Origin of the sequence: Cytobacillus oceanisediminis 2691 (genome assembly GCF_000294775.2) — a bacterium.
GTDB classification, from domain to species: Bacteria; Bacillota; Bacilli; order Bacillales; family Cytobacillaceae; genus Cytobacillus; species Cytobacillus pseudoceanisediminis.
Genome location: NZ_CP015506.1, coordinates 210,515 through 268,185, shown reverse-complemented (window position 1 = coordinate 268,185; position 57,671 = coordinate 210,515). Strand labels below are relative to the sequence as shown.

At 43.9% G+C, this 57,671-nt stretch carries 57 protein-coding genes, 1 riboswitch and 1 other annotated feature (2 of these 59 running past the window's edge); of the genes, 13 read left to right on the top strand and 44 right to left on the bottom strand.

The window, feature by feature from the left end:
- Both A361_RS01430 and acpS read right to left on the bottom strand, forming a co-directional pair.
- Positions 1-932, bottom strand: the 5' portion of a protein-coding gene (locus A361_RS01430) for a LolA family protein (RefSeq protein ID WP_019381248.1). 82 nt of this gene lie to the left of the window's left edge; only the first 932 of its 1,014 coding nucleotides appear in the window; its start codon is at positions 930-932; the stop codon falls past the left edge of the window.
- 144 nt (positions 933-1,076) lie between these two features.
- The gene (gene acpS / locus A361_RS01425) at positions 1,077-1,430 is read right to left on the bottom strand and encodes a holo-ACP synthase (protein WP_019381247.1); all 354 of its coding nucleotides are present in this window, start codon (positions 1,428-1,430) and stop codon (positions 1,077-1,079) included.
- Positions 1,431-1,594: 164 nt separating this feature from the next.
- On the opposite strand from acpS, the gene A361_RS01420 reads away from it, so the two are divergent.
- The gene (locus A361_RS01420) at positions 1,595-2,320 is read left to right on the top strand and encodes a rhomboid family intramembrane serine protease (protein ID WP_019381246.1); all 726 of its coding nucleotides are present in this window, start codon (positions 1,595-1,597) and stop codon (positions 2,318-2,320) included.
- Between the two features lie 287 nt (positions 2,321-2,607).
- On the opposite strand, the gene A361_RS01415 is transcribed toward A361_RS01420, so the two are convergent.
- The 7 genes from A361_RS01415 to A361_RS01385 form a co-directional block, all read right to left on the bottom strand.
- Complete coding sequence (locus A361_RS01415; protein WP_064328208.1) at positions 2,608-4,077, bottom strand: PH domain-containing protein; 1,470 nt, start codon at positions 4,075-4,077, stop codon at positions 2,608-2,610.
- The gene (locus A361_RS01410) at positions 4,064-4,543 is read right to left on the bottom strand and encodes a PH domain-containing protein (RefSeq protein ID WP_019381244.1); all 480 of its coding nucleotides are present in this window, start codon (positions 4,541-4,543) and stop codon (positions 4,064-4,066) included. The genes A361_RS01415 and A361_RS01410 overlap by 14 nt, the downstream gene beginning before the upstream one ends.
- A 173-nt stretch (positions 4,544-4,716) precedes the next feature.
- Positions 4,717-5,679, bottom strand: coding sequence for a UV DNA damage repair endonuclease UvsE (uvsE, locus tag A361_RS01405; RefSeq protein ID WP_009336319.1), 963 nt, complete (start codon positions 5,677-5,679; stop codon positions 4,717-4,719).
- Between the two features lie 141 nt (positions 5,680-5,820).
- Positions 5,821-7,299, bottom strand: a complete 1,479-nt coding sequence (locus A361_RS01400; RefSeq protein ID WP_019381243.1) for a DEAD/DEAH box helicase — start codon at positions 7,297-7,299, stop codon at positions 5,821-5,823.
- A 506-nt stretch (positions 7,300-7,805) separates the two neighbouring features.
- A complete protein-coding gene (locus tag A361_RS01395) occupies positions 7,806-8,501 on the bottom strand; it encodes an alpha/beta hydrolase (RefSeq protein ID WP_009336321.1) in 696 nt (231 codons plus the stop codon).
- 283 nt (positions 8,502-8,784) lie between these two features.
- Complete coding sequence (locus A361_RS01390; RefSeq protein ID WP_009336322.1) at positions 8,785-10,158, bottom strand: UDP-N-acetylmuramoyl-tripeptide--D-alanyl-D-alanine ligase; 1,374 nt, start codon at positions 10,156-10,158, stop codon at positions 8,785-8,787.
- A 105-nt stretch (positions 10,159-10,263) separates the two neighbouring features.
- Positions 10,264-11,340, bottom strand: coding sequence for a D-alanine--D-alanine ligase (locus A361_RS01385; RefSeq protein ID WP_009336323.1), 1,077 nt, complete (start codon positions 11,338-11,340; stop codon positions 10,264-10,266).
- A 474-nt stretch (positions 11,341-11,814) separates the two neighbouring features.
- Between A361_RS01385 and A361_RS01380 the strand changes: the two genes are divergently transcribed.
- Positions 11,815-13,005 carry a dicarboxylate/amino acid:cation symporter gene (locus A361_RS01380; RefSeq protein ID WP_019381239.1) on the top strand — a complete coding sequence of 397 codons (1,191 nt, stop codon included), beginning with the start codon at positions 11,815-11,817 and terminating at the stop codon, positions 13,003-13,005.
- Positions 13,006-13,189: 184 nt separating this feature from the next.
- Here the strand turns inward: A361_RS01380 and A361_RS01375 are convergent, their stop codons facing one another.
- The 3 genes from A361_RS01375 to A361_RS01365 all read right to left on the bottom strand — a co-directional run bounded on the left by A361_RS01375 (position 13,190) and on the right by A361_RS01365 (position 15,760).
- Positions 13,190-13,609, bottom strand: coding sequence for a universal stress protein (locus A361_RS01375; protein WP_009336325.1), 420 nt, complete (start codon positions 13,607-13,609; stop codon positions 13,190-13,192).
- 75 nt (positions 13,610-13,684) lie between these two features.
- Positions 13,685-15,151 carry a SulP family inorganic anion transporter gene (locus A361_RS01370; protein WP_019381238.1) on the bottom strand — a complete coding sequence of 489 codons (1,467 nt, stop codon included), beginning with the start codon at positions 15,149-15,151 and terminating at the stop codon, positions 13,685-13,687.
- Positions 15,152-15,376: 225 nt separating this feature from the next.
- Entirely contained in the window at positions 15,377-15,760 is a 384-nt protein-coding gene (locus tag A361_RS01365; protein WP_019381237.1) for a VOC family protein, read from the bottom strand.
- Between the two features lie 113 nt (positions 15,761-15,873).
- Between A361_RS01365 and A361_RS01360 the strand changes: the two genes are divergently transcribed.
- Positions 15,874-16,362, top strand: a complete 489-nt coding sequence (locus tag A361_RS01360) for an 8-oxo-dGTP diphosphatase (protein WP_019381236.1) — start codon at positions 15,874-15,876, stop codon at positions 16,360-16,362.
- Positions 16,363-16,378: 16 nt separating this feature from the next.
- Positions 16,379-16,939, top strand: coding sequence for a GNAT family N-acetyltransferase (locus tag A361_RS01355; RefSeq protein WP_019381235.1), 561 nt, complete (start codon positions 16,379-16,381; stop codon positions 16,937-16,939).
- Positions 16,940-16,964: 25 nt separating this feature from the next.
- On the opposite strand, the gene A361_RS01350 is transcribed toward A361_RS01355, so the two are convergent.
- The 15 genes from A361_RS01350 to A361_RS01280 form a co-directional block, all read right to left on the bottom strand.
- Positions 16,965-17,585 carry a histidine phosphatase family protein gene (locus A361_RS01350; RefSeq protein ID WP_019381234.1) on the bottom strand — a complete coding sequence of 207 codons (621 nt, stop codon included), beginning with the start codon at positions 17,583-17,585 and terminating at the stop codon, positions 16,965-16,967.
- Positions 17,582-18,301, bottom strand: a complete 720-nt coding sequence (locus A361_RS01345; RefSeq protein WP_019381233.1) for a hypothetical protein — start codon at positions 18,299-18,301, stop codon at positions 17,582-17,584. Before A361_RS01345 ends, A361_RS01350 begins: the two co-directional genes overlap by 4 nt.
- Positions 18,298-18,792, bottom strand: coding sequence for an ECF transporter S component (locus tag A361_RS01340; protein WP_019381232.1), 495 nt, complete (start codon positions 18,790-18,792; stop codon positions 18,298-18,300). The genes A361_RS01345 and A361_RS01340 overlap by 4 nt, the downstream gene beginning before the upstream one ends.
- The gene (locus A361_RS01335) at positions 18,789-19,376 is read right to left on the bottom strand and encodes a cob(I)yrinic acid a,c-diamide adenosyltransferase (protein WP_019381231.1); all 588 of its coding nucleotides are present in this window, start codon (positions 19,374-19,376) and stop codon (positions 18,789-18,791) included. Before A361_RS01335 ends, A361_RS01340 begins: the two co-directional genes overlap by 4 nt.
- 15 nt (positions 19,377-19,391) lie before the next feature.
- Positions 19,392-19,817, bottom strand: a complete 426-nt coding sequence (locus tag A361_RS01330) for a bifunctional adenosylcobinamide kinase/adenosylcobinamide-phosphate guanylyltransferase (protein ID WP_009336334.1) — start codon at positions 19,815-19,817, stop codon at positions 19,392-19,394.
- Positions 19,769-20,386, bottom strand: coding sequence for a histidine phosphatase family protein (locus A361_RS01325; RefSeq protein WP_009336335.1), 618 nt, complete (start codon positions 20,384-20,386; stop codon positions 19,769-19,771). Before A361_RS01325 ends, A361_RS01330 begins: the two co-directional genes overlap by 49 nt.
- Entirely contained in the window at positions 20,344-21,135 is a 792-nt protein-coding gene (gene cobS, locus A361_RS01320; protein WP_009336336.1) for an adenosylcobinamide-GDP ribazoletransferase, read from the bottom strand. The genes A361_RS01325 and cobS overlap by 43 nt, the downstream gene beginning before the upstream one ends.
- Positions 21,122-22,645: a cobyric acid synthase gene (locus tag A361_RS01315; protein WP_009336337.1), complete on the bottom strand. Its 1,524-nt coding sequence runs from the start codon at positions 22,643-22,645 to the stop codon at positions 21,122-21,124. Before A361_RS01315 ends, cobS begins: the two co-directional genes overlap by 14 nt.
- A complete protein-coding gene (locus tag A361_RS01310; protein ID WP_009336338.1) occupies positions 22,642-23,217 on the bottom strand; it encodes a bifunctional adenosylcobinamide kinase/adenosylcobinamide-phosphate guanylyltransferase in 576 nt (191 codons plus the stop codon). The genes A361_RS01315 and A361_RS01310 overlap by 4 nt, the downstream gene beginning before the upstream one ends.
- Positions 23,199-24,275, bottom strand: a complete 1,077-nt coding sequence (gene cobD / locus A361_RS01305) for a threonine-phosphate decarboxylase CobD (protein WP_019381230.1) — start codon at positions 24,273-24,275, stop codon at positions 23,199-23,201. Before cobD ends, A361_RS01310 begins: the two co-directional genes overlap by 19 nt.
- Positions 24,250-25,215, bottom strand: a complete 966-nt coding sequence (gene cbiB / locus A361_RS01300) for an adenosylcobinamide-phosphate synthase CbiB (protein WP_009336340.1) — start codon at positions 25,213-25,215, stop codon at positions 24,250-24,252. The genes cobD and cbiB overlap by 26 nt, the downstream gene beginning before the upstream one ends.
- On the bottom strand, positions 25,212-26,684 hold the full coding sequence (locus A361_RS01295; protein ID WP_019381229.1) for an adenosylcobinamide amidohydrolase: 1,473 nt from the start codon (positions 26,682-26,684) through the stop codon (positions 25,212-25,214). Before A361_RS01295 ends, cbiB begins: the two co-directional genes overlap by 4 nt.
- Positions 26,685-26,814: 130 nt before the next feature.
- Positions 26,815-27,867, bottom strand: a complete 1,053-nt coding sequence (locus A361_RS01290) for a FecCD family ABC transporter permease (protein WP_009336342.1) — start codon at positions 27,865-27,867, stop codon at positions 26,815-26,817.
- Positions 27,833-28,807 (bottom strand): ABC transporter substrate-binding protein, encoded by a 975-nt coding sequence (locus tag A361_RS01285; protein WP_019381228.1) that lies wholly within the window; start codon positions 28,805-28,807, stop codon positions 27,833-27,835. Before A361_RS01285 ends, A361_RS01290 begins: the two co-directional genes overlap by 35 nt.
- 386 nt (positions 28,808-29,193) lie before the next feature.
- Positions 29,194-29,399, bottom strand: a riboswitch (cobalamin riboswitch).
- Positions 29,400-29,479: 80 nt separating this feature from the next.
- A complete protein-coding gene (locus tag A361_RS01280; RefSeq protein WP_019381227.1) occupies positions 29,480-30,256 on the bottom strand; it encodes a hypothetical protein in 777 nt (258 codons plus the stop codon).
- A gap of 364 nt (positions 30,257-30,620) precedes the next feature.
- On the opposite strand from A361_RS01280, the gene A361_RS01275 reads away from it, so the two are divergent.
- Together A361_RS01275 and argS are read left to right on the top strand one after the other, a co-directional pair.
- Entirely contained in the window at positions 30,621-31,805 is a 1,185-nt protein-coding gene (locus A361_RS01275; RefSeq protein ID WP_019381226.1) for an FtsW/RodA/SpoVE family cell cycle protein, read from the top strand.
- 30 nt (positions 31,806-31,835) lie between these two features.
- Positions 31,836-32,096 (top strand) — a binding site (T-box leader).
- 46 nt (positions 32,097-32,142) lie between these two features.
- Positions 32,143-33,828 (top strand): arginine--tRNA ligase, encoded by a 1,686-nt coding sequence (argS, locus tag A361_RS01270; protein WP_026041662.1) that lies wholly within the window; start codon positions 32,143-32,145, stop codon positions 33,826-33,828.
- A gap of 12 nt (positions 33,829-33,840) precedes the next feature.
- Here the strand turns inward: argS and A361_RS01265 are convergent, their stop codons facing one another.
- Entirely contained in the window at positions 33,841-34,722 is an 882-nt protein-coding gene (locus A361_RS01265) for a sulfite exporter TauE/SafE family protein (protein WP_009336348.1), read from the bottom strand.
- Between the two features lie 183 nt (positions 34,723-34,905).
- On the opposite strand from A361_RS01265, the gene A361_RS01260 reads away from it, so the two are divergent.
- Positions 34,906-35,343, top strand: coding sequence for a Dps family protein (locus tag A361_RS01260; RefSeq protein ID WP_009336349.1), 438 nt, complete (start codon positions 34,906-34,908; stop codon positions 35,341-35,343).
- Positions 35,344-35,480: 137 nt separating this feature from the next.
- Positions 35,481-36,374 carry an EamA family transporter gene (locus A361_RS01255; protein ID WP_019381224.1) on the top strand — a complete coding sequence of 298 codons (894 nt, stop codon included), beginning with the start codon at positions 35,481-35,483 and terminating at the stop codon, positions 36,372-36,374.
- 24 nt (positions 36,375-36,398) lie between these two features.
- Here A361_RS01255 and A361_RS31160 read toward each other — a convergent pair whose 3' ends face one another.
- On the bottom strand, positions 36,399-36,533 hold the full coding sequence (locus A361_RS31160; protein ID WP_257780480.1) for a hypothetical protein: 135 nt from the start codon (positions 36,531-36,533) through the stop codon (positions 36,399-36,401).
- 256 nt (positions 36,534-36,789) lie between these two features.
- On the opposite strand from A361_RS31160, the gene A361_RS01250 reads away from it, so the two are divergent.
- Together A361_RS01250 and A361_RS01245 are read left to right on the top strand one after the other, a co-directional pair.
- Entirely contained in the window at positions 36,790-37,218 is a 429-nt protein-coding gene (locus A361_RS01250) for a DUF4395 domain-containing protein (protein WP_026041661.1), read from the top strand.
- A 106-nt stretch (positions 37,219-37,324) separates the two neighbouring features.
- Positions 37,325-38,050, top strand: a complete 726-nt coding sequence (locus A361_RS01245) for a YqcI/YcgG family protein (RefSeq protein WP_009336353.1) — start codon at positions 37,325-37,327, stop codon at positions 38,048-38,050.
- 119 nt (positions 38,051-38,169) lie between these two features.
- Here the strand turns inward: A361_RS01245 and A361_RS01240 are convergent, their stop codons facing one another.
- The 12 genes from A361_RS01240 to A361_RS01185 form a co-directional block, all read right to left on the bottom strand.
- Entirely contained in the window at positions 38,170-38,955 is a 786-nt protein-coding gene (locus A361_RS01240; protein ID WP_019381221.1) for a serine hydrolase, read from the bottom strand.
- Position 38,956: 1 nt separating this feature from the next.
- Entirely contained in the window at positions 38,957-39,967 is a 1,011-nt protein-coding gene (locus A361_RS01235; RefSeq protein WP_019381220.1) for an ABC transporter ATP-binding protein, read from the bottom strand.
- A gap of 2 nt (positions 39,968-39,969) precedes the next feature.
- Positions 39,970-40,899 carry a C40 family peptidase gene (locus A361_RS01230; RefSeq protein WP_009336356.1) on the bottom strand — a complete coding sequence of 310 codons (930 nt, stop codon included), beginning with the start codon at positions 40,897-40,899 and terminating at the stop codon, positions 39,970-39,972.
- A gap of 26 nt (positions 40,900-40,925) precedes the next feature.
- Positions 40,926-42,032, bottom strand: coding sequence for a dipeptide epimerase (locus A361_RS01225; protein WP_019381219.1), 1,107 nt, complete (start codon positions 42,030-42,032; stop codon positions 40,926-40,928).
- Positions 42,033-42,045: 13 nt separating this feature from the next.
- Positions 42,046-42,966 carry a S66 peptidase family protein gene (locus tag A361_RS01220; RefSeq protein WP_019381218.1) on the bottom strand — a complete coding sequence of 307 codons (921 nt, stop codon included), beginning with the start codon at positions 42,964-42,966 and terminating at the stop codon, positions 42,046-42,048.
- 388 nt (positions 42,967-43,354) lie between these two features.
- Positions 43,355-44,983 carry a peptide ABC transporter substrate-binding protein gene (locus A361_RS01215; RefSeq protein WP_019381217.1) on the bottom strand — a complete coding sequence of 543 codons (1,629 nt, stop codon included), beginning with the start codon at positions 44,981-44,983 and terminating at the stop codon, positions 43,355-43,357.
- Between the two features lie 108 nt (positions 44,984-45,091).
- Positions 45,092-46,090: an ABC transporter ATP-binding protein gene (locus A361_RS01210; protein ID WP_009336361.1), complete on the bottom strand. Its 999-nt coding sequence runs from the start codon at positions 46,088-46,090 to the stop codon at positions 45,092-45,094.
- A 4-nt stretch (positions 46,091-46,094) separates the two neighbouring features.
- The gene (locus A361_RS01205) at positions 46,095-47,051 is read right to left on the bottom strand and encodes an ABC transporter permease (RefSeq protein ID WP_019381216.1); all 957 of its coding nucleotides are present in this window, start codon (positions 47,049-47,051) and stop codon (positions 46,095-46,097) included.
- Entirely contained in the window at positions 47,051-47,983 is a 933-nt protein-coding gene (locus A361_RS01200; protein ID WP_009336363.1) for an ABC transporter permease, read from the bottom strand. The genes A361_RS01205 and A361_RS01200 overlap by 1 nt, the downstream gene beginning before the upstream one ends.
- A 13-nt stretch (positions 47,984-47,996) precedes the next feature.
- The gene (locus A361_RS01195; protein ID WP_019381215.1) at positions 47,997-48,821 is read right to left on the bottom strand and encodes a M55 family metallopeptidase; all 825 of its coding nucleotides are present in this window, start codon (positions 48,819-48,821) and stop codon (positions 47,997-47,999) included.
- Positions 48,822-49,002: 181 nt separating this feature from the next.
- Complete coding sequence (locus A361_RS01190; protein WP_019381214.1) at positions 49,003-49,320, bottom strand: DUF3870 domain-containing protein; 318 nt, start codon at positions 49,318-49,320, stop codon at positions 49,003-49,005.
- A gap of 180 nt (positions 49,321-49,500) precedes the next feature.
- Positions 49,501-50,703 (bottom strand): alanyl-tRNA editing protein, encoded by a 1,203-nt coding sequence (locus tag A361_RS01185; protein ID WP_019381213.1) that lies wholly within the window; start codon positions 50,701-50,703, stop codon positions 49,501-49,503.
- Positions 50,704-50,883: 180 nt separating this feature from the next.
- On the opposite strand from A361_RS01185, the gene A361_RS01180 reads away from it, so the two are divergent.
- Complete coding sequence (locus A361_RS01180; protein WP_019381212.1) at positions 50,884-51,657, top strand: general stress protein; 774 nt, start codon at positions 50,884-50,886, stop codon at positions 51,655-51,657.
- 399 nt (positions 51,658-52,056) lie between these two features.
- Positions 52,057-52,545 carry a hypothetical protein gene (locus A361_RS01175; RefSeq protein ID WP_019381210.1) on the top strand — a complete coding sequence of 163 codons (489 nt, stop codon included), beginning with the start codon at positions 52,057-52,059 and terminating at the stop codon, positions 52,543-52,545.
- 47 nt (positions 52,546-52,592) lie between these two features.
- Here the strand turns inward: A361_RS01175 and A361_RS29660 are convergent, their stop codons facing one another.
- A complete protein-coding gene (locus tag A361_RS29660) occupies positions 52,593-52,727 on the bottom strand; it encodes a BA3454 family stress response protein (protein ID WP_019381209.1) in 135 nt (44 codons plus the stop codon).
- A gap of 302 nt (positions 52,728-53,029) precedes the next feature.
- The gene (locus A361_RS01170) at positions 53,030-53,596 is read right to left on the bottom strand and encodes a hypothetical protein (RefSeq protein ID WP_033196548.1); all 567 of its coding nucleotides are present in this window, start codon (positions 53,594-53,596) and stop codon (positions 53,030-53,032) included.
- Between the two features lie 151 nt (positions 53,597-53,747).
- Here A361_RS01170 and A361_RS01165 point away from each other — a divergent pair, with 151 nt between their 5' ends.
- A complete protein-coding gene (locus A361_RS01165; protein ID WP_019381207.1) occupies positions 53,748-54,971 on the top strand; it encodes an MFS transporter in 1,224 nt (407 codons plus the stop codon).
- Positions 54,972-55,223: 252 nt separating this feature from the next.
- On the opposite strand, the gene A361_RS01160 is transcribed toward A361_RS01165, so the two are convergent.
- Positions 55,224-57,671: the 3' portion of an efflux RND transporter permease subunit gene (locus A361_RS01160; RefSeq protein ID WP_019381206.1), read on the bottom strand. 636 nt of this gene lie beyond the right edge of the window; 2,448 of the gene's 3,084 nt are visible here — the last part of the coding sequence; its start codon lies beyond the right edge, outside the window — the gene reads right to left on this strand; it ends in the stop codon at positions 55,224-55,226.

Genomic DNA, 57,671 nt, shown 5'->3' with positions numbered 1-57,671 from the left:
TCCACACCCTGGTAGGTCCAGGAAATGGTGTTGTCAGAAAGTGCACCAATGGTGAAGCCAAGGTCAACAGGCTCGCCCTTCACTGAAGTAACGACGGATGATGTCGGCATGACAGCAGCCTTTTCCTGCACAAGAGTGAAGGATTTTTCTCCATCGTACGTCAATACAACGCGCTTGCCATCTTCTGTCTGAACTTCCTGCTCATCAACCAGCTTTACATCAGCCATATCCATCTGCGGATATTTAACCGCGAATTCCTGATCCTCCACTTCAGCCATCACCGGCACTTCGAGCTGTGCTCCTGTCATGTTCTTCTGCATGTCAAAATCTTTCTTATCGAAGCTGGCATTAAACTTTACATTTGAAAATTCTACTGTTACAAGTGCATTTTTATCAGGATCCATAACCTTCACACTGACTGGGGATAAATCGGACTTCTTGAGCTTGATTTCCTGGACAGGAAGCATCTGATTATTTTGATAGCGAGTTTTTGTTTCAAACACATAATGATCTTTTGTAGCGGAGAACTTAGCTTCTTTATCCTCCATAATGTCCTTGACTAATGATTCATATAAATAAGCCTGGCTGCTGTTCTGCGGCCAATCGCTCTGGAAACGGAAGCTCTTGTTCAGCGCAGGAGTGAGGACAAATACACCGTCATCGTTGCGCAGAATCATTTGGCTTTGTTCCTTTTGGGCGTTTTTCAGGTTCACCCGGTAAAAGTCAGGCTCCTTATGCCATACTTCAATATCGTAGGTTTGCGGGTCAGTCCCCATCTGCAGAGTCATCTTGGCCTCTGCCTTGTATCCTTTAATGTCTTCAAGCTTATTGTTAAGATCCTTTACGACGTCTTCCTGTGATTTAGTTCCACAGGCAGACAATGCAAGAACTACCAAAAGCCCGGCAAGCAGCATGAACCACTTTTTCTTCATTCCTTCAGCCCCTTTGTCTCATTTCAGTGAGATCGGCCCAACTTCCGGCCTGTCTCTCCTATCGCATTATGAATATATGAGACAACCTTAGGGAATATGCTAGGAGGAATGACAAGCTTTTGAAATTCTTCAGCCTGCCAAATATCAAGTTTTTTCTATAACCACCTGAGCCACCGCATATTCTCTGCTATGGGAAATCGACAAGTGTATCCCATCTTTAAATGGCTTCGAAATATATGGCTTTCCCTTTTCATCCTTTTCAATTTCAATATCCTGAAAGGAAAGTTCTTCCCCAATACCAGTGCCCCACGCCTTTGAAAAGGCTTCTTTTGCCGCGAACCTCCCGGCAAGAAATTCAGCCTGTCTCTTTTCCGGCAAGCGGCGATAGGCATCCTGCTCTTTTGGTGTCAAAATCCGTTCAGGAAACCGCTCCTGCCTGGCAATAATTTTTCGTATGCGCTCCAGATCTGCAATATCAATCCCAATACCGGAAATCATCTCTCATCTTCCTTCTATTTATATTATTCGCTGCATAAAGAATACAGTAGAAGCAGTATTATGTACACATTATCCAATGAATAAGTGCTATGGCATGCTGAAAAACTGCTTTTCAGGCTATGATGTAGATACACGGTCCAACAATTCAAGCACGGAGGAGAGCCATGTTTACAAGAACGGAAAGCTTTAAGGAATTTATCCGCTACTACCCTGTTGTTTCTGCTATCATTTGTATCCATATTATCATCTATCTATTAACAGTCGTTCCCCTATTTCCAAATACACTTATTTTCGAAAAGCTTGCAGGTGTCAATTTATATATTGTTCAAGGTGAATACTGGCGGCTGCTGAGCCCAATCATACTGCACAGCGGTTTCCCCCATGTTTTATTCAACAGCTTTTCTCTTGTTCTCTTCGGCCCTGTACTGGAACGAATGCTCGGGAAAACCAGATTCATCCTCCTTTACATCACAGCTGGTGCAGCAGCAAATATTGCAACACTGCTTTTTGAACCTTTGACATATATTCATGTGGGTGCCAGTGGTGCGATCTTTGGCCTGTTCGGATACTTTGCGGCAATCATTGTATTCCGAAAAGAACTTTTATCCAGGGAAAACTCACAAATCATACTGACCATTACGATAATCGGCGTAATCATGACCTTTCTGCAGCCAAACATTAATGTTACAGCCCATTTATTCGGCCTGCTTGCAGGTTTCCTGATTGGTGCGGCATCACTTGCCAAAGGACGTACATCTTCTTCATCCGGCATAATACGGCCCGGAGGTCTTGCCGGCATCAGGCCTTCATTAAAAGTGGTGCCCGCATCAAGGCTTGTTCTCTGGGGAATCATTATCATTTTGGCTGTCCTGGGGTTCTTATCCAGATAATCCCAGCCCAAAAGCGGGAGCGCCTTGATCAGATGAACTCCGTCTAAAAACCGCCACGTCCTGGCATACGCTGAAGCCAGCACATCCTGTGCAAGTCCGGCAGGCATAAGACGAATTATGCAGGAAACCTTCCAAAGCAAGCTTTGGCTGGGCGATACATCTCTGCCGAAGCGTTCCTGATTTCTGTTGGCTTATGACCCGAGGGGCTAGGAGCTGGATGCAGACAGCCTTTCCACAGAGTTTCACACTGATCCATTTTATAGTTTCCTATACAACAAAAAAAGCGCTCATAGGCGCTTTTCCTTTTTCAAATAACTTCTGTTTAATCCAGTATAAGAATACCACTTATAAATAGCATACACTTCTCCACGGTCAAGATCAGGAACCGTTCCGCCTGTCCCCCCAATCCCTGACATGGCCACAGCTTCTATGGTAGCCAGACTGCGCCTTTTCTGAAAATAACTTTCGCTCATGGTGAGGGACTGTATTCGATTTCTTTTCATAAAGACAGTCGTCCTTACAATCCCGCGATATCTGAGAGCAAGCTGCTGAGAACTGATATCCCAGCCTGCATCCCTGTATTTGAGATACGACCATCCCAAAGAAAGGATCAGCAGCACTAAAGAAAAGTATCCCCATGGCCTGAAAAAGAGGAGCGGCACAGCCACAAAAGGCAGTGCCCACAGAAACCCTCTCCATAAATAGCGGTTAAGCGCCCTTTTTGGAGCTTTAAAAAATCCGGGCTGCAGTTCATAGTGGGACAAGTGGGGCTTTAATAAACCGGCAATCCGTGTTTTTTTCACAATCGGCAGGATCATAAGGCGCGCGCTTTCATTGTCCTCAATGGAACCTCCTGCACTTTCAATATAGACAGTCGCCAGGCCAAGTGGCTGCCTAAGCAGATTTTCCCTGATCTGAATTGCCTGAATGCGATTCAGCGGAATCGTCATCTGCCTCTTTTCCAGCAGACCTCTTGTGACAATCAACTCCTTATCAGTCTTTATTAAAGTAAAATCGGCATATTTTAGCATACCGCCAATAAGAGCAATAAGCCATGCAATAAAAAAGACGATGAAGACCAGGATACTCACAAATACAATTCCGTTGGCAATAAATCCTTCGAGGCCGGCAAACACCTTTTCATACGGAAGGATCTCTTCAAATTGAAAAACAAAGGCAAAGACAGCCGAAATAACGACACCTGCCCCACCTGAAGTTGATGCCAGAAGGAGCAGCTCGCCAGGAGAAATTTTATAAATCACTTCCCGGTTCTGTAAAGCTGTTTCCATTTCGGAAGGATTCTTTTTAGCAGCTGAAAATGCCTGCTGAATGAATTCTGCATCTTTTTTAGAAATAGCCGTCAATACCGCTTCTGCCTCACCAGCTCCGCTTGAACCGGCTGTCTCCACTTTCATCTTTACAAGGCCAAATGGCCTTTGCAGCAAACCTTCCGATAAGTCTAGACTTTGAATTCTTTCAAGCGGAATATATCTCTTTTTCCTTATCAGAACACCATACTCGATTCGAAGCTCGCCTTCTTCCAGTCTATAAGTATATCTCCACCAGGTAAGGATCCCTATCATAAAAACCGCAATTATGACCCCTAAAGACAGGACAAGCTGAACAATTTCACCATTTCCTCCTCTGCTTCCAAAGACGACAAAAACAAGAAAGGGCACCAGCATTTCCTTTAGGTGTTTCAGGAAATTGGCTACCGCTGATATTGGGTGCAGCCGTTTCGGATTAGACATCATCATCTGCAGCCCTTGCCAGCAAGGAAATGAAAAAGCGCAATTCCTCCGCTTCATCCACATCCAAGGCCGGTATTTCATGAACAGTTGCAGCCGTCGAGATGGTGACAGTAGCAAGACGATATTTACGCAATATCGGCCCTTGCTTGGTATCCACATGCTGCACCCGAATCATGGGAACAAGGGTCCTTTTAATCACAAATATCCCATGTTTGAGTTCTATTTCATTTTCCCGGACCTCATACCTCCATCTTTTCCACCTTAAGGAGGGGAAAATCATAATGACTAGGTAAGCATAAGCTGAATAAAACATTAAGGAAGCCCCAATAACCCAAATAGGCCACTTAAACAGGAAAGCAGCAGCAATTGCTCCCCCTGATAACACAAAAGGAAAAACAGAGTGGATTGTGCCGGAGATTCTCCATGCAAGCAGCCCCCTTGCCGGTATCCTTTTATGCGGCTCTGTAATCATGCAGTACCCCCCGCAATTCCATAAAATTAATAGTCATTCAAAAACGCCCAGAGTCAGTTCCTCGCTAAGAACCTCATCAGCACATGTTCTTTGGATCAGCTCTTTCACTTCTATAAGTATACATGACAGAAAAAAGAAGTGTCTCCCTTTTATGAAAAAAGTGGGGGTACTACTTATATTTCAAAGCTGGATGAATCAATAAAAGTCAGATCGGGGTTCGTTCTTAAATCTTCAGAAAGCTTAAATAGTGCGCTATCCTTCATTTTCGCTTCGATCATGCAATGAATCTCAGGCACTGACCCCTTAATGTTCTGAAGAAACTCCATGAACATATCAGCATTAATATAATCGGCATGCGCTCTGAAATCTTTGTCTGATTTCGGACTGGAAATATGCATTTTCACAGGCAATTCTGAATGATCCCATGTCGCTGCGACCCTTTCCCATTGCTCCGTCCAGTTATCATTCTCAAAATTGGCAAGGTGATGGTGGTAATCAAATACAAGCGGAATCCCAAGCTTTTCACAAAGATAAAGCGTATCATCAAGGGTAAAGGTGGTATCGTCATTCTCGAGGATAATCATTTGCTGGATTCCTGAAGGTGTAAAGCCCCAATTATGGATAAATTGTTCGAGAGCCTTCTCTTTATCATCATATCCTCCGCCCACATGCAGAACACAGCGGTGAGCTGGATTCAGCCTCATGCCTTTCAGCAGGGCTTCATGCATTGCCAGTGTTTTAATGGACATATTCAATGTATCAACTTTCGGTGTATTAAGGAGCACAAAATGGTCTGGATGAAAATCCACCCGCATAGGGTGTCCATCCAGAAAGTCACCAATTTTGGATAGAGCTTCTTTAAGAGAGTGCATATACTTCCAATCAGAAAGTTCCTCATGATTGGCAAGAGGAATCAGCCGGGAGCTAAAGCGAAAAAAATGGATATCATGGGCCACATTGTGCTTTAGCAGCCTTAGGCAGTTTTCGAGATTTGATACGGCAATCCGCTCCAGTCTTGCTATAGCCGCCTCGCGGTCTTTAATGGCCGAGAATTGCTTAAACGTCATCGTTTGCGATGGTGACGCGTTTTTCAGATTCATACTCATCGCGACATACCCAAGGCGTACAATCGTCATGTCGATTCCTCCCGCATTGTTTTTCCCTTAGTATGTACGGCTGCCGCTGAGAAATTGCAGATGGATGGCCCTTATAATAGTGGGAGCAAATTAAAAAGAAAAGGAGAGCAGAATCTCTGCTCTCCTTTTTAAAGTAACCGTTTAACGATAGCTGCTGCTGCTATTTGAACGGTTATTGTGGCTTTGACGTTTTCCAGTGTGGCCTTGACGGGATTTATATGATCCTTTCTGGCCTCCTTGTCTGCCTTTTCCGTTATAGCCTCCGCGGCTGCGGTCATTCGGCTTTCTGTCGCGCTTAGATGGAAGCGGCTTTTCCTCTGTTAATTTAACAGGAGTTGTATCCGGTTCTTTTGTCAGCATCTTCAGCACGGCTTGAACCACTGTTGAAGCATCCTTTTGTGCAAGGAGCTCATCAGCTGCTTCTTTATAGCTCTCAAGATTGTTTTCCTCAATGGTTTGCATGATTTTTTCCATGACTGCTTTCTGCTGGCCTTCAAGGGCCTCATCCAGTGTTGGAGCATCCATGCGTTCCATTTTCCTCTTGGTTGTACGTTCTACAACATGCAGATACGATTTTTCGCGCGGATTAATGAATGTCATCGCAACACCTGTTTTTCCAGCACGTCCTGTACGGCCGATGCGGTGAACATAGCTTTCAGGATCCTGAGGAATATCAAAATTGTATACATGTGTGACACCGGAAATATCCAAGCCTCGTGCAGCAACATCTGTTGCAACGAGGACGTCAATGCTTCCCTCTTTGAACTTGCGAAGAACAGAAATCCTTTTAGCCTGGCTTAAGTCACCGTGGATTCCTTCAGCCATGTATCCGCGAAGATTCAAGGCTTCAGCCAGTTCATCGACACGGCGCTTTGTACGTCCGAATACGATTGCCAATTCCGGTGATTGAATATCCAGAAGTCTTGTCAGCACATCAAATTTATTCTTTTCATGCACTTCAATATAGTATTGTTCAATAGATGATACAGTCATTTCCTTTGCTTTTACGCGGACAATTTGGGGTTCCTTCATGAAGCGTTCTGCCATTCTGCGGATTGGCGCAGGCATTGTAGCAGAGAAAAGCAGGGTCTGGCGCTCTTCCGGAATTTGGGCAAGGATTGCTTCAATATCATCAATGAATCCCATGTTAAGCATTTCATCCGCTTCGTCAAGAATGGCTGTATGGACATGGTCAAGACGCATTGTTTTGCGGTTTATGTGGTCCAAAATACGTCCTGGCGTTCCAACAATGATATGCGGTTTGTTCTTCAAGGCGCGGATTTGGCGATTAATATCCTGCCCTCCATAAATGGATAGGACTTTCGTTCTTTTGCCGTAGCCGATTTTATACAGTTCTTCCGATACCTGAATTGCCAGCTCGCGAGTCGGAGCAATCACAATTCCCTGAATGAAATCCTTCGTGTTGTCGATTTTATCAATCATCGGGATTCCGAATGCAGCAGTTTTTCCTGTTCCTGTCTGCGCCTGACCGATCAGGTCTTTATTCTCTAAACTTAACGGAATGGTCTGGGCCTGAATAGGAGTCGCTTCTTCAAATCCCATTCGCTTCAGTGATTTCATTGTCGCCGGGCTGATGCCCAAGTCTTGAAACTTTGTCAATGTATTCATTCTCCTTCTAATCATAGAAAAATTTTGTCCCTGCAAACCTGCAGGCAGGAATTCTCCTGAAAATTGGCCTATGAGTCACTCTTCCGGACGATTATAAGAAAAGTTAGGGCACCCCGTAAGGAGCCTTTTAACCGGCAGTACCCGGTCTCTAGATGCTTTAACTTCTTATTTTTATAAAAAGTGCGGTTATGTTTCGTTAAGAAGAGTCCCACTCACTATGAAACCCGCTTGAGGAAAGGATGAGGGTAAATTCTATCCAAATTGTTCACGGACAATCAGGTCTCTAAAGATGAGTTCTAACAACGAGAAAGCACTCATCTATTTATGGCCATACTGAAGTATGACGTTCTCCGCAATACCTCTGTATTTAATGAAAAAAGACATTCTCCTGCTGGAGCATGTCCGGGTTCTCAAAAGAAGTTCCTGTTGGCACTTTGGTGTTTATATTACCATTTTCAAGTAAGCATTGCAAACTTGAAGGCTGGCTGAAAACCTTATCATTCCGGCTTTTTTTGAAGAAAACCAAGGATCTCCTGAAAGAGGCGTTCCCCTTCTCCGCAATGGCAGATAAGATGTTTGGAGTCCTTTATAAAAATTAATTTTTTGGCCGATGAACTTATATTATTGTATAAATATCTGGCACTTCGCGGAGGCACCACTCCATCACTTTCACCTTGCGCAATCAATGTCGGCACAGTGATCTGATTTAAGATAGGTTTGATAGAGGCCACAAGCCTGCGGAATTGAAGAGTTGCCGTAATCGGTGTCGCACTTATTTTCCGCTTATATCTGACGAACATCTCATTGTCGGCCAGGTTTCCCTTGAAGGCATCCCTTGCCATCTCTTTAATATCGAAGAAAAGCTGTTTTGGATTTACGTAATAAGCAGCTGCACTGAGCAGAACCAGCTTATCCACAGGGTAATGCACTGTTAAGTAGCTGGCGATCAGGCCGCCCATCGAAAAGCCGATTACATACACTTTCTCACAGCGGCTTATCAGCCTTTTCAGCTCTTCCTCTGCATGCTCAATCCATTTGTTATAGGCAATTCCTTTCAGCTTAAGTTCATCGCCATGACCCGGCAATGTCGGCACGGAAATCTCCCAGTCTGTATGTTCTTTCAAATATTCTGCCAAAGGCTCTACTTCAAATGGAGCTCCTGTAAAACCATGTATGCACATGCAGCCAATCATCCTCGAGTCACCGCCATTTTTTATAATCTAAGTCAATTCTATTTTACACTTTTTCCTTTTTGCCATACTAATCAAACCTGTTAGAAGATAAAAATTATAACAAAGGAACTATATAAAAATAATTTAAACCCCTGTTTCACGTGAAACAGGGGTTTATTTCCTATAATAACAGATATATACAATAACAAAATTAACAAGGTATGAGAATTACATGTTATTTTCCAGCTGTTTTAGTCTTACCATTCTATCTGTTAAAGTGTTGTTGTTATTTTTTTCTTAGCAATTATTGAAGGGCAGAGACAACTTCTTCCAGTTTCATGCCCCGGGATGCCTTAACCAGTATAATCGTTTCCGGATCCACATGTTTCTTCAGCTCTTCGATCAGCGGCTGTTTGTCAGTAAAGGCGGCCACCCGTTCGTGAGGAAGTACCTCCTTCGCTCCCTTGGCGATATATTCGCCAAGCTTGCCGAAAGTAAATACATAATCAACCTTTTCAGGATCCACAGATTTTCCTGTGGAGTAATGGAAATCCTCCTCCTGCGGACCAAGCTCCAGCATATCGCCCAGAACAAGAATTTTCTTTTTATACCCTGGCAGGTTGGCAATCAGTTCAATCGCCGCATTCATGGATGTTGGACTCGCATTATAAGCATCATTGATGATTTTTTCTCCACTTTGGCCCTCGAGAAGTTCCATCCTCATATTCGTCAGCTTTAAGCTTGCGAAGCCTTCGTTCATCTTTTCGTACGGAACGCCAAAATGGGCTGCTGCAATCATGGCTGCCAGGGCATTTAGAACATTATGGGTGCCTAACACAGGCAGATAAAACTTCCCGCTGGACACATTAATCCCAAACGTGCTGCCGCTGTCATTCTGCTTGATATCCATCGGGTACACATCATTTTTCCCGGTTCTTCCAAAAGTTCTTAAAGCTGCCGAACCATTGTAGGATTTCAGTTTTTCATCCAAGAGAGGCTCGTCGCCGTAATAAATAACCAGGCCATTTTCCTGGAGTCCATTTACGATCTCAAGCTTAGCTTCTGCAATCCCTTCTCTGGAACCTAAATCCTGAAGGTGGGATTCGCCTATATTCGTAATAATCACAGCGTCCGGGCGGGCAAGCTTCGTAAGGAAATCGATTTCTCCCCTGCCGCTCATCCCCATTTCCAGCACCGCGATTTCCGTATCTTCCTCAAGAGCCAGAATGGTTAAGGGCAAACCGATATGATTGTTATAGTTACCTTCGGTTTTTTGAACTTTATATTGCAGGGAAAGAAGGTTTGCGGTCATATCCTTGGTGGTTGTTTTGCCGTTGCTTCCTGTAATGCCTGCGACTTTTATCTTTAATTCATCACGATAGCTTCTAGCCAATTCCTGAAGAGCCGTTAGTGTATCTTCGACGATCAGGATTGGAAGATGAAGAGGGGGATTGGGAACATCCTTTTGCCAAAATGCTGCGGCTGCCCCTTTTTCGATGGCATCTTCTACAAATCGGTGGCCGTCTGAATTTTCCCCTTTGAATGGGACGAACAAATTACCCCGCCCGATTTTTCTGGAGTCAATGCTGACGCCCTGTATGGATGTATTATGAAAAGATGAAACATCATTCTCGATCTTTATCATTTGTTCAATTTCCTGAAGTGTTTTCTTTATCATATGGCGCCTCCTGTTTCGGCATTATGAAAGGCTCATATTGCCAGTTATGTATGAACAAAAGGAACACGACAGATATGCCGTGTTTCCTTCAACAATTATATCTTTTTACATTGTGTGTTTAATGCTTTGTTTCTCAGCATGGCGTTCGATGGCCAGATTAACAAGCCTTTCGATCAGCTGAGGGTATTCTACTCCCGTATGCTTCCACAGAAGCGGGAACATGCTGAAAGGTGTAAAGCCTGGCATTGTATTGACTTCATTAATGTATAGCTTACCCTCTCTTGTTAAAAAGAAATCAGCTCTGACCAGACCTGAGCAGTCAAGGGCTTTAAATGCTTTAATGGCCATGTCTCTCAGTTCACTGTACTCAATTTCTGAGATTTCAGCAGGAATGATTAATGCTGTGTCCCCATCTTCATATTTGGCTTTATAGTCATAGAATTCAACTTTCGGGACAATCTCACCGGCAACAGAACATTCCGGATAATCATTGCCCAATACGCCAGCTTCAATTTCTCTGGCTGTAACGCCTTCTTCGATGATAATTTTACGGTCAAATTGGAAAGCTTCTTTGAATGCTTCCTCAAGCTCTGAACGGTTCATGCACTTACTGATTCCTACACTCGAACCCAGGTTGGCCGGTTTTACAAAACACGGGTACCCGAGTTCCCTTTCCACCTGGTCATAGGCTGCCTCCGTCTCATTTTCCCACTCACTGCGGATAAACCAGACATACTTCACCTGCGGCAGACCAGCCTGTGCAAAGATATTCTTCATAATGACTTTATCCATCCCTGCAGATGAAGCCAATACTCCATTTCCCACATATGGCAGGTTAAGCAGCTCAAGCAAACCTTGAACCGTGCCGTCTTCCCCGTTTGGACCATGAAGCAGCGGGAAGATTACATCAAATGGACCTTTATCCTGGGCACCCTGGAAAAGAGTAGGTGCCAAAGCTGTTGGAGGTAGTGCTTCCCCCTGGGAAAATTCCAGCTCCTTCACACTGGAAACAGGCCCTTGCAATTGAGGGCCCTTTACCCATTGACCTTCTTCAGATATATAAATAGGATGAATTTCGAATTTCTCCAAATCCAATGCTTTAATCACAGCCATTGCAGTCTGCATCGATACTTTATGCTCTGCAGATTTTCCGCCGTACAAAAGGCCAACCTTCGTTTTCATAAAAGAACCTCCAATATTCGATCATGGACTAACCGGCTTCTCATGCCGCTTTATTCCTTCATTTTTTTTCCTTAGCTGATTTATATGTTCATTCAAGCTACTCTTTATTGTAACACTTTCACATTTAAGAAAGGGAGTGATTACATGTTCAATTCCACAGGAATTTTTTTCTCCGCATACGCCCATATTCCTATATGTATGAAATGGCCCTGAAAAAGGAAACTTTTCTTATCTAAAACCAGTAAAATAATTTCCTTTTCTGGCATTAAATTAAACTCCCTTTTTCCTATTATTATCTTAAGAAAACGTTTAACCGCCTAGTATAGAGCAATTAACGAGAAAAAACCTTAATCCTTGGTGAATAATCAGACTTATTTTATTATTATAACAAAACCTTTATCTATTAACTTTTAACGTAAAACAGGATATAATCCTCCTAACAAAAACAACTGTATTTTTTAGGAGGACATAAAAATGAAGTTCGGTTTGCTTCCCAGAATAATTGCAGCCATTGCACTGGGTATTTTATTAGGTTCTTTTTCTCCTGAATGGCTTATTCAGCTATTTGCTACTTTTAATGGATTGTTCGGAAACTTTCTTGGTTTTGCGATTCCATTAATTATTATCGGATTTATCGCGCCAGGTATCGGGAGCATGGGAAAAGGCGCAGGGAAACTGCTGGGGATTACAACTGGTTTTGCCTATGCTTCTACGATCACTGCTGGTTTAGTCGCCTATTTTTCTGCGACGGTGTTATATCCTGTTCTTTTAAAAAACCAAAGCTTCAAAGAGTTTGAGAATCCTGAGGATGCTTTGCTTTCACCCTTTTTCCAGGTGGACATGCCTCCTGTAATGGGGGTCATGACTGCACTGCTGATTTCATTCACTCTAGGCCTCGGATTGGCTGCGATCAAAGGAAACACTCTGCAAAATGCTATGAATGATTTCCGTGATATTATTGAAAAACTGATTGAAAAAGTCATCATTCCATTGCTTCCTGTCCATATTTTTGGGATTTTCGCCAATATGACGCAGGGCGGACAGGTTGGCGCCATTATTTCTGTATTTGCCAAAGTCTTTGTCATGATTATTGCTCTTCATCTTTTATTTTTACTGCTTCAATACTCAGCGGCCGGCAGTCTTATGAAAGCCAATCCGCTTAGACTCATGAAAAATATGATGCCTGCCTACTTTACGGCACTTGGTACTCAATCATCCGCATCCACCATTCCTGTTACACTTAAGCAGGTTAAAAAGCTTGGTGCACGTGAAAAAGTCGCGGATTTCTCCGTTCCATTACTGGCAACGATTCATCTCTCCGGAAGCACGATCACCATTGTGAGCTGTGCGATCGCCGTGATGATGCTGCAGGGTCAAACGGCATCATTTGCAGAAATCCTGCCTTTCATTTTAATGCTTGGCATCACAATGATTGCAGCTCCCGGTGTCCCAGGAGGGGCTGTCATGGCCGCATTGGGTCTGCTTGATAGCATGCTCGGATTCAATGAGACCATGCTTGCGCTTATGATCGCCCTATACCTTGCCCAGGACAGCTTTGGAACTGCATGTAATGTAACAGGTGATGGTGCTCTGACGTTGCTGTCTGATAAGGTAAGCGGCAAAGATAAGAAACTTCAGCCTCAATCTGCTGTGAAAGCCGGCTAATTGAAAAAAGATGTCCCTGCGGGGACATCTTTTTTGTGCGGTTTTTATGAATTTTGCAGCACTAAGCCGGCATATCGGTCACTTAGTCTAGTTTAGCAGCCTATTATATTTTATCGGTATATCGTTCACTTGGCGCAGCATCCGCTTTACATTACCAGGAAAGTGAAAAGTATATATCCGAACTTTACTTAACAATCAAAACAGGCGCTTTCACACGTTTGGCTATTTTATGGCTAACACTTCCGAGCACCATTTCCTGAAGAGTATTCAGACCCCGGCTGCCAACTACTGCAACATCAAAATCCATTTTGTTGGAAAATTCCACAATGGCTGGTCCAGGCTCTCCCTGCAGGATTTTTATTTCATATGAAATGCCCTTTTCTTTTAATAAGTTTTCTATTGGCTCTAAGCGTTTTTTTCTCACCTGGTCCACTATACTCTTATCAAAATGATGAAGGATATCTTCTTTTGAGGTCTGGCCATCAACAGCATAGACTACGGTAATTTCAGAATCAGGATTCTGTTCGGCCAGTTGAATGGCTTTAGCGGCTGCACGAATCGAATGATCGGATCCATCTGCAGCAATCAGTATTTTTTTAAACACAGAGCCTCACCCCTTACCTATTCTTATAAAAAAAATACCACAGTCGAAGCTGACTGTGGTATTCATTCCAGTTTTTTAATGGCCGGAAAATTTCGCACCAGGTTTGCGGTGAACGGCCAAACGCTCAATCAAGTTCGAGCTTGGCGCGTTTAATCCTGATAGGCGTACCAGCACACCGTTGTCACGAAGCTTTATTACAATCTTATCTATGGCAGCGACACCTGAGTCATCCCATACATGCGCCTGTGTAAAATCAATTTCAACTTCTTTTAATTCTTCATTAAAGTCGAATGCTGCTACAAGTTCATCTACAGAAGCAAAGAAAACCTGGCCTGTTACAGCGTATATTTTCTTATCTCCTTCAATTCGTGATGCAACATGCACTTTCGAAATTTTAGCAACAAAGAAGATCGCACTTAGGATGATCCCCGCGAAAACTCCTTTGGATAAGTCATGAGTGAAAACAGTTGTAACAGTCGTTGTAACCATAACAATCGAATCTGTGACAGGCGTCTTAGCAAGTCCCTTAATGGATGACCAATCAAAAGTACCGATCGAAACCATGATCATAACACCGACTAATGCAGCCATCAGTATTTGAACGACAATATTCCCCAAAACTAAAATCAGAAACATAAGGAATGTGCCGGCTACCAAAGCGGACAGTCTGCCTCTTCCGCCAGATTTCACATTTATGACGGATTGTCCAATCATGGCACAGCCTGCCATTCCGCCGAATAGACCTGCCACGATATTCGCAATTCCCTGTCCGCGGCTTTCCATATTCTTATTACTGGCTGTATCGGTCATGTCATCAACTATGGATGCAGTCAGCAAGGATTCAAGCAAGCCTACGATCGCAAGGGCAATAGAGTATGGGAAAATAATCTTCAGAGTCTCAAGGTTAAATGGAACATCCGGTATAAAGAATGCCGGAAGGGCTGATGTGATAGTTCCCATGTCGCCAACTGTGCGCACATCACTCTTTGTCATGATGGCAATGATAGTAATAACAATAATAGCCACCAGAGGAGATGGCACTGCTTTAGTAAATCTCGGGAAAATATAAATAATCGCCAATGCACCGGCAACCATCGCATACATTACCCATGTAGCATCTACAAACTGTTCAAGCTGCGCCATGAAAATCAATATAGCCAGTGCGTTAACAAACCCAATCATAACCGCACGCGGAATGAATTTCATAAAGCGGGCCAGCTTAAGCACACCAAATAAGATCTGAAGAATTCCCGTCAAAATGGTCGCAGCAAATAAATACTGCAGTCCGTGATCGGCTACTAATGTAACCATTAATAACGCCATCGCACCAGTTGCAGCAGAAATCATTCCAGGCCTTCCGCCAACTATTGAAATGGTTACAGCAATACAGAAAGAAGCATACAATCCAACCATTGGATCGACACCAGCAATAATCGAGAATGCAATCGCTTCTGGAATTAGTGCCAATGCCACTACGATTCCAGCAAGAATGTCTCCCTTAACATTGCCAAACCATTGTTCTTTTTTTGATAAAACTTTCAAATAAACACCTCTTTATTAATAGATTTATAGTAATGACTTTGAACTCTCATCAAAGTCGGGCCGACAAAAACATATAGAATCATAACACATTTACTTATATTTACAAACCTTTATGTAAGCACTAAAAACACTTAAAATCTATGTTTTTCTTTTGAAACCAACAGATTCCTATGCATATAAAAAATAATTTCCAACAAAAAAATGACCCTGGAGCAGAGTCAATTATTATCCTATAGGCGAACAAATCTCAATATAATGTCCATCCGGATCTTGCACATATGCCACTTTCTGGCCCCAAGGCTTTTCAACAGGCTCGAGCAGGACAGGGACTCCGGCGGCCTTTAGCTTTTCAACTGCCGCTTCTACCTCTTCTGTGACAAAGCCCAGCTCAAATGTCTGCTCCTTTCTTAATCCATCCGGTATCGGAAGCCCGGTGACTTCCCGTCCTCCTTCTCTCGTATTAAAAGAAAGAATGGTGCTGCCTGTATCATACTCGATGTAAGTTCCAAATTCATTCCTAAGCTTCAGACCCAGCAATTCACCATAAAAATGCTTCGTTCTTTCCAGGCTTTCCGCATATAGAATGACATACCCCATCTTCAATTCCATTTATGTTCACCTCTTCAAATTTTCTAGTCATGATATGATTTCAATAAAGGAGGTATTTTCTCCTTTTAAAAGAATGTATAAACTTTGGAATCATTATTAATAGAGGTGCAGCAATGAACTGGAAAGAAATCGAACATCAGATGTACACGATGTGCATGGTTGCAGACGGAGATCAGATCCTCCTCATAAAACGCCCGGATTATAAAGGCTTCCCTGGCTATCTCGCACCAGGCGGAAAAGTAGAGTTTCCCGAGAGCATTACGGACGCAGCAAAACACGAAGTGCTTGAGGAGACCGGGCTGCACGTCAAAAATATTATTTTTAAAGGCTGGGATGAGTACGTAAACCCCCAGATGAATGTCCGCTACATAGTATTTAATTATCTGGCAGACTCCTTTGAAGGAAGACTTCTTGCGGATCCTCCTGAAGGAGAATTGCAGTGGGTTTCGAGACAAGATGCAAGGGACCTTCCCATGCAGGATTGGTTCAAGAGAAAGCTGCCGCTTTTTTTCAAAGAAGGGACTTTTGAGATCCATTCAGTTTGGGATGAAGAGCACAACACAGAAGGAACAAGCAAGACAAGGGTTTTTACTAAGATTTAATGGAGGGGTACCCGCTATGATCGAAGATACAGCCCTAAAGGTGAAGATTCGTCCAATACAGGAAGAGGATTTGCCTATTTTATGGGACTATATTTACGGAACAGACAACCCTGAGTGGAAAAGATGGGATGCTCCCTATTTTCCTCTTGAGCATAAAGACTTTAAAACATATAAACAGGAATTCCTCCAAAAGGCAGAAGAATATCTGCCTAGCAGCATGGTAATTGCAGCGTCGGAAAAAGTAATCGGCATTGTGGGATACTACTGGGAGCATCGAGATTCTAATTGGCTTGAAGCAGGAATTGTAATTCACAACCCCGAGTATTGGAATGGGGGTTATGGAACAGAGGCTCTTACTCTGTGGGTGGACTTTCTATTTTCCTCTCTTCCGCTTGCCCGGGTAGGTATTACCACCTGGTCAGGCAACAAAAGAATGATGAAAGCCGCTGAAAAGATCGGCATGCAGCTTGAAGGTAGAATGCGGAAATGCCGGATTGTTAATGGGAAGTATTATGATAGCATCCGGATGGGCATTCTGAGGGAAGAATGGGAAGAAAAGGTCATCAATAAAAAATAGGCTCGTTCTTTAACGAGCCTAAACCTTATTCGCAGTGAGCCATGCATCCTTCTAAGAGGAATTCCTTTTTATCCTGATCGATCTGCAGGATGGTCAGGCTGGTTCCATGAATGAAGGGCGGATCCCAAATGCGTTCGACAGCAGCATTGCGGCAAAGCATATACAGAGCTTTGACAGCAACTGCATGGGTAATAATCAGCACACTGCCTTCTAATGAGGTCTTTTGCAAGTCTTCCAGAAAGGAAGCAACGCGGTTTGCCACATCATAAAAGCTTTCTCCTCCTGCACTTTCATAGGACTCCGGCCGGTTCCAATAGGCATCGAACGCAGCCGGATAAAGATCCCTTATTTCACTTTCCACTCTTCCCTGCCAATCACCAAGATCTATTTCCATAAGCCTTTCATCTGTTTCGACCGGAATCTGCCTTGTTCCTCTTACAAGCTGTGCTGTATGTAAAGTCCGTTTGCTCGGTGAAGATATCATACGCTTAAATTCTATATCCTTTATTCTTTCTCCAAGCAGCTTCGCATCACGTCTGCCTTTCTCCGTTAAATCAGAGTCCAGGCGACCCTGCATTCTTTTCGCTTTGTTCCATTCCGTTTCACCATGCCGGATGATATATAAAGTCAGCATCCCTCTTTTCATGCCTTTCTTTTCAGTATATGAAAATAACTTCCTGCCAAATTCCTGATTTCTTCCAATTTATCTTCGGAAAAAACGGCTATAAAACAAGTGGATGGGCCTGCTGATTTTTCCAAGTCCACTTCTGATTCAAGGTCCTTAACCTCAAACTCTCTATTGGAGAACATCCCGTTCAGCTCGTTCAGAATGCCTTTTGAACCTACTGGAAGCGTCTCAGTATCTTTAATAGAGTTAATGATTTTAAAAAGCTCCAGGGGTGCTGCCTCCGCCTCTCTCTCAATCAGCTCCTGGCCAACCAAAGGTGAACCAATAACCGCTATCCTTGTATCATCTGTATAAATTAGGGTCTCAGCAGGAAGCGCTCCCTGCCTTTTGCCAAGTACAGATAAACCTATCGCAGATTGAAGCAGGTTAAAATTGCTTTCTGTACTGCCGGTGATTTGCAGCTCCTTTAGTCCCAATTCATCAGCCCCCTTCTTAATGCCCCGTATAAGCTGATCCCAGGCATCATTTCCGCAGAAATTCTGAAGGGCAGCAGCAAATGGCTGAGCACCTGCTGACAAACATTCCATGACAGCGACACGGAAGGAATAATACGAAACAGTCTCGTAAGGAACCTGGACAGCATCCTGTTCTTTCTCGCCGATTGCTCCGCTGTTATCACTGGCTACCACAATCATTTCTTCAGAATTAAAAGGAAGGCTTAAGACATCCCTCACTGCTCAGCACCCGCTTTGGAAAGTGCCGGGCCCACAAGCTTGACAAGTCTCGGAATCGCTATATAAGCAATAACAGCATTTATCACAGAGCCTATAAAAAGAGAAGGCACAATTGCCAGGTAAAAGGCCTGGCCCATTAAAAAGATAAATGGAAGCGGGGCTGCAAAGGCATTGCCTAACACAAAAAGAATTCCCCCCAGCCAGTGCCGGCCTCTCTGATATAAAGAACTGAAAATAAAGGCTAACAGTGCCATTTCAACAGCAATCAGGAGATGAAGCGGCCCTAAAGGCATGCCGCCCAATAACGCCGACAGCAAATGTCCGATGGCAGCAACGGCCGCACCGCCATAGCCTCCAAGCAGCACGGCTGCAAGCAAAGCAGGAAATGCATCCAGTGCCACGCTTCCGATAATGGCCGGAACTTTAATCGCTGCGCCGACTGCTGTCAGTGCAACAAGCATGGCTGCCATGCCCAATCGCATGCTTTTCATTCTTTATCCTCCTTGCGCTTTCCTTCACGGAATACATTAGCACTGCGCACATACTCCACATCTTTCTGGTTAAGACGGGAATTAACCACTCTTGCCAGGGCAAAGAAGTAATCAGATAAACGATTCAGGAATTTCAGTGCCACTGCAGAGGTTTCCGGATCCGCTTTTTTTAGTGAAACCACAAGCCGCTCCGCTCTCCGGGTTACTGTCCTGGCAATATGAATGGATGCAGATGCAGGTGCTCCCCCAGGCAGAATAAACCTTTCAAGCTTTGGCGCTTCCTCAATCAATTGATCAATCTTAGTCTCCAAATAGTCTACAGATTCCTTCGTCAATTTCAGCTCCCGCTTTTTCGAAACATTTGCAAGGTCACCGCCACAGTCAAAAAGCTCATGCTGAATCTTCTCCAGATCCTCCAGGACATCCTGAAAAATGGACGGATCCAGCTGTGTCATAGCTTGCCCTACAAAACAGTTTACTTCATCCACTGTTCCGTATGCTTCAACCCTTACATCATCCTTTTCCACCCTGCCTCCGATAATGCTTGTTTTTCCCTCATCACCAGTTCGTGTATAAAGTTTCATCAGCAATTCCCCATTTCATTTTATATTTTGACTGATGCCATACCAAATCAAATCAACTCTATCTGCAGCGGCAGCGGCATCCTGAAAGGCCCAGCCTGACGCATCCCGCCACTTTCGGTCAGCTGCTTCCATTGGAACAATGCCTTTTGAAATATCAGATCCGATTAAAACGATCTTTCGATTGACAGCTGTTTTTTCCCACGCCTGCCATTTTGCCAGCATCTCCTGCCACTTGTCCCGAATCTCTTCAAACTCCAGCGCTTGGGACCATTCCTTAATCATCAGCTCGATTCCCTCATAGACGATTAGGTTTTGATCCAAATCGCCGGTCATCTCACCATGATAAGCTGAAAACCATTTATGAGGAGTATCATCCAATTGATATAATCTCTTTACCCATCGGGATTTCCCGTTAAAGGCGCCTCCTGTAATGAAGTGCATCTCTCTCCCCTCCTAAACTCTTCCCGTGTCCACCTTAGCTCATAGCCTCTTCCAAACGGAACTTGCCATTCCCAGAATTCTTTTTTCTCCGGTGCATACTTTCCAAGAAGGTATCTTATGACTCCGCCGTGTGTAATAACAGCGGCATCGCGCATATCCTTCCGGAGCAATTGATCGGTTAAATTTTGCCACCCTTTATCAACTCTTGCTGTAAATGCTGAAAAGGATTCCCCTCCGGGCACCACCCCTGAGAAAGGATCTTCCAGCCATTTTTGATAAGCCGGGGTATCTTTCAGCTCTTGATACGTCCGGCCATCCCACTCACCAAAATGCATTTCTCTCCATTCGGGACATGGTTCAATAGAATGATCCGGGAAAAGAATAGCTGCCGTCTTCATGCATCTGCCTAAATCACTTGCAAATATTCTTCTATAGTCTTGAGGCGCCGCGGCAAGCTTATCCCTATGTTCCGGACACAAAGGGGAATCTGTCCAGCCCAGATAAGCATGGGACTTATTGGCTTCTGTCAGCCCATGACGAAGTAATGCAACAGCCACAGTATCATCCATAAAAACACCTCCGTCCCTTCCACACTGGCCCCAAGTACATCCCCTGTCATTCCGCCAAACCAGGCAATGACTTTCCTTGATAAAAATGCGAATAACAATATTGAAAAAAGAACCATGATAAGAAACCCAACAATGGCCGGGTAACCTGCCAGCCCGGCAGCTGCCGCGGCGGCCAGAAGGAAGATAGGGTAAATAGATAAGGTGGTTTTCGAAGCAGCCTGCTGAAATAATGAGCCCAGCCCCTCTGTTTTGGCTGCCTTAACTTTTATCAGCAATACCCCCATTACCATCTTGCTTAAAAATGGAATCACTGCGATTAAAAAAAAGGAATATAGATTTGATAAAAGTACAATTTCATAGATAAATAGAAAACGGGTACCCAGCAATACGATGATGGACAGCACACCGAACGCCCCCACCCGGGGATCACTCATGATTTCCAGCCGCCTCTTCTGATCGCGATAGGAGAAGAACGCATCGCTCGCATCCATCCACCCATCAAGATGAATCCCGCCGGTCAGCAAAATGCCGGCCAGCCAGACGGCAAAAGCCGCAGCCAAGAGTGAAAAAGGAGTCCATTCAAGAAAAGCATAGAGAATAAATGCGTATATGCTCCCCTGAATGAGGCCGGCTATGGGGAAGGTTCTGATTGCCTTCTCCAAATGAGGCTTATCCATCGGCAGAGACATTGGAATGGGAATGCTTGTGAAAAATTGAAGGTTGATCAATAATCCTTTAAGCCATTTCATTCTGTTTTCTCCAGCTAAAGACGATTTCCTTCAATTTTCCCCAATCAAGATGCTGAATCATATTTTCCGCCAGTTCGTTGTATTTCCTATCCTTCAGGGCTTTTATTCGGACAGGCTCCTTACTTGGAATGCCTTTTTGTTTGCGCAGGGAATTAAGCCACTCACCCCTCCATTCATCATTATGGAAGATGTGGTGCATATACGTCCCTACCAGACGGCCTTCATTTCCATAGAATCCATCTTCTTCGCCATTTTGAAGCAGAAGAAGGCGATTGCCATCAAAGTCTTCTTCAAGAACTGTTTCACCTAAATGGATTTCATATCCATCCAAGATTTCCTTTACGGGAAGGTTCGTGCTTGAATGCAAACTGCCCTTCACCTGCACCGTCTTCTTGCGTTCATGAAAAATGGTATCTGCCGGTATCAAATTCAAGCCTTTTTCCTTTTCATTAGGGTTCCCGGTATCAGAACCTGCCATATCGATTAATCTCCTGCCGAGCATCTGGTATCCTCCACAAATGCCGGCAATAGAACCTCCATCGGCAGCATAGCGCACAATCCAGTCCGCCAGACCTTTTTCCTTGAAATAGCGCAAATCGCGAATCGTGCTCTTTGTGCCGGGAATGATCACCGCATCAGGTGAGCCAGCTTCCGATAGATGCCTTACCCATCTAATGTTCACGTCATCTTCATAGTAAAACGGATCAATGTCACTGAAGTTTGAAATAAATGGCGGCCGAAGCACTGCAATGTCCAGAATGCCTCCTCCAGCCCTTGGAACAGCAGCCTGAATGGATAGGGAATCCTCTGCATCGATCATATGGTCATCCAAATAAGGAAGAACCCCGAGGACAGGAATGCCCGTCCTTTCCTCGATCCAGCGGATGCCATCCTCAAACAGCGTGATATCTCCGCGGAATTTATTAATGATAATGCCCGCAACCCGCTGTCTTTCCTGTTTGGTGAAAAGCTCCAGGGTTCCGACAATGCTGGCAAAAACACCGCCCCTGTCAATATCGGCAACCAGGATGACAGGCACATCCGCCATTTCGGCTACTTTCATATTAACAAGCTCTTTATCTTTTAAATTAATTTCAACAGGGCTGCCAGCCCCCTCTATCACAAGCAGTTCGTATTGAGCATCAAGCAGACTCAGTGCCTCTCTGATGGTCTCCAGTCCCTTTTCATAAAAGGATTCCCGATAGCTTCTTCCTGATAGGGAATTGACTGCTTTTCCAAGGAGAATGACCTCCGCATTCTGTGCGGATTGAGGCTTAAGGAGAATAGGATTCATCCAGACAGCAGCTTCAGTTCTTGCCGCTTCAGCCTGAATGCCCTGTGCCCTGCCGATTTCATTTCCATCCTTTGTCACGTATGAATTATTGGACATATTCTGGGATTTAAAAGGAGCCGTACGGAAACCTTCATTGGAGAATGCCCGGCAAAGAGCCGTAGCAATCAGGCTTTTCCCTGCATCGGATGAAGTTCCCTGAATCATTATCCCTTTCATTCCGGTTCTCCTTTCATTTGTATGGGGATGCCAGCTTCAACAAGATAGGCTTCATCAGCCATATTTACTAAATTCCTGTGAAGCGTCCCAAGTATTTTTGAATATGTAATCACCAGTTCATTTTTGCCAATTGGCTCATTCAAGACTTCGTTGCTGACAACGATCAAGGCCCTGCATTTTTTGCGGATTTCTGTGATGGCCCTGAGAATATCAGATGATAGACTTTCCTGGAATTCTCTGTTCCGCCAAACATCTTCCGCTCTAAAAAGTTCATTATTCAAGAGAGTGGTCAAGCAATCGAAAAGAATAATGTCCTGATTGTTAAAGTTTCCCGAGATCTCTTCAAGTGCGGAAGGCTTCTCCCAGGTTGTCCAGCTCAAACCGCTCTTTTCCCGGTCATCCTGGTGCCTCTGAATCCGTACCTTCATCTCGGAATCGTACGCTTTTCCTGCAGCAATATACTGAAGCTTTCCTTCCGTCTTTATTGCCAGCCCGGCAGCAGTCCTCTCTGCAAAGGAGCTTTTTCCGCTCCGCACTCCACCGGAGATAAAAATCAGCGATCCTTCCGCCATTGCCGCATCGCCTCCATCAGCACATCGTTGTCCTTCGGCCCTTTAATCGCAAAGCGCAACCATCTCCCTTCCAGACCTGGGAAATTCATTGTGTGCCTCGGGATAATTCCTTTCTCAAGCAAAAATCGAAAAAGAGGCAGCTGCACATCAAATCTCGGATCTCTCAACAAATAGAAATTAACTGAAGAAGGAGAAACCTCAAAATCCAATTGCTGATAAAATTGAACCAGCCTATCTCTCTCCTGCCGGATTAAATTCTTTGTCAGCCTGACATGCTCTGTGCTGTCCAGACACCATTCCCCTGCTTTTAAAGCGAGGGCATTTACACTCCAGTGCGGCTTTAGAGAAGCTGCTTCTTCAATTAACCTCTCACTTGCCATCATGTATCCAAGGCGCAGGCCCGGTATCGAAAACATCTTTGTCATGGAGCGCAGCACCACAACATTCGAATCCTTTTCTATGAAAGGAACGATTGATTGATAGTCGCAGGCAAAGTCATAAAAAGCTTCATCCATAATAAGCAGGCAGCTATGGGTATGACACTTCTCAATTAATTCCTTTACAATGGAAGATGGGTAAAAAATACCTGTCGGGTTATTTGGGTTGCAGAAGAAAACAACATCAGCGGCTTTCAGCCTTTCAGATAGCGCTTCCATATTGAGATCCCAGTCGCCAGGCTCCAGCTGATGATAGGAGACTGTACAATGATTAACCCGGCAGGCCTCTTCATATTCCGAAAAGGCCGGCTGAATAATCAGCACCCTTTTTCCGGCTATCATCCGGCCAATCAGGGTGATTAGCTCGGCGCCTCCATTTCCCACCAGAATCTGTGTTTCTTTTATTCCCTCTGCAGCCGCCAATTTGCTTTTTAATAGAGAAGATTGGGGATCCGGATAATCGCTAATAAATTGGAATAGACTTCCCCATCCTTCTTTTAACTCGCGGGGAGGACCAAGTGGATTGATATTGGCACTGAAATCAATTCGCTCCTCAGGCATTGGCTTATCAATTGCTTCATATAAATATTGCGGGTTAGATCCATGTGAAGGCCAAATCAAGGAACACCCCTCCTGTCCATAATAAAAGCAAGAATAAGAAAACCGTCTTGTTCATGATCGAAATGCTTTTTATGATATGTTCTTTTTCAAGCAGCACCATTGGCTTTCCCATCGTGGCTCGGTTAGAAATTACACCCTTATAAAAATTGATTCCTCCCAGCTGAACCCCCAGGAGGGCTGCAACAGCTGCTTCGCCCCAGCCGCTATTTGGGCTCGGGTGCTTTGGTGCATCTCTTAAAAGGATCCCCCATGCTTCCTCATATGGAGAATGCTCCGGCTTTTGTGTGAGCATGATGCAAACCGATGTCAGCCGGCTCGGGATCCAGTTTGCGATATCATCCACTTTGGCAGATGCCCACCCAAAATCTATATACCTTTCATTTCTATGGCCAACCATGGAATCGCAAGTATTAATGGCCCTGTAGATAAGGGCCATTGGAGCACCGCCAATCATGGCCCAAAATAATGGAGCTGTAATGCCATCACTGGTGTTTTCAGCCACTGTCTCCACGGCAGCCCTGACAATGCCTGGTTCATCCAATCGATCTGTATCCCTGCCGACAATGTATGAAAGCTTTAATCTTGCTTCTTCCATATCTCCTTCTGCCAGAGGCTCATAGACCTCCAGTGCTGCATCTTTTAAACTCTTTTGCGCAATGGCTGTGAAGATAAGAATGCCCTCTGCCAGAATGCCGGCAACCGGGTGAATTTCATAGAAAAGCTCTATGATTAAATAAGTTATACCTCCTGCTGCCAGCAGGACTATAAATAGCATGATGATCCCTTTTAATTTTCTATAGCGGCCTTTATTAAGAACTTGTTCAAGTTTATGTATCAGGGCACCCATCCATCTGACCGGATGCGGCCAGTTTGGCGGGTCTCCTATCAGCTTATCTATTATGCAGGCAAAGGTTAAGGCGATCAGGTGATTTAAAATCATCCCTTTATCCTTCTTTGCGATTTTTTTATTGCCTCAACAGTACATTCGTAGACACCTTTTCCGATTATTTTGCCAAGAGGTGTAATGGTGCCCGCATACTCCAGGTATTCTCCCTGCTGCGTGGCCGCAATCATAATACTGTCTGTCGATGTTCCGGTCGCTATCGTCCCTGTGACTGCATCCTTTACCTTCTGATCATATAAGGCTCTTGTCTTTGCCTCGGTTGCAGTCATAATGCATTGAATAAAGGCTTCCTCTGTCAGATTGCCATTAACGAAAACCCATGTATTGATTGTACCCGGAGTCAGATGATAAGAATGGGCTTCACTTTTCGAGGCATCAACAGCATTGCCGACACCTGCTGTCACGACCACATACACAGAAAAGGTTCCATCTTCATAAAATTTACTGCTATGATCTTTAACATATACAGCGGTCATCATCCCCACGGTTTCCCCGGGTTCTAAGCCTATCTCCCGGACAAAATCCGCCATCTCCGCTCTATGATCACTGCAATCATAATTCTTGCTCACATGCCGGTTTAGAAATATGCGATTCCAGCCGGTGCCCGATCCTGTTACACCTGATGACATGGTTTTCAGCGGAAATGGGGTGCGAAGGACAAGTAAGTCTTCCTTTACCTCAAGATAGGATCGATCAATTCGATTCACTGATTGGCTTTCTGCCTGAGAGCGTTTGGGCACCAAAACCATCTGAGGGGCCGGGACTCTTGGATGCGGCAGCTTCTCAATCTTCGTCCTATAGACCTCACGTATTCTGCCTTCTTTTAAAACCTCATTGGGAACGTGGTTAATATTGACTTCACCATTCTCAAGCAGCAGAAGGCGGTCACAGTACAGGCCGGCCAAATTCAAATCATGAAAAATGGAAATGACCGTCAGCCCGCAGTCTTTTGACCATACAGAAAGGAGATCAAGCAATTCTTTTTGATAGGATAAGTCCAGATGGTTAGTCGGTTCATCCAGCAATAATATTTCCGGCTCCTGGGCAAGGGCCTGGGCTAAAAACACCCTTTGTCTTTCGCCGCCGGATAATTGCTGAATATCATAATCCTGAAAATGGGAAATGCCTGTCTGCTCCATGACTCGATTGACCGCTTCTTCATCTTTGCCGGACCAGCTCTGGAACCACCCCTTTTGATGGGCATATCTGCCGAGGGAAACAGTTTCCTTTACCGTATAGGAAAAAGCCTGAGAGGAGTGCTGAGGCAGAACAGCAATAATTTTTGCAAGCTCTTTCGGTGTATACTGTGAAAGGTTCTTTCCTTTGATCAATATATCTCCTGACTTATGAGGCAGAATGCCGCTCAGCATCTTCAGTATCGTGGTTTTCCCGCTTCCGTTCGGACCCAGTATTCCGAAGAGCTCCCCTTTCTCCACTTCAAAGCTGATATTTTTCACAACCGGTGCACCGGCATATCCGCCAGTAACTTGCTGAACGCTTAGCATGATTAACCACTTCTTTCTTAACTAAGATATGCCTTCGGAACAGGCAAAAACCGCTTGTTCCTGCAAAGAAAATCCAGGGAATCCTTCCTCCTTGAATGGGTGGACGCTTGTGCCGGACAGTTATCGAGGTTCAAAGTTTATTCTTTCTTTTAATTAAAATAATAGCAAACGCAGGTGCACCGATTATCGCTGTAATCACACCGATTGGAAGTTCGGTAGGTGCAATGATCGTCCGTGAAACCAGATCGGCAATAATAAGAAAGCCTGCACCCATCAGAATAGATAGCGGCAATAGGTGCCTATGATCCGGTCCCCATAACAGCCTGGTCAGATGAGGGATCACAAGACCGACAAATCCTATCGTTCCAGATACAGCTACAGCCGCACCAGTCAAGATAGAGCCAGCTATCAGGACCATCATCTTTCTCTTCTGAACGTCCACCCCTATATGCTGGGCCTTTTCTTCTCCGAAGCTCATGGCATTAAGCTCTTTGCTGTTCACTAAAAGAAGGATGGCACCCAGTACAAAAAACGGAATGATAATTTTAATATACGCCCACCCTCTCATGGATACACTGCCAAGAAGCCAGCCAATAATCTGTCTAAGCTCCTCTCCAGTCAGGGCAATCATCAGAGAAATCAGAGCGCCAAGAAAAGAACTGAAGATAATGCCTGTTAAAATAATCGTTTCCACTTTCATGGATCTTTCAATTTTTCTGGCAAACAGCAAAACGGCAAAAATGGTTAAAAAGGAAAATAAAATGCTGAATAACGGCAGCGTAAACATTCCTGCAAACGGAATGGATAATCCTAAGAATAATGTTAAAACAGCACCTAGTGAAGCCCCGGATGAAACCCCAATTGTATATGGATCTGCCAGCGGATTTCTTAATAAACCTTGAAAGGCGGCTCCCGCAATTGCAAGAGACGCCCCTACTAAGCCAGCCAGCAAAACGCGCGGCAGGCGAATATTCAAAATGATATTTGAATGCATAGCATCCGTGTTTCCCAATGAAATAAAAGGAAATAGCTCAGCGCTTATTACTCTGATAATCGTCATGGGGTGAACAGACACTGTTCCAATTGAAATCCCCATCAGCATGGCTAAAAGCAGGAAAGCCGCTGCTGTTAGATAAGCTAAAAATTTATTATTTAAATACGTCCGGATATACTGCTTTTGCAAGTTCCTCGACTCCTTCAATAATACGAGGGCCAGAGCGGGTTACCATATCGGAATCAACATCGGCAACATGCTTATTTTTTACTGCGGTTATATCCTGCCAGCCATCCCTTTTCATTACATTGCCAGCAGCATCCTCAGTGTAATAGCCATGAGTTGTGATGATTACATCCGGATTCCGTTCGATAATCGCTTCCGGATCCATTTTCGGCCATCCTTCTTCGGAAATGATATTTTCTGCATTGATGGCACTTAGCATTTCATCCATAAATGTTTTTGTACCTGCTGTATAGATTTCAGGAGCAGGTGAAACTTCCACGAAAACCGATTTGCGGTTTTCTTCTTTTATGCCCTGAGCTTTTGTTTTGATTTCCTCGAGCTTGCTCTTCATATCTGAAACAAGCTGCTCTGCTTCATCCTTCTCTCCCGCTGCGGTTCCAACCATTTCAATGGATTCAAAAACCTGATCAAAGCTCTTTGCATCATTGACAACAAGGACGGTCACACCTGCATCCCTTAATTGCTGAAGGCCAGCTTCGGAATTATGTGCGCTTGACGCGTGAGCAAGGACAAGATCCGGTTTTAAAGAAATAATTTTCTCGACATTAAATTCCATGCCGCCAATCTTTTCTTTTTCTGTGGCTTCGGGCGGGTAGTTATCAAAATCGGAGACTCCGACAACTTCTTCGCCAAGCCCCAATTCAAAAACAATTTCGGTGTTGCTTGGAATCATGGAAACGATTCTTTCGGGCTTGGATTCGATGACGATTTCATTATCAAGAGCATCCTTTATCGTAACAGGAAAAGCAGCCTCTTCCCCGCCAGTATTCTGCCCTTCCTCAACCTTTTTCTCTTCTTTAGGCTGTTCAGCACTCTCGCCGCAGCCTGCTAGCACTCCTGCAGCCAGAAGCATCGTTAATAAAAATGCATAAAACTTTCTCATACTCAGCAATCCTCCTAGAACTTTCGACAAAATTCGGATGGTGTCTAACACCATCTTAAAAAATAAAAGGCTGGTTCTCATAATATTTTTCAGCTTACAAACCTAGCGCGTTGATTTCCGCTGCAGGCACTTGCTTTCCGGGGGAGAGATGAGAGCCTCCTCGGCTTCGCCTGTGGGGTCTCTCACTTCCCTCACTTCCCGCAGGAGTCAAGTGCCCTCCGCTGCAATCAACTCAGTGGCAGAAACTAAGTTAGCCACCCATAGACTTTTAGAAACAACCAAATAAAAAACATCCCCTCGGACGGCAAGGAGATGTTGGCATGGTCATTTATCAATTAGTGCAGAAAGGATGGCCGGACCAAACACCTCCCTATCCTCGTAGGTTTATGGGTGCTTAAGAATCAGGCAGGTCTCCTGGCTCATGGTCAATGCGTTCTGCTCCTTCCCATACATTCCTGTACAGTGGATTTACAGACAGCTTCCATTTACAGTGGCGGGACCGCGCTGGAATTTCACCAGCTTCCCTATTAAGTCTTCAAAAGAGCCTGTTTTAAAACCCTTTTGAGAAAACACCTGTTCTATGCTGATATAAAATTTTCTATCTCCGATTATACACCATCACGCAGAAAAAGTAAGAGAATTTTGCTGAATGTTGTAAAAAAGTTCAGAATTCTAGCGCGAGTATATTTTCCATTCCCTTGTTTTCTTATCAAACACAATCTTCGCCTCACATGGCTCTTTCACAATGGCCTCATACTCGTCATACATATCATCCATATTCGCAAAGTCGCCAATAATCCAAATAGGAATTTCTATCCGGACCCGATTCTGTTCGATATCCTTAATGGAAAGTACCGCTCCCTCTTTCATAAGAGACTTTAAGGAAAGCAGGACATCTCTGGTGATAGGAGGATACGTCTTTTTCTTTTTTATGCCAAGGAGCGTTTTTTCGACTTTCATCTGTCCCATTTTACCGGGGATTACTTCCCCAAGCATGCGGTAAAAATCGTTCAGATCGCGATAATATGTACGGTTAAACCAGCCATCATCATGGGCCAGGTACACATAGCGATTGCTCAGATAATTGTAAAAAGGCGGCTTAAGATGTTCCTTGACATGGCCGAGATAAAGAAGCTCAGCAATTGTCTGGCCGGGAAGCTCATTCACCGCTTCCTCTTCCTCGAAATCAATCCAGCAAAAATCGCCATAGCCATATACATCATCCTCAACCAGCCTGCCAAGCTTGTCCCTTGACACATAATCGAACATCGTGTGGGTATTAAAGTCCCCATGTTCAAAACGATGCTTTAACAACAGCAGATTGTTAATAGAATCGGAAAGAGTTTGGGCAAACTCTGCAAACTCAATTCCATAAGTCATCACATACTGATCCTGTTCATTAAGATGGATGTAGATGAGATCACGAATAGCATGATTCCTTCTTTTCAATGACGAAACCTCCGAACCGTTACCCAAAGTGGTGTTTTCAAAGAAAAGCACTGAGCTAGACAGATAAGAATAGCGCAAGCGCCTTCACAAATTAGTAAAAAGACAGCTTCTTTTTGAAACTGCCTGTTAAACATCCAGTATTTTATTCTCTTATTGTAGCAAAAATAACTGAAAATATCTTTGCCGATGAGAAAAAATTTTAAATTGCAGCCTGCCCGGTTTTTTGAAAATACAGGAAACCATCATGCTGATTCATTCGTCTAACTACATGCAGAGAAAAAATGTATTCTGTTCTCCATTGTAAGGTTTTTTTTTCTTTGTTAGGATAAAAATGTAAAAAGGTACAGAAACCAGGTGTATACAAATGAACAAGAATAATAGATTCTCAGACCGATTCGATTGGACGTTATGCTTTCTGCTGCTACTATTTTTCCTCATCAGCTGCATCGCTATTTACAGCGGACAATCCTCCAATCAATATGAAGGGAATTTTGTCGTCTCACAAATAAAAAATTATGTTGTCGGAGCTATCATTGTGGCAATTGTCATGTATTTTGACAGCGAGCAAATCAGAAGGCTTACTTGGCTGCTGTACGGTTTAGGCATCCTATTGCTTGTCGGGTTATTCATTGCACCGGAAAGCATTGCACCAGAGCGCAAAGGGGCTACATTGTGGTATATCATTCCTGGACTTGGTTCTGTGCAGCCCTCAGAGTTTGTTAAGGTATTCCTTATCATTGCCCTCAGCAAAATCATCGCTGACCACCATCTGAAATATCAGGCAAAGACTGCAGGCACGGACTTTTTCCTTCTAATCAAATTAGGGGCAGCCACATTGCCTCCATTAGGATTGATTATTATTGAAGACCTGGGTACCGCCCTTGTCATCATCGCCATATTAACTGGAATCATCCTGGTTTCCGGGATCACCTGGAAAATCCTTGTTCCGATTTATGGAATCCTTGGCGCTTTCGCGGGAACGGTGCTCTATCTGGTCATCATAGCACCGGAGATTTTAGAGAAGTACCTTGGGATAGACCCCTATCAGTTCAGCCGAATTTATTCCTGGCTTGACCCGGTTAATCACAAGCAGGGAGCCGGAATGCAGCTGTACAACTCCATGCTCGCAATCGGCTCAGGATTAATATCCGGAAAAGGGTTTACTGACAGACAGGTGTATGTGCCTGATGCCCATACTGATTTTATTTTTAGCGTCATTGGCGAGGAGTACGGCTTTTTTGGTGCAAGTGTAGTAATCAGCCTTTTCTTTCTGCTCATCTATCACTTAACTAAAACCGGCTTGGAGACGACCGACCCTTTTAATACCTATATTTGCGTCGGGGTCATCAGTATGATCACCTTCCATGTATTTCAAAATATCGGTATGACTATTCAGGTCCTGCCAATCACCGGCATTCCGCTGCCGTTTATCAGCTACGGCGGAAGCTCGCTTATGGGAAACATGATGGCGATGGGCCTGATTTTCAGCATCCGCTACCATCACAGAACTTATATGTTTTCAACAGATTCAAATTATGTTGCAAAATAAATCCAACGGCGTATAATAACATTAATATATTTAGTGTCTATGATGAAGAGAGTAGCAAAGGGCTCTTTCCTAAAAGCGAGACAGGGACGGTGCAAGCCTGTCGGGAAATCCTTTAGTGAAGCGCACTTCGGAGATGCATAGCTGAAAGAAAAGTAGGCTATGCCGGGTAAGGAGTCCCGTTACCAAACCCCTTTAGGAAATGCGTTCAAACATATTTTGAAACGTCCTTTCAAAAGAGGTCCTTTGGACAATCAGAGTGGTACCGCGGGTAGACTTCAGCTCGTCTCTATTTTTATATAGAGGCGGGCTTTTTTATTTTCCAGGAGGTGTTAATATGATCAATTTCAAAGCTATTTTCACAGCTCAGCTGGCTTCAGTGCTGAATGGGCAGCTTTCTGACGAAGCAATTGCGGACTTAATCGAAACGCCAAAGAATCCGGCACATGGCGATCTTGCTTTTCCCTGTTTTACACTTGCAAAAGCATTCAGGAAGTCACCTGCCTCTATTGCTGACGAGACAGCGTGCCTGATTCAGGGACCGCATATCGAAAAAGCAGAGGCTGCTGGTCCTTACATTAATATCTTCTTTTCCAAAGAGTCAGCCGGTGCAGTCATAATGGAAAAAATTTTGAACGAAGGAAAAGAATATGGACAGCTGAATGATGGCGCAGGCAAAACAGCCGTGCTTGATTTCTCTTCGCCAAACATCGCAAAGCCCTTCTCCATGGGCCATTTGCGGTCAACGGTCATTGGAAACGCCCTCGGCAGCCTGGCCGAAAAATGCGGTTATACAGCGGTCAGAATCAACCACTTAGGCGACTGGGGCACACAATTCGGCAAGCTGATCACCGCTTATACAAAGTGGGGCAGCCCGGATAAAGTGAAGGAAAGTCCCATAAAGGAACTGCTTAGCCTATATATACGCTTCCATGAAGAAGCAGAAGCTAACCCAGCCCTTGAAGATGAAGCGCGTTCCTGGTTCAAAGAGCTTGAAAACGGAAATGAGCAAGCTCAGGCACTCTGGAGCTGGTTTAGAGAAGAATCATTGAAAGAATTCCAGCGGGTTTATGATATGCTTGGCATTCATTTCGACTCATACAATGGTGAAGCTTTTTATAATGATAAAATGGAACCCGTCATAGAGGAACTCATGGCAAAAGACCTGCTGGCTGAGTCTGATGGCGCAGAGGTGGTTCAACTGCCTGATGAAGACCTTCCTCCATGCCTGATAAAAAAATCCGACGGAGCGACTCTGTATGCAACACGGGATCTCGCTGCAGCTTTTTATAGAAAAGAAACCTATCAGTTTGATCATTCCCTATACATTGTCGGTCAGGAACAGAGCATCCATTTCAGGCAGGTTAAAAGCGTTATTAAAAAGATGGGTTATGAGTGGGCGGATAATATGACACATGTCCCTTTTGGCCTCTATTTAAAAGATGGGAAAAAGATGTCTACCCGAAAAGGCAGAGTCATCCTTCTTGAGGAGGTCCTGAATGAAGCAATCCTTCTGGCAAAGACCAATATCGAAGCTAAAAATCCCGGCTTGGAAAACAAAGATGAAGTCGCTGAAGCAGTCGGCATCGGGGCTATTCTGTTCCATGATCTGAAAAATGACCGCATGAATAATATTGAATTTTCACTTGAAGATATGCTGACATTTGAAGGAGAAACAGGACCCTATCTGCAATACACCAATGCCCGGGCCTATTCTCTTCTCCGCAAGGCAGACAATATTCCATCTGCCGAAAATGGGCTATCTGATTCTTACAGCTGGGAAATTATCAAGCTGCTCTATCAGTATCCTGAAAAAATCAGACAATCTTATATGCAGCTTTCCCCTTCTGTCCTGGCTAAATATTTGATTGATGTGGCTCAAGCCTTCAATAAATATTACGGACAGGTAAGAATATTAGAAAAGGATAACAGCATCAAATCAAGACTTGCCCTTGTCAAAGCAGTCACAATTGTTCTTTCCGACGGGATGCAGACACTCGGCATGAAGGTGCCCCGGCAAATGTAAAAGGAGAGGCCATTATGGTCTCTCCTTTTTTGCCTTTGTGCGGGCATTTGCTTTATGCATTTTCACAAGGCTTCTTACTAAAAAGCCGCCGACAAAAATGGCCATCAGCACTAAGCCGGTATAATTCAAATGTATTAATTTCAGAATCACACTTGCCACTGTAGCCATATATAAGGCTCCGAGCATATAGGTGATTTCTTCGTTTTCAAAATAGGAGGTAAGCTTCGCTCCAAATTGTGACCCTATCAGGCCTCCTGTTACGAGTGAAATGCCAATCCAATAATCAATGCTGACAGTGGAAGCGTAGGATAGAAAGCCTGCAGATACGATTAACATGATAGCAAACAAGCTGGTTCCTACTGCTTTCTTCGGCATCATCCCTAAATAGGCAACCGATAAAGGCACCATAATAAAGCCGCCGCCCACACCTAATGTCGTAGAAACAAATCCTGCAAAAAATCCAATCAGAACCATTTTCACAATGGATGGAGAATGTTCAGATGACGGAGCGGCATTGGCTGATTTTTTCCCTCTTTTTAACATGCCCAAAGCAAAATAAGACAGCAGAATGATATAAAACAAAGGAACTGCCCACGCATCCCAGCCCTTTTCCTCAAGAAACAGCACAAAGGGATGGGCGGCCTGAGTAGCTGCCATACCGCTTAGTCCAAGAATCAGCCCTTGCTTAAGCCATATATTCTTCATCCTGATATGAGCGAAGATGCCTGAAAGAGAGGTACCAATTGAAAAAAGCAAACTCGTTGTGATTGCTTCTACCGGAGAAAAGCCAAACAGCATGAGTGTCGGAGTAAGAATGAATCCCCCGCCTACCCCAAAAAAACCAGAGAGCACACTAATAAGCGCTCCGAGCGTAATAAATAAGAGATATTCCATTAAAAAATCCTCACTAACCTGTATGTCTTGCCAATTAAGCGGTACTATATCACTTTACCATAATCAGCCATGGTTATACTGTGGATTTTGAATTTGCTTATTTATAATTATTATAAATAAGTATTGATTTTAATTTGATATTTGTTATAATAAATATATAAATGACTTAGGGGGAATATAAAAATGGAAAAATTACATGCAGCATTAAATGTACAAATCGCAAACTGGAGTGTTCTTTATACTAAATTGCACCGCTACCACTGGTTTGTAAAAGGCCCGCTTTTCTTTACCCTTCATGAAAAGTTCGAAGAATTATATAATGAAGCAGCTGAAGTTGTGGATGAGGCAGCCGAACGCCTGCTAGCCATCGGCGGCTCACCGGCAGCGACACTTAAGGAGTTCTTAAGCATCACTACTCTTGAAGAGTCTAATGGGGAAAAGAAAGCAGAAGATATGGTTGCCGCTCTTGCTTCCGATTATAGACATATTAAAGAACAATTAATTTCTTTAGCACAGCTTGCTGAGGAGCAGGAAGATCAAGTGACAGGCGACTTTGCCATCGGTCTTATGGAAAAATTGGATACGCATATTTGGATGTTAAATGCCTACTTAGGAGAATAATCGATAATTAAGAAAGAGTCAGTGAGAAAAATCACTGGCTCTTATTTTTGTGCAGAAAAAATCTTCCCCTAAAGACTTACTGAGATGTTATGATTGACCTGATTGCCTGATATCATCTTCAGAAGGGAGTATCCATAATGGCAAACTTAAAATATTCATTATTCATTTTTCTTGGGGCATGCAGTTATGGCATTCTGGCATCCATTGTGAAACTCGGACTCCAGGCCGGCCACTCTGTTCCTGAATTGACCGGAAGCCAATATTTATTTGGGCTCCTTTTGCTGTTGCTTTCTTTCCCATTTATCAAAAAAACAAAAATCACCCTTAAACAAACAGCAGCTTTGTTATTGACCGGTGCTTCCCTAAGTTTAACAGGCATTCTGTATGGAATGAGCCTTGATCGGAATCCGGCCTCCATCGCTGTTGTTCTCTTATTTCAGTTCACCTGGATAGGAATTCTTTTAGAAGCTCTATATGAAAGAAAGATGCCCAGCAAAGCAAAAATCATTTCTTCGATTTTGCTAATTATAGGGACTGTATTTGCAAGCAACCTGATTAATTCCGGGTCACATCCTATTCAAGCTGAGGGACTGATCTATGGCTTATTATCTGCGGTAACATTTGCCGTATTCATTTTTGCAAGCGGCAAGGCAGGTAAAGGAATTCCAACCATCCAGATGAGCATCTTCATCACGTTTGGCGGACTTCTTCTGGTTGCAGCTTTTTCAGGCCCCGTTTTAATAAGCGGTGGCATCCAGCTTGAGGGCCTATGGAAATTCGGGCTGCTGATGGCATTGTTCGGGGCTATTTTCCCAATTGTATTTTTTGCAATCGGCTCACCTCATTTAGATTCAGGTCTTGCCACAATTGTAGGTTCTGCCGAACTCCCGGCCGCTGTTGCTGCTGCCATGCTGATTCTTGGCGAGAGAATTTCAGAAGCACAGACTTTCGGAATCGTGCTGATCCTGATCGGAATCAGCATTCCGCAGTTCACATTAAAAAAAGCAGCAAAGAATCGTTTTAGCACGTAACGTGTTTTTACGGATAAAATCTTTTCAGGAGACTTTGGAATCCATTCCAAAGTCTTTTTTCTTTAAAGGCTGTTGCATGAGTTCGGACTCTTTCCTGCGGATTTCTTCTTCTCCTGTCTGAAGTTGCACCGGGTTCGGACTCTCTTGACCAGAATTCACCTCCTACTGTCCGAAGTTTTACCAGGTTCGGACTCTCTCCTGCGGATTTCTTCTTCTCCTGTCCGAAGTTGCACCGGGTTCGGACTCTCTTGACCAGAATTCACCTCCTACTGTCCGAAGTAGCGCAGGGTTCTTTTCGATATTGTCCTTCATAACGGACTATTTTTTTTTTCCCAAGCTTTTTCTCTTCACAAAAACTTGCAATTTAAGTAAACTATTAATACCTATAAAACCAATGAGAAAGGTCGGAAAATAATTGGCAAATATACCTGTTTCTATTCCCCGCCCGCTCGTAAGAACTAATCAATGGTCGATCGTATTAAGTGTTTTAGCTTCGTGGCTAACCGGTGAAGCATGGATTCTTGCCACACCCCTCCTTGCAGGTATAATGGGCCTATTGTTCGGCTACAATCCCATTATGCGTGCAGCAAAACTTTTTCTAAGAAAAAATCCTGCTGATTACATTCCTGAAGACTGGGAGCAGCAGCAATTTAATCAAGTGATTGCCGTTGCATGCCTGGCGCTGGGCCTGATCAGCTTTCTTCTGGGCTGGACAGCTGCAGGATATGTTTTTACAGCTATGGTAGCTCTATCAGCATTTGTCGCCATTCTTGGATTTTGCATAGGCTGTTTTATCCGCTTTCAGCTCAATCAATATAAATACCGAAAATCTTATAAAGCTTAAGGCAGCCAACACGGCTGTCTTTTTCATTTCCTTTTCCACCCAGCTAGTTTCAAAGGACTTTTTAAGGGGTACATATTTCATAAGTAGAACATTCTGAGGTGAAAAAATGAAAACTGCCAGTAAGTTTCTTTTAACAAAAGAAGATATGATTAACCCCGAGATTGTGCCTGAGTGGGTTATTCAGGAATATAAAACATTTCATGATACAGTTACAGATAAAACCTTCCCGTGCTATTTTGGAATGACTGCTGAAATGCGCGGCGAATTGAGATATGCCTATATTACACAGGAAGATTGGTCTAACCTGCCGGAAGCCCTCGAATCCTTTATCGAGCTTTTTGACGCACCAAAACTCATTCGACATGGCCTGTTTGTATTTGTGGAGCCGGAGACAGATGAAAAACCGCTTGAACATTACAGAGAATATTTCTGGAATATTCTGCAGTATTTGCATAAGGTTGATACAAAGCCTTGGCCTAAGGATTATCCGACAGATCCTGACCACCACTTATGGGCGTTTTCTTTTGCTGAGGAACCATTCTTTGTGTTTGGAAATGCGCCTGCCTACAAGCAGAGAAAGACGAGGGATTTAGGCAATAGCCTTGTACTCGGCTTCCAGCCGCGCCGCATTTTTGAAGGCCTTGAAGGCACCTCTAAAGGCGGCATCATGTCCAGGGAAAAAGTAAGGGAACGGGTTGAAAAATGGGATGGCCTCCCTACCCATCCAAACATCAGCCATTATGGCGATCCCGAACACCGTGAGTGGAAACAATACTTTATCGGTGATGACATTAAACCAATCGAAGGGAAATGCCCTTTTCATCATAAATAATTTTGAAAGCTCAGCGCCTAGCGCACGAATTATCTTCGAGGACCGTCGATCCACTAATTCTTCCTGAAAAGCAAAAAACTGCATAGATAAATAAGGAACCGTTCTCAGTAAACGGTTCCTTATTTATGAGTTATATATTGATTAATGCGACTGCCAATTGCGGACAGTACTTCTCTTCCAGCTGCCTGACTTTGAAGCTGGTCGACAAGGACAGCGGCGTAAACGGTGTTTCCTTTATGGGTAAATATGGCGCAATCATGCTCTATTCCGGGTAGTTCTCCTGTTTTGCTGGCAACCTTGACTTTTTCCGTGTCCATTGTGTTTGCAAGTTTGTTCTTATACTGCTGTTTTTCCAATATATCCAGTGCTTTTTCTGTAAATTTCCCGGATAAAAGCGAATTCTCTGCCAATGCCTTCATGCCATACACCATATCCCTGGCAGTCGTGGTGTTGTCCATGCCGTTTTTCAATGCCTCAAAGTCCATCATCTTTCTGTTTAATTCCGTGCAATTAAACCCCAAACTTTTGATAAACTGATTGATTTTCTCTATTCCCAGCCTCTCAATGATGAGATTGGTCGCAGTATTATCAGATACAATGACCATGAGCGTCATTAAGTCTATAACCTTCATCTTCAGACCCTTGCTCATGGCCTGCAATACCCCGGCTCCGCCAACCCGGGCAGCATCCTTCACTTCTGCTTCCTCATCGAGATCAAGCAGGGCATTCTCCGCCTGTGAAAGCCCCGCGAGTAAAATGGGAACCTTAATTAAGCTTGCGGAAGAGATAACATCATCGGCATTTGTTTCGATAACACCATCCTCTGTATGGATGTATACGGCCACACGTCCTTCACAGCAGCTGGCCAAATCAAGAATTTCTGCTTTGATAGTAAGAAAGTTCATGTTATTTCGCAGCGGCTACTTGCGGCCGGTTATGGTCGCCCGTTACCTTTTCATTATATAAATGGCAGGCCACAAAATGATCCTTCTCAATCTCCTGCCACTCAGGCTTCATGGAAGCACAAGCCTCCATCGCATAAGGACAGCGCGTGCGGAATACGCAGCCGCTTGGAGGATTCATTGGACTTGGGAGTTCCCCTTCCAAAATGATTCTTTCCCGATGATCCTCAACATCAGGGTCAGGGATGGGAATCGCCGAAAGTAAGGCCTGCGTATAAGGGTGAAGCGGATTTTTATATAAGTTTTCGCTTGTGGTTAATTCCACTAAATTCCCCAAATACATAACGCCAATTCTGTCGCTGATATGTTTGACCATCGAGAGATCATGGGCGATAAATAAGTAGGTCAGGCCTTTTTTCTTTTGGAGCCCCTTAAGCAGGTTGACTACCTGGGCTTGTACCGATACATCCAGTGCGGAGATCGGCTCATCAGCAATAATGAATTCCGGATCCAGCGCTAATGCACGGGCAATCCCAATTCTTTGCCTTTGTCCGCCGCTGAATTCATGCGGGTAGCGGTTGGCATGATCGCGGTTAAGTCCCACATCCTCCAGAAGCTGATAGACCCGCTCAAGCCGTTCCTTCTTGTTCGGATATAACCCATGCACTTCCATGGGCTCCGAAATAATCTCCTGGACGGTTGACCGCGGATTCAACGAAGCATATGGATCCTGAAAGATCATCTGCATCTTCCTGTGAAAAGCAAACCTTTCTTTTTCAGTCATGGTATGGACATTCTTTCCGTCATAAAGGACATCGCCTTCTGTACGGTTATATAAACCAATAATTGTACGCCCTGCGGTTGACTTTCCGCAGCCGGATTCGCCGACAATCCCGAAGGTTTCTCCTTGTTTGATATGAAAGGAGACATCATCAACGGCCTTCAGAGTCTGTCCTTTCCCCATTGAAAAATGCTTCTTCAAATTATTGACCTTTAACAGTGCTTCTTTTGACATATTTATTCCCCCGTCTCTTGCCAGTAACGTCTAGCTGCACATAATTCCTTTTCATAGATGGTGTCTTTCAAGTCGATAATTTCGATGGTTTTACCGGTATTAGGAGAATGAAGCAGCTTCCCATCACCATAATAGATGCCAACATGATGGAGTTTGCCTTTTCCTTCTTCATAAGCAAAAAATAATAAGTCCCCGGGTTCAATGGCGTCAAGTTCAACCGGATCCCCTGCTTCCGCCTGATCATGGGCATCACGGGGGATGATAAATCCATTTGCTTTGCACATAGAATAGCTGAATCCTGAGCAGTCATACCCAAAGCTGCTCATGCCGCCCCATAGATATGGCAGGCCTATAAATTGTTCCCCCGCATCGATGATGTCTTTTCCGCTGCCTTTCCGTATAGCCCCGATTGTTTCATACACCTGCACATCTTCAGGTTTTAGATATCCTGCTCCCTCAGGTGTCTGCACCTGAATCCACTCAGCTTCTTCTCTTAACACCGGGAGTATGGTTTGATAGCTTAGTATAAGTTCCGGCTCTCTGTCATTAGAATAGAGGGTTGCCTTTTTCTTCTGAATGACCGCAGCCTTTCTGCTACCAAGCTTCCAATCTTCATTTTTAGTCAGCTGGGCTTTCGGCACCCATCCGGGATATCCTCTCTCGTCCTTAGAAGAAGGCTGGCCCGGGACAACAACATGAACCCATCCATCCTTCTCCTCCAATACAATCACTTCTTCTCCGTACAGAACTTGTGATTGAACAAGATTCCCTTCGCAAAGTTCAAGCCGGGGCTCATATGTGAGCTTTCCAAGCCAGGAATCCAGATTAACTGGATTGGTGATCGCTTCAAAGTCAATTTCTCTTGATGAATCGCTTGATGTCCACAAGGTTGCTACAGGAACCGATACCAGCCATTTTTGCTGAATTGCCAAAACAAATTCCTCCTTTTCATGATTTATCAGGAAGTCAGTTCCTGCTTGTTCACTATTAACGATACATTCCTGATGCCCAGACCATGTTCCGACGGCAGGGTGATTTTACGGCCGGAATAATGGATTCCGCCTTCCACAATTTCTTTTGCCATCATCAATGGAGCGTCAAAATCAAAACGGGTTATATTCTTTTTGCTTGCGGCAAAATGGGCTGCTGCCGTAATGCCGATCTTGGTTTCAATCATGCTGCCCACCATGCACTCCATCCCGCAGACTTCAGCGAGCTGATTGATGATCTGCGCCTGATAAATGCCGCCTGATTTCATCAGCTTAATATTGATTAAATCAGCACTTCGCGTTTTAATGACTTCAAATGCCTGCTTCGGGGAAAAGACACTTTCGTCTGCCATAATCGGTGTATCAACCGCATCGGTAACCTGCTTAAGGCCCTCTATATCCCAGGCCTTCACAGGCTGTTCGACAAGCTCAATATTCAAGTCCAAAGCTTCCATTTTTCGGATGGCATGGATAGCATCCTTTGATTTCCAGCCCTGATTGGCATCCAGGCGGATTTTAATCTTTGATCCGACACGTGTGCGGATTTCTCTAATTCTCTCAATATCTGTTAAAATATCATCCTTGCCTACCTTCACCTTAAGGACATTAAAGCCCTGCTGAACATAGGAAACAGCATCTTCTCCCATTTCCTCCGGGCCATTGACGCTTACCGTATAATCCGTTTCCACCTCATTTTTATGTCCTCCTAAAAATTGGTAAAGGGGCAGTTTGCACTGCTGTGCAAGACAATCATACAATGCCATATCCACCGCAGCCTTTGCACTTGAATTTCCTATTAAAGCTGACTGAATTCCCTGGAAGATATCCTCATAGTTTAGAAGACTCTTATTGACCAGCATCGGCTTTAATACATGATGAATGGCGGATTCGATGCTTGAAAGGCTGTCTCCTGTGATCACCACAGTTGGAGGGGCCTCCCCCCAGCCGGCAATACCGTTATCGCAAGTTACTTTTACAACAATCGTTTCTGCTGTCTCAACCGTTCTCAAAGCTGTTTTAAATGGTTTTTTCAGTGGTACCGCAGCTCTAAATGTTTCGATCGTGTTTATTTTCATCTATACCACCCTTTTACTTAACGCCGCTTTCGATTATCAGCTTTTTACCGGCAGCATCCAATTCTGCCATTACACCTAAAGGCACAGAAATATGCGGAGAGCAATGGCCGATATTAAAGCCTTTTACAGCCGGCTTATTCACCCTTTTTATATAAGTATCCAGTACTTCATCCAGTTCTAAGGAAAGTTCTCTTTCAGGGACGCAATTATTAAAGTCCCCGATGATAAAGCCGGCCGCATCCTCAAGCTTCCCGGCCATATGCAGCTGGTTTAGCATGCGGTCGACCGCACGGGGCTCTTCATTGATGTCTTCAATAAGAACAAGCTTATCTTTTGTATCTATTTCATAGGGTGTCCCTATCGTACTGGCCAGGAGAGACAAATTTCCGCCCGTTAAGACTCCCGAAGCCCTGCCGCTTACCATTGTCTCCAGATTTGAAATCCCTTCTGGATAGTCAAGCGTTACAGGCTCAAATAACTGGTTAAAATATTGCTTTGATAGCGGATCCGCATCCTCCTTGCCAATATCGGATGCCAGCATCGGGCCATGGAAGGTGACTAATCCCGTCTGCTGGCGGATTGCGGTGTGCAGGAATGTAATATCACTGTAGCCCCAGAAAATTTTCGGGTTTTCTTTAATCAGGCTGTAGTCAATTTGGGACGCAATTCTCCCTGTGCCATAGCCGCCGCCCGCGCAAATGATGGCTTTGACTTCCTTATCCAAAAACATTTTATGTAAATCTGCCAGCCGGTCCTCGTCATTTCCGGCAAGGTATCCATATTGATCAGTCACATGATCGCCCATTTTTACTTTTACGCCAAGCTCATCCAAAAAGGCCAGGGATCGCTTCAGGTTTTCCTGATTGGGCGGACTTGCCGGTGCTATAATTCCAATCGCATCGCCTTTTTCCAGGCGCTGAGGTTTCATTGCCATGCTGCCACATCCTTTTAGTTGTTTATTAGCATTATATGCTCCTTCAGCAAAAGCATTGTTTGGGAAATGAAATAATTGTCGAGGATATAAGCTAAAATTCGAGAAAATGTATTATTTTTCGGGAAATAATTTGAAAAGCGCAGAGCGGCGACAAGCTTAAGACAAGCGCTAGGCAGAAGGCGTTTTTTGCCTTCAGAAGTGATTGCCCGAAAAAATGAAGGCGACTGCTTAGGGAGCCGCATTTAGCCAAGCTTCAGACCTTGAGCCGATGGCGCTCGGAGCTAGACAGTTATCAAAATTCAAAGATCCCAATTCTCAAAATTTTATATTTCGAAAAAAAGGGATGTTCGCACGAACACCCCTTTTTTCAAATCAAGCAGAAGAAGCATTACTTCTTATCTGCCCATTTAAGCTCCATGTATCCAACCGGATGGCGGACGATTCCTGAAACAGCATCATTATAAAGATAAACCTGGTTGTAGAAATGGATAGGGATAATCGGCATTTCTTCAAATAAGATTTTTTCTGCTTCATACATTAGTTCAAAGCGTTTGGCTTCATCAGCTTCATTCTTTGCATCTTTAATCAGCTGATCGTATTTCTCATTGCTCCAGCCGGTGCGGTTCATGGAATGACCTGTCTGGAAATTTTCAAGGAAGTTGATAGGATCTGCGTAGTCAGCAAGGAATGAGCTTCGTGATAATTGGAATTTAAGCGCTTTTTGTTCTTCAGCGAATACATTCCATTCCATGTTGGCAAGCTTTACTTCCACGCCAAGGTTTTCTTTGAACATTTGCTGAAGTGCTTCAGCTATTTTCTTGTGTGTATCATCCGTGCTGTATGTTAAGGTAACTTCTGGAAGCTTATCATATCCTTCTTCTTCCATGCCCTTTTCAAGTAATGCCTTCGCTTCTTCTGCATTTGTTTTTACAAGATCTCCCGACACTTCACGGAAATCTTTTCCTGAAGGATCAGTAAAACCATATGAAACAAATCCATATGCTGGCTTTTCGCCATTCTTTGTGACGAAATCAACAATTTGCTGCTGGTCCACTGCCATCGCAAATGCTTTACGGATGTTTAGATTTTGGAATGGCTCCATGTTTACATTAAATCGATAAAAATAATCTCCAGCCTGGTCTTCAACTTTTGCTTCTCCCAGCAGCTGCTCGCTTAGCTCAGAAGGTACATCCGATACATCCAGTTCTCCCGATTGATACATTTGATATTCTGTATTTGTATCATCAATGATTGCCCAGTGAATTTTATCAAGCTTTACAGTCTCAGCATCCCAATATTGATCGTTTTTCTCCATCACAAAATGGCTGTCATGCTCCCATTCCGTTAAGTTAAAAGGACCATTTCCGACAAAAGATTCAGCTTCAGCAAACCACTTCGGGTTTTCTGTTGCAACTTTTTCGTTAATTGGGAAAAATGCAGGGTTAGTGATTACACTTAAGAAGTAAGCTTGCGGACTAACTAAAGTAACTTCAAATGTTTTGTCATCAACTGCTTTTACTTTTACATCATCAGCTGATCCTTCCCCATTGTTATAAGCTTCTCCGCCTTCAATGAAGTAACCAAGGAAAGCGGCTGAAGAACCTGTATCAGGATTTAAAAGGCGCTTCCATGCAAATTCGAAGTCACCTGCAGTTACAGGATCACCATTTGACCATTTTGCATCCTCACGGATATGAAAGGTATAAACCTTTCCATCTTCTGAGATATCCCATTTTTCAGCAATTGCTGCTTCTGGTTCATGATCTTGCCCCAGACGGGTCAAACCTTCCATCAAGTTATTCAGTGCGCTCCAGGAAACAGAGTCAAAGCCGATAGGAGGATCAAACGAAGTCGGCTCCTGGCCATTGTTCAAATAAAGCACTTTTTCAGCACTTTCTTCTTCTTTCTTGCCATCATCCTTGCTGTCTGTTTCTTTGCCGGCATTTTCATTTGCCGTACAGGCTGCCATGACAAACAGCAATACACCTGCCAGCAGCAGTGATAAAAACTTTTTCATTCTTTTTCCCCCTCTTAAAATATATTTCTTTATCTATCAGCTGCCTGTTTGACAGCTGATAGAATCATAACTTTCACTGTGCTGATCCAGCACTGTGAAAGGAAAAACCTATTTTACGGATGCAAGCATTTTCTGTGCCCGTTCATCCTGGAGCCAGCAATCTACATGATGATCACGGCTTATATGAGTTTTATATGGATAAACCCGGTCACATACTTCCATTGCGAAGCCGCATCGGGCAGCAAACGGGCAGCCGGCCGGCGGAGCGAATAAATCCGGCGGGGATCCGCCAATGGGAACTAGATCGGCTCCGTCAAGATCAAGACGCGGAACTGAATTCAGCAGGCCTTTCGTATAGGGATGCTGTGGATTGTAGAAGATTTCCCTTCGTTCTCCGGCTTCCACTATTTTTCCTGCGTACATGACGGCAATGCGGTCCGCTACTTGAGCGACAACGCCAAGGTCATGGGTAATGATGATAATGGATACTCCAGTTTTCTTCTGGATATCTTTAAACAAATCCAATATTTGTGCTTGTATGGTCACATCAAGTGCGGTTGTAGGTTCATCGGCAATTAGCACTTCGGGCGCACAGACAAGGGCCATGGCAATCACAATCCGCTGCCTCATCCCTCCGCTGAACTGGTGGGGATAATGCTTCAATCTTTCGGACGGATTTGGAATCCCAACTAAATTAAGCATTTCCAGGGCCTTTTTACGGGCATCCTGCCGGGAAATGGGTTCATGCTGCATAATTCCTTCTATAATTTGCTCCCCAATGGTAATAGTAGGGTTCAAAGCCGTCATTGGATCCTGAAAGATCATCGAAATGTCTGCACCGCGAATATTCCGCATTTCAGACTCTTTTAATTTGGTCAGATCCTTCCCTTTAAAAAGGACAGCGCCATCAGCTATTCTCCCGGGCGGGGAGGGAATCAGCCGCATGATGCTCTGGGAAGTCACGCTTTTCCCGCAGCCGGATTCACCGACAATTGCAAGGGTTTCCCCCTTATACAGATCAAATGTTACTCCCCTTACAGCCTGGACTTCACCGCCATAAGTGGTAAATGTGACATGCAGGTCTTTTACTTCCAGTACTTTCTCCATGCTGCTACCTCCTTAACTTTGGATCAAGGGCATCCTGCAATCCGTCTCCCAGCACATTAAACGAAAACATGGTCAGGGAGATGAAAAAGGCAGGGAAGAACAGGCGCCACCAGTGACCTGATAGAATTGTAGACAGCCCATCATTGGCCATGGATCCCCAGCTGGCAAAAGGAGGCTGAATGCCTAATCCCAGAAAGCTCAGGAAAGCCTCTGCAAAGATGGCTGAAGGAACGGTAAGTGTCATCTGTACAATAATAGGGCCCATCGTATTCGGAAGCAGGTTTTTCTTAATAATCCTCGAAGTTTTTGTCCCAAAAGTCTTTGATGCCAGTACAAATTCATAGTTCTTAATCTGCAGAACCTGCCCGCGGACAATCCGGGCCATCCCAACCCAGCCCGTCACAGAAAGGGCAAATATAATCGTGAACAAACCAGGTCCCATTACGACGCTGATTAAAATAACAACAAGCAAATAAGGAAGTCCATAAAGAATTTCCACAACCCTCATCATGGCATTATCTGTTCTGCCGCCTTTATAGCCGGCAATCCCGCCATAGATGACTCCGATTGCAAAATCAATCATGGCAGCAACGATTCCCACGAATAAGGAAATTCTTGCACCATACCATGTTCTGGCGAATACATCTCTGCCCAGCTCGTCAGTGCCGAACCAATACTTCGATGATGGCGGAAGGTTCTGATTAGTCAGAGACTGCTCAGATACACTATGCGGGGAAAGCATGGGTCCAAAAATAGACATAAAGGCTAAAGCAATAAGAAAGAATAGCCCTGCCATTGCCAGCTTATTCTTCAAAAGCCGGCGCCATGCATCCTGCCAATAGGAAAGGCTCGGCCTTACAACTGCTTCCGCTGCATTCTGGTCCTTGGCCTTAGGCACAAACCAGTCATCCGGAATATCGGGTGCAAGGTTGCGGTTATCATGCTGTTTGCGCAGTTCCATTAGCTCGCCTCCTTTTTGTGAAGCTTAATTCTCGGGTCTAAAATTCCATATGCAATGTCCACAAGGAACAGCATAATAATCAATATTGAACTGTAAAAAACGGTGGTTCCCATTATGACGGGATAATCACGTGTATTGATGCTTTCTACAAAATACTTTCCCATTCCAGGAATGGCAAAGATTTTTTCAATGACAAACGTACCTGTCAAAATGCTTGCTGCCAAAGATCCCAATACAGTTACGACAGGCAGAAGGGCATTCCTCAGTGCATGCTTAAACACAATTTTCACTGGTGATAAGCCTTTTGCTTTGGCCGTTTTTATGTAATCCTGCGTCAGCACCTCCAGCATGCTTGAACGTGTCAGACGGGCGATAATCGCCATGGGCCCTGTCGCAAGCGCCAGAGTCGGCAGTATCATATGCTTCGGACTTGACCAGGTAGCCACCGGCAGGATTGCCAGGTTGACAGCAAGCTGCTGAATTAACAGTGTGGCAAGCACAAAGTTTGGCACCGATATTCCCAGAACAGCAATGGTCATCGCTAAATAATCAATAAAGCCATTGTGCCGGAGGGCAGCTATGATTCCGAGGGCAATTCCCGAAAAAACCGCCACGATCAATGTGACGATTCCCAGTTCGAAAGACACCGGAAAGCCCCGTCCGAGCATTTCATTAACCGTCTGGGAAGATTTTTTAATAGATGGCCCAAAGTCGAATGTCACAACGGACTTCAAGTACATCCCATATTGGACATAGAGCGGTTCATCCAAATGGTAGAATTTTTCCAGATTTCGCTGAACCGCTTCACTTGTATTTCTTTCTTCATTAAAAGGCGACCCCGGTATGGAATGCATTAAGAAAAAAGTCAGAGTGATAATGAACCAAAGTGTGACGACCATTGCGATAAGGCGTTTTATTATGTATCCAGTCATTCATTAACACTTCCTAACAGAATGTAGTTCTCATGGCCAGCTCAGTCATCACCAGCATTGCCTGGTATGCTTCAAGAATATCCTTAGCCTGATAGCGGACAATGGTTGTATTCTCTTCTATCTCTGCACCAGGCATTAAAGCAGCCCACTCAGCCTGGCCATAGTTGGCAAATTCAATTTTCAATACAGGGTTTTCTGGTGGAACAAGCGGTTCTACAAGTTCCTTCCTGCTAAGAGCCTCTGCTGCTTTTTCTCTTAAAAGCTGTCCGGCTTTTGCAGGTGTCAGCGATTTCACGCTTGAGCGGGAAATCGTTTCCTTTACAACCGCAGTGGTGACATTCGGGATTAATTTTTCTGCTTCCAGAGCCGCCTGGTCATCTCCGGCCACCATGAGAACAGGTACGCCATGATAACCTGCCACATAAGCATTAAAGCCCATTTCCCCAATGGCATGGTCATTGATGTACATATGTCTTACACCGAATATCATGGAGTGGGACATAACTCCTTTCATGGAAGCACGTGCATGATAACCAACAAACATGGCACCGCTAAAGGTTGAATCAAGCCCCTGAACCATTGAGTATGGCTTCACATCGCCAGTAATCAGCTGTGTTTCTGGATGCATCCTTTCAATGAGCAGGTTATTCATTTTCGAGTGGCTGTCATTTACCATAACCTCGCTGCAGCCCTCGTCAAAGGCAGCTGTTACCACATGATTTGCTTCATCAGTCATGATTATCCTGCTGCGTTCATAATTGTGCTTCGAAGAGTCAACATGTGTGTGATCAGCCAGACCCGTTATTCCTTCCATATCAACCGATAGATAAAGCTTCATTAAAAATCCCCCAAATATTATATTGTTATAGTTTTATATTATAGATTATTTGATATTTTCTGTAAAATTAACCTGTAATCTACCTTTTATATAGGCAGAATGCAAAAAATCCAGCTATCGGAGAAAATAATGCTTTTCTCTGATAGCTGGATTTCATCTGCGAAAAACAGAAAAAGCAGCTCTACTTATTCATAATTTGTGTATATTTTATATGGGCATTTTTAAAGGCAACTATTAGTGCCTTTTGAGAGGAGCCGAAGTAGCGGCTTTCGATTTCTTCCGTTACCTTGTCAGCTTCCAGTATGGATTTGCCGACAAATATTGATTTAATAAATAATGAGGTTAAGTTAATGGTAGATGAACATTCTGCATCTACAATTTCATCTGTTTCCCTGTCAATTACAAGACCTATAAAGAAGCCATTGTATTTTTGCATAATCGGATTGTTCAATGATGTTTTGCTGTCCCCGATGATATAGACGGTATTTTGTCTGTACATGAACTTGCCTCCTGCAGAACCGGATATTATATGAGGCGTTTATGAGGTTATCATAAACATTCATTATAATGCATGGCCCGTACCAAAATTGTAATACAACAGAAGCTGTATTACAATCACTTTTCAATACTTTTCTAAATATTTTATCAATTAAGACTGTTCCTTCTCATTATTACATTATCAGTTTTCAGAGCTGATTTGCCCTGCAAGTCTCAGTGCATACTGAAGCAGGTTCTCCCCGCTCATAAGTTTGTCTCCCCCACCCTGTGCAAATTGAGGATTCCCCCCGCCTTTGCCGTTAATCTTCTGCAAAAGTTCTGCAGCCAGGCCCTTCATATCAGACCCGGAATCTGCTCCTCTGGCGCAAACAAATTGAAGTTTATCGGTGGTTTCATTGATTAGGATAACAACAGCATTTTCAGATTGGGATGCGATTAGGCGGGCCAGTTTCTGCAGCTCCTGGATGGATCGTCCCTCAAAGACCTTGCTGGTACACTCCCCGTTTCCTGCTATGAACAATTCTTTTGCTTCATAAGCTAACAGCGCTTCCTTTGCTGCTTCCAGCTGTTTCTCCAGGTTCTTCCCATTTTCAATCAAACGGCTGGCTGCTGAAGGCAAGTCCTCTTCTGATGCATTAAGAAGCTGACTAAGATTTCTTGTAATTTCATGTTTGCTCTGAAGCTGCGCAAGGATCCGATTCCCGCAGATAAACTGCACACGGATTTTCTTCTTTTGGCGTTCCCAGTCCAATACTTTAATGCCGGCAACCTGGCCGGTTGAAGATGGGTGGGTTCCGCAGCATCCGTTATAATCAAATTCCGGGATCATCACAAGCCGAATGTCTTCCCTGACAGACAGCTGCTTGCGGAGCGGAAATTGGGAAGCTTCTTCCGCACTCACCCACCTGGCTTCTATTGGCCGGTTCTCAAGAATGATGCGATTCGCCAGCCTCTCCGCTTCTTCTGCATGCCGGACCGGTAATTCACTGATATCCAGATCAATGGTTAATGTTTCTTTACCTAAATGAAAGCTGACCGTTTTATAGCCGTAAAGCTCTTCAAAGGCAGCCGATAAAATATGCTGTCCTGCATGCTGCTGCATATGGTCAAACCGTCTGTTCCAATCTATTTCTCCTGAGACACTGGAAATGGAGGGGTCCAATTCCCTTTCTAAATAATGACGGATTTCCCCTTCCGCTTCTTCAACATCCAACACTTTTACGCCATTAAGTGTTCCCTCATCATGAGGCTGTCCTCCGCCAGTTGGGTAAAAGGCCGTTTCTTTCAGGACGGCATATATCTTTTCCTTGTCATCTTCTGCCTGATAGACAAGTTCCGTTTCAAATGTTTGGATATATGGATCTTCATAATAAAGTTTATTCAAAGCGAACCAACCTTCCTTGTAACTATTCTATTTTTAAACTACCGATTATGCAGTTACAGGTCAAGCCACTTATTAGTCAAGGGGAAATTATTAGTAATTTTATCCACACGGTTTATGGATGTGATGAAAAAGGTATGTACACCAATAGATAAGCAATAAATTATAAGGAGGATGATGAACATGGCAACAAACAAGCATATTGTAGGTGCATATGATACAGAGCAAGAAGCCATTCAAGCGGTTGAAAAGTTAAGAGCGGAGGGATACCGCCCTGAAGACATTTCCGTAATCAGCAAAAATAAAGATGATGTAGATGCCGTTACAGAAGAAACAGGCACAAAAACGGAAGAAGGATTAGCTGCCGGAGCGGCAACAGGCGGAATTCTTGGAGGACTAACAGGTCTTCTGGCCGGTGTAGGCGCATTGGCGATTCCCGGTATCGGGCCGATTGTGGCAGCCGGACCAATCGCTGCTACATTAACAGGAGCTGCTGTTGGCGCAGGTGCCGGCGGTATTGCAGGAGCACTTATCGGCATGGGTATTCCTGAAGAGGAAGCACATCGTTATGAAGCTGATGTCAAATCAGGGAAAATTCTTGTGTTAGTCGACCCTGAAACTAAATCCACCGATTTTACTGACGGCTATACAGATACAAATCGTTCTGTTCTGGAAGGAGACCGGACAACCTATACAAACGCTGACCCTTTAAACCCCGGGGAGCTTGACCGCGGAACGAATGCTTTTAAGGATAACGCCAGAAACAGCAGCAGTATTTGGACAGATGAGAATCTGGACTCAAACCGTCCGCTAAGCGAAAAGCTTGACGACACGACAACAGATGACTATACAGACCGTACTGTTTCGGCCTACAACGATGATGTGGATACCCGCTACAGAGATGCTTATGATTTTAATAATGTAAGGGAGAACCGCAATAACCCTTATAAAGGATAAAGAAAAAGGAGCTTTTCCCAAGAATGGGATGAGCTCCTTTTTTGCGTTTATATAGATAGTGGCAGCAGCTTTCACATTTGAATACTGGATCTGAATTGAATAAATTCCAGATTTTTCAGGTTTGTCCGAATTATTTTTCAAAGTTATACTTAAATGTAATGGAATGGAAAAACAGAAACCTAGCGGGGGGAAATGATAATGAGAAGAGTGTTGCCAGCACAAATTATTTCTCATAGTCAATTTGGTTATAGGAAGATACCATCAAGTGTCCAATGCGAGTGCCCTAAATGCAGTAAACCGAGCCTTTTTACGATAAAGGCAAATTATAATCATACAAGCAAGTCCAGTATACTTTCACATGGAGGTTGTTCTGCCTGCAAAAAGGAATCGGTTTTTATCATGATTCTTAATCAAGCTGAACAATCGAGCGACGAGACTATACTCTATATCTATGATCCCAATTCAGCGAAAGAGCTCCTGACTCAGCTTGAGAAAATAAAGGAAGTGCCGGGAGACCTGACAAGAGCCTACCGGTCGGCTTTAAATGTCAGCTATTCCAAAGATACGGTTGCTACTGCCGTGATGTCCAAACGGGTACTTGAAAGCATACTAAAGAACTTCCTCGGCGAAGAGGTCAAGGGGCAAAACCTTTCAAAGCAGTTTGAACAGCTGCCAGAGCATGTTGATTTAGCAAGGCCTCTGCAATCTTTAAGCCAGCTGGCACAGCCAGGCAGCGCCTTTTACCAGATGCTTGATCTCGAAAAAGATATTGATCAGGAAATGGCCTCTTTGCTGATGGAGCTCTTAGAGAGTTTAATAGAGTACTTATTTGTCCTGCCGAATAAAATTGAAATGCTGCAGCAAAAACTAAATCAAAAATTGCATTGACCCACAATTAACCCCCTTATCTTCAGATTAAGGGGGTAATTTTTTTCTTAATTATTCAACTGTCTTTTGATCTGGTCTTCTGCCTGCTTTAAAATTTCCTCGTCGCCGGCTTCTTTATTTGTAATGATATTCGTTTGATATTTTAAACCTTCATAGTCAACAGTTACGGTAATTTCTTTCATCTCTCTTGATCCTTTCCTGATGTTTTATTATATAAATACCAACAAAAGGACGTTTTAAAACTTTTTACGTTTCTTCCCCCAAATATTGCCCGTTGATTTCAGCACGAGGCACTCGCTTTCCGTGGGGCGGGCACCAAGCCTCGGTCGAGCTCCGCGTCTGTGGGGTATCACCTGTCCCACTCCTCCCACAGGACGTTGAATAAGCTTCCTCGAGAAAACACCGCACGAAGAAAATGCGATAGCATTTTCGCTGGATTAGCACCTTCCGCTCCAATCAACTCAGTGAATAACTGTAGAACTCCTTATCCCTCTTTCACCTGCTCTTCGAAAATACACGCAAGCCTTTCTTTCATTTCCTTTTCCGTTACAACAAGGCTATGGCTGCCCATTTTTGTTTTAAGTATAAGTTCATAGCCTTCATTTACTTCTTGAGAATAACCATAGTATTTATGATTCAGATCGATTTTTTTGAAATGGAAGGATTGCAGCTTTTTCCATGGAACAAACTTGCTTCCGCTTATAAAGCCGTCATCATAGACAGCAAATACATTCAGCAGATCCTTGGCATTAATTAAAGGGATAAACAGAAGATAGAGATACGTCCAGCTGAATTTCATATTATATTTTCCGAATATAAACATAGCGATTAGAAAAGCCAGCATGACAGCATACATCGTTAGTCCCAGCTTGTTTTTTGAGATAACAGGGGCATCCGCAGATTTCTGGGGGAATTTCCTTACTGTTTTCAGGTCAGTCCTGTCAAAAGGAATAAGGGCAGGTTTCTTCATTTGTGCTATTAAAAAAATGTAATGATAGCTGTAATAGATAACGATTAATAGAAATAGAACCTCGAAAATTAATTTCATCATACCCGCCTCCTTAATAATCTTTACGATTATCCAAAAGATAAAGTTTCATCGCTACAAAAAAACGTAAAATTATTGATTGTGCAAACAAACTAATTCGAATATAATCTAATTAGATATATATCGAATCAACATTCGCAGAGGTGCGGAAAAAATGACAAATTGGACTGTATGGAAACAGGAAGAAAATTATCAAAAGCTCTTTTGGGCTGGTGTCATTAATGGAATTGGAAATCGATTTACACAGGTTGCGCTGCTTGCACTTCTATACCACGTAACAGGTTCCGGAGTAGCAATTGGGCTGTTATTCGCCATTCGCATGGCACCTTTTTTCTTCATTGCTCCAATAGGCGGAATGCTGGCAGACCGTTTTTCCAAAAAGGCCATTCTCGTGGCAGTAGACTTGTTGAGAGTGCCTGCTGTCCTGGCGCTGCTTTTCGTAAGGGAGGCAGGGGATTTATGGATTGTTTACGCAAGTGCACTCCTAATCGCAACGGGAGAAGCCATCTACTCACCAGCCAGGATGTCTGCGATACCTGCCCTTGTAAAGTCAGATAGGCTCATATTTGTAAACGCGATTGAACAAGTCATGATCGGGGCCGTCCTCATTATTGGATCAAGCACAGGCGGAATTCTCGCCTACTTTCTAGGTAACAATGCCGCTTTCATGATTAACAGCCTTACCTTCCTGTTATCAGCATATCTAATCTCCAGGATGGTTTTCCCGGCTGTCTCTGAGGAAAATAGAAAAAGAACGAAAACATCCGCTGCCATTTCGCCAGCGAGACTTATACTTGGCTCTTCTGCACTGATTGCCTTTTTTATCATGATGCTGACCATGCCGCTCGCCAATGGTATTGACAATATTCTTGTAAGCATTTATGGTCTGGAGGTTTTTGATATGGGAGAATTGGGCGTTGGATTTATGTATGGAGCACTGGGGATTGGGCTTATTCTAAGTTCATTCTTTTCTCATATGATCAAGAAAGGCCTCCTTGTACTCGCAATCATCTTTATCGCTTTAGAAGGCACTGGCCATATTTTATTAAGCCTCGCACCAAGCTTTTATACAGCACTTTTCACTGTTGTGCTGATCACCTTTGCAGGCGGCCTTGGCAACATCTGCCTGGACACGGTCATGATGAAATTCATACCCCGATCAAGACAGGGAACCTTTTTTGGTTTAATGCAGATGGTTTCAAACCTTTCCCTGGCTATCTCCATGGGTGCAGCAGGATTCCTGCTGGAGATTTTTGACCCGAGGACTCTTAGCCTGATTATTGGCTTATCGTATCTTATTTTTACTTTTATGTATGCACTTCTGTTTGCAAGGGTGGATCTTGTAAAAGAAAAGAGGGAGTTTATTAGGGGAATGTAAGATTTTGGTCAGAGTTTGAGTATTGTTTTCACTATGATCTGGCTGGAAAGCTGATTTGACGCGAAGTGACCGATATCTATGGTGGTGAGGTGACCGATAAAAGGGTATTTTGACTGATATCCTTGCACAGGCTCTAAAATATTTGATATTGGCAATGAAAGACACCGCAAATTCATAGAAAATTTAATTCCAGCTAAAATCGCAGAAGAAACGCAAAAGCCCTGCAGGCTTTTAAACCTGCAGGGCTTCTTTTTAGTTTTCTTCAATTTCTCTGCGATTTTTCTTAAACATTTTAGATAATACTTCGTACACGATTGGCACAATAATAAGGGTCAATAGCGTCGAACTTGTCAGACCGCCGATAACGGTAATCGCAAGGCCTTTGGAGATAAGCCCTCCGCCGCCAGAGCCGATGGCCAATGGAATTAATGCACCAATTGTCGCAATGGCTGTCATCAGGATTGGGCGAAGTCGGGTTGCTCCTGCTTCCAGCACCGCTTCCCTCATGACCAGACCGTCACGTTCCATATGGATGCTCCGGTCCACCAGAACGATGGCATTGGTTACGACAATACCAATTAGCATTAATAGTCCCATCATGACCGACACAGAAATGGTTTCGCCAGCAATCAATAAGCCAACGAAAGAACCAATCACGGCAAATGGAAGAGAGAAGAGAATCGCAAATGGCGCCACTCCTTCACGGAATGTAACAACCAGAATGAAGTACACAATCGCAATGGCTGCAAGCATCGCAGCGCCAAGCTGTGTGAACGTCTCAGTCATATCTGCCTGAACGCCCGCAACTCCGACTGTTACACCCTTAGGCAGATCCAATTCATCAATCGCTTCATCTGTTTTAGAAGTAGCCTTTGAGATGTCATCGCCCTTCACCGTACCTGACACGGTTGCGTAGTACTCGCCTTTACTGCGGGCAAGCGTATTATGCGTTGTACCTTCTTTCACTGTAACCAGCTCGGAAAGAGGCATAGTTGTACCCATCGCTGTCGGCACCTGTGTTGCCAGGATATCATCAATGGATTTCGGCTGTTCCGCTTGCTCCTGCTGGACAATGACTTCAAGCGTCTCACCGTCTTTTTCAATCGTTGTCAGAACATCCTTGGTGTTTGACGGATTCAGCATCATGACAATTTGTCCGGCTGTCAGACCATACTGCAGCAGTTCATCCTGCTCAACATTGAAGGTATATTCAACATATGCGTCTTCTGCACTTGAAGAAACATCCTCCAATTCTTCATTTTCCTTCATTACGTCTTCTACCATTTTGACAGAATCATTCAGTTTATCTAAATCTTCACTGTAGAATGTGTAGCTGACTTCATTGGTTGAACCGGACATAGAAGAGAAGTTCTGGCTCTTCCATTCACCTGATTGTCCGATATTAAACACATAATCTTCTATTTCTTCACGGACTTCAGGGAAATTATCCATTTCAGGGTCAAAGATCAGGTACATTAGGGCTCCGCCTGCTCCTCCGCCCATCATGGCAGACATTTGATCCGCTTCTTCGGTTACAGATATTTGAACGATGTCAATATCATCACGCTTTAGCATCTCTTCTTCTACTGCTTCAACGTTCTTTAATGTTTCATCTTTAAGTTCTCCAGCTTCAGGTGTGTATGTTAGATACATCACTTTCTCTTCTTCACTGCCCATAAAGCTGAATCCGATCATTGGTGTCAGAGCTACGCTGCCCGCCAGCAATACTACCGCAATGATGGATGTAATAATCTTATGATTAAGAGATTTCTCAAGAATGCCTTTATACCATTTTGATAGTTTTCCAGCTTCTTTATGGCTGCCTTCCGTTTTTTCACTGTACAGTTTCTTCCTAAACAAGAAGTGAGACAGCGCTGGAACGATTGTAATAGCTACAAGGAGTGAAGCACCAAGCGCAAACGTCATCGTCAATGCGAATGGCATAAACAGCTCGCCGACCATACCTCCTACAAAAATGAGCGGTGCGAATACAGCAACCGTTACTAATGTCGAGGAAAGGATTGGCTTGAACATCTCGATCGTAGCTTCACGAATAAGTGCCCGCCCTGTTAGTTTTTCTTCTTTTAAATGCAGGCGGCGGTAAATATTTTCAACCACAACGATAGAGTCATCAATTACTCGGCCGATCGCAACCGTAATGGCTCCAAGCGTCATAATGTTCAAGGTAATATTCATCCAGTTCAACAGCAGCAAAGCCATGAAAATCGAAACTGGAATAGATACGATTGAAATAATCGTGGATTTAAAATCACGCAGGAACAGTAAAATAATCAAGACTGCGATCAGCCCGCCAAACACGGCTTTTTCAATCATGGTTGAAACAGATTCTTCAATTGGCTTACCCTGGTCAAGTGAAAGATCTATAACGAGACCCTCGACCTTTTCTTTTTCTTCCTTGATTAAATCTTTGACACTGTTGACCACTTCAACGGTGTTTGCCTGCTGTTCTTTTACAATTTGGATCGCAATGGCATCATTGCCATTTGTGCGGGAAACAGATTGCACTCTGCCGACGGTATCAATCTCGGCAATGTCACTCAGCTTCACAAAAGGTGACTGGTTTTGTGCGGTTGGTGTTACCGGGATGAGCATGTTCTTTAATTCATCCTCGGTCATGAACTTGCCGTCTACTGCGACAGCCTGTTCTCCTTCCTCAAACTCGTAAAGTCCTAATGATAC

Bases quoted from the DNA above. Each gene is read 5' to 3' on its own strand.
- A361_RS01210 (WP_009336361.1), bottom strand. From the start codon at position 46,090: ATGGAGAAAGTACTGGAAGTAAAAGACCTGCATGTCACATTTACCACT.
- A361_RS01245 (WP_009336353.1), top strand. From the start codon at position 37,325: ATGAAAACTGCCAGTAAGTTTCTTTTAACAAAAGAAGATATGATTAAC.
- A361_RS01360 (WP_019381236.1), top strand. From the start codon at position 15,874: ATGAACTGGAAAGAAATCGAACATCAGATGTACACGATGTGCATGGTT.
- A361_RS01275 (WP_019381226.1), top strand. From the start codon at position 30,621: ATGAACAAGAATAATAGATTCTCAGACCGATTCGATTGGACGTTATGC.
- A361_RS01255 (WP_019381224.1), top strand. From the start codon at position 35,481: ATGGCAAACTTAAAATATTCATTATTCATTTTTCTTGGGGCATGCAGT.
- A361_RS01215 (WP_019381217.1), bottom strand. From the start codon at position 44,983: ATGAAAAAGTTTTTATCACTGCTGCTGGCAGGTGTATTGCTGTTTGTC.
- A361_RS01220 (WP_019381218.1), bottom strand. From the start codon at position 42,966: ATGGCAATGAAACCTCAGCGCCTGGAAAAAGGCGATGCGATTGGAATT.
- uvsE (WP_009336319.1), bottom strand. From the start codon at position 5,679: ATGACGATTGTACGCCTTGGGTATGTCGCGATGAGTATGAATCTGAAA.
- A361_RS01295 (WP_019381229.1), bottom strand. From the start codon at position 26,684: ATGCTAAGCGTTCAGCAAGTTACTGGCGGATATGCCGGTGCACCGGTT.
- A361_RS01355 (WP_019381235.1), top strand. From the start codon at position 16,379: ATGATCGAAGATACAGCCCTAAAGGTGAAGATTCGTCCAATACAGGAA.
- A361_RS01265 (WP_009336348.1), bottom strand. From the start codon at position 34,722: ATGGAATATCTCTTATTTATTACGCTCGGAGCGCTTATTAGTGTGCTC.
- A361_RS01365 (WP_019381237.1), bottom strand. From the start codon at position 15,760: ATGGAATTGAAGATGGGGTATGTCATTCTATATGCGGAAAGCCTGGAA.
- cobS (WP_009336336.1), bottom strand. From the start codon at position 21,135: ATGAAATGGCTTAAAGGATTATTGATCAACCTTCAATTTTTCACAAGC.
- A361_RS01190 (WP_019381214.1), bottom strand. From the start codon at position 49,320: ATGTACAGACAAAATACCGTCTATATCATCGGGGACAGCAAAACATCA.
- A361_RS01420 (WP_019381246.1), top strand. From the start codon at position 1,595: ATGTTTACAAGAACGGAAAGCTTTAAGGAATTTATCCGCTACTACCCT.
- A361_RS01175 (WP_019381210.1), top strand. From the start codon at position 52,057: ATGATTCTTAATCAAGCTGAACAATCGAGCGACGAGACTATACTCTAT.
- A361_RS01205 (WP_019381216.1), bottom strand. From the start codon at position 47,051: ATGGAACTGCGCAAACAGCATGATAACCGCAACCTTGCACCCGATATT.
- A361_RS01385 (WP_009336323.1), bottom strand. From the start codon at position 11,340: ATGAAAACGAAGGTTGGCCTTTTGTACGGCGGAAAATCTGCAGAGCAT.
- A361_RS01325 (WP_009336335.1), bottom strand. From the start codon at position 20,386: ATGGATGATACTGTGGCTGTTGCATTACTTCGTCATGGGCTGACAGAA.
- A361_RS01225 (WP_019381219.1), bottom strand. From the start codon at position 42,032: ATGAAAATAAACACGATCGAAACATTTAGAGCTGCGGTACCACTGAAA.
- acpS (WP_019381247.1), bottom strand. From the start codon at position 1,430: ATGATTTCCGGTATTGGGATTGATATTGCAGATCTGGAGCGCATACGA.
- A361_RS01180 (WP_019381212.1), top strand. From the start codon at position 50,884: ATGGCAACAAACAAGCATATTGTAGGTGCATATGATACAGAGCAAGAA.
- A361_RS01240 (WP_019381221.1), bottom strand. From the start codon at position 38,955: ATGAACTTTCTTACTATCAAAGCAGAAATTCTTGATTTGGCCAGCTGC.
- A361_RS01395 (WP_009336321.1), bottom strand. From the start codon at position 8,501: ATGATTGGCTGCATGTGCATACATGGTTTTACAGGAGCTCCATTTGAA.
- A361_RS01330 (WP_009336334.1), bottom strand. From the start codon at position 19,817: ATGCACTTCATTACAGGAGGCGCCTTTAACGGGAAATCCCGATGGGTA.
- A361_RS01170 (WP_033196548.1), bottom strand. From the start codon at position 53,596: ATGATGAAATTAATTTTCGAGGTTCTATTTCTATTAATCGTTATCTAT.
- A361_RS01195 (WP_019381215.1), bottom strand. From the start codon at position 48,821: ATGAAGCTTTATCTATCGGTTGATATGGAAGGAATAACGGGTCTGGCT.
- A361_RS01350 (WP_019381234.1), bottom strand. From the start codon at position 17,585: ATGAAAAGAGGGATGCTGACTTTATATATCATCCGGCATGGTGAAACG.
- A361_RS01390 (WP_009336322.1), bottom strand. From the start codon at position 10,158: ATGATAAAGAAAACACTTCAGGAAATTGAACAAATGATAAAGATCGAG.
- A361_RS01235 (WP_019381220.1), bottom strand. From the start codon at position 39,967: ATGTCAAAAGAAGCACTGTTAAAGGTCAATAATTTGAAGAAGCATTTT.
- A361_RS01200 (WP_009336363.1), bottom strand. From the start codon at position 47,983: ATGACTGGATACATAATAAAACGCCTTATCGCAATGGTCGTCACACTT.
- A361_RS01340 (WP_019381232.1), bottom strand. From the start codon at position 18,792: ATGAAAAGCATGCGATTGGGCATGGCAGCCATGCTTGTTGCACTGACA.
- A361_RS01410 (WP_019381244.1), bottom strand. From the start codon at position 4,543: ATGATTACAGAGCCGCATAAAAGGATACCGGCAAGGGGGCTGCTTGCA.
- A361_RS01310 (WP_009336338.1), bottom strand. From the start codon at position 23,217: ATGGCGGAAGGATCGCTGATTTTTATCTCCGGTGGAGTGCGGAGCGGA.
- A361_RS29660 (WP_019381209.1), bottom strand. From the start codon at position 52,727: ATGAAAGAAATTACCGTAACTGTTGACTATGAAGGTTTAAAATATCAA.
- A361_RS01335 (WP_019381231.1), bottom strand. From the start codon at position 19,376: ATGAAACTTTATACACGAACTGGTGATGAGGGAAAAACAAGCATTATC.
- A361_RS01260 (WP_009336349.1), top strand. From the start codon at position 34,906: ATGGAAAAATTACATGCAGCATTAAATGTACAAATCGCAAACTGGAGT.
- A361_RS01165 (WP_019381207.1), top strand. From the start codon at position 53,748: ATGACAAATTGGACTGTATGGAAACAGGAAGAAAATTATCAAAAGCTC.
- cbiB (WP_009336340.1), bottom strand. From the start codon at position 25,215: ATGATTTTAAATCACCTGATCGCCTTAACCTTTGCCTGCATAATAGAT.
- A361_RS01315 (WP_009336337.1), bottom strand. From the start codon at position 22,645: ATGAAAGGGATAATGATTCAGGGAACTTCATCCGATGCAGGGAAAAGC.
- A361_RS01285 (WP_019381228.1), bottom strand. From the start codon at position 28,807: ATGAGAAAGTTTTATGCATTTTTATTAACGATGCTTCTGGCTGCAGGA.
- A361_RS01380 (WP_019381239.1), top strand. From the start codon at position 11,815: ATGAAGTTCGGTTTGCTTCCCAGAATAATTGCAGCCATTGCACTGGGT.
- A361_RS01415 (WP_064328208.1), bottom strand. From the start codon at position 4,077: ATGATGATGTCTAATCCGAAACGGCTGCACCCAATATCAGCGGTAGCC.